The sequence below is a fragment of the Rhizobium sp. BK289 genome, from assembly GCF_014193575.1.
GTDB classification, from domain to species: domain Bacteria; phylum Pseudomonadota; class Alphaproteobacteria; order Rhizobiales; family Rhizobiaceae; genus Rhizobium; species Rhizobium tropici_C.
The window spans coordinates 1-57,671 of the sequence record NZ_JACHZO010000006.1 but is presented as its reverse complement, the minus strand read 5'-3'; the positions used below and the strand labels follow the sequence as shown (position 1 = coordinate 57,671).

General features: G+C 61.3%; 48 protein-coding genes. 31 read left to right on the top strand and 17 right to left on the bottom strand.

Annotated elements, in window-relative coordinates:
- Positions 1–6: 6 nt before the first annotated feature.
- Positions 7–1,029 (top strand): putative sulfate exporter family transporter, encoded by a 1,023-nt coding sequence (locus tag FHT84_RS13110; RefSeq protein WP_183762851.1) that lies wholly within the window; start codon positions 7–9, stop codon positions 1,027–1,029.
- Here the strand turns inward: FHT84_RS13110 and FHT84_RS13105 are convergent.
- From FHT84_RS13105 to FHT84_RS13080, 6 genes are all read right to left on the bottom strand, one after another.
- Positions 992–2,818 (bottom strand): EAL domain-containing protein, encoded by a 1,827-nt coding sequence (locus FHT84_RS13105; protein WP_183762849.1) that lies wholly within the window; start codon positions 2,816–2,818, stop codon positions 992–994. The two genes, FHT84_RS13110 and FHT84_RS13105, sit on opposite strands and share 38 nt — an antisense overlap.
- A gap of 232 nt (positions 2,819–3,050) precedes the next feature.
- Positions 3,051–4,835, bottom strand: a complete 1,785-nt coding sequence (locus FHT84_RS13100) for an IlvD/Edd family dehydratase (protein WP_210278861.1) — start codon at positions 4,833–4,835, stop codon at positions 3,051–3,053.
- A 7-nt stretch (positions 4,836–4,842) separates the two neighbouring features.
- The gene (locus tag FHT84_RS13095; protein WP_183762843.1) at positions 4,843–5,727 is read right to left on the bottom strand and encodes an NAD(P)-dependent oxidoreductase; all 885 of its coding nucleotides are present in this window, start codon (positions 5,725–5,727) and stop codon (positions 4,843–4,845) included.
- A gap of 338 nt (positions 5,728–6,065) precedes the next feature.
- Positions 6,066–9,263 carry an efflux RND transporter permease subunit gene (locus FHT84_RS13090; protein ID WP_183762839.1) on the bottom strand — a complete coding sequence of 1,066 codons (3,198 nt, stop codon included), beginning with the start codon at positions 9,261–9,263 and terminating at the stop codon, positions 6,066–6,068.
- A gap of 120 nt (positions 9,264–9,383) precedes the next feature.
- Positions 9,384–10,574 carry an efflux RND transporter periplasmic adaptor subunit gene (locus FHT84_RS13085; protein WP_112340492.1) on the bottom strand — a complete coding sequence of 397 codons (1,191 nt, stop codon included), beginning with the start codon at positions 10,572–10,574 and terminating at the stop codon, positions 9,384–9,386.
- Positions 10,575–10,744: 170 nt separating this feature from the next.
- Positions 10,745–11,557 (bottom strand): alpha/beta hydrolase, encoded by an 813-nt coding sequence (locus FHT84_RS13080; RefSeq protein ID WP_112340493.1) that lies wholly within the window; start codon positions 11,555–11,557, stop codon positions 10,745–10,747.
- Between the two features lie 231 nt (positions 11,558–11,788).
- Between FHT84_RS13080 and FHT84_RS13075 the strand changes: the two genes are divergently transcribed.
- Positions 11,789–12,700, top strand: coding sequence for a LysR family transcriptional regulator (locus tag FHT84_RS13075; RefSeq protein WP_112340494.1), 912 nt, complete (start codon positions 11,789–11,791; stop codon positions 12,698–12,700).
- Between the two features lie 59 nt (positions 12,701–12,759).
- Here the strand turns inward: FHT84_RS13075 and FHT84_RS13070 are convergent, their stop codons facing one another.
- Positions 12,760–13,218, bottom strand: coding sequence for a carboxymuconolactone decarboxylase family protein (locus tag FHT84_RS13070; RefSeq protein ID WP_183762836.1), 459 nt, complete (start codon positions 13,216–13,218; stop codon positions 12,760–12,762).
- 134 nt (positions 13,219–13,352) lie between these two features.
- On the opposite strand from FHT84_RS13070, the gene FHT84_RS13065 reads away from it, so the two are divergent.
- Complete coding sequence (locus tag FHT84_RS13065) at positions 13,353–14,237, top strand: sigma-70 family RNA polymerase sigma factor (RefSeq protein ID WP_183762833.1); 885 nt, start codon at positions 13,353–13,355, stop codon at positions 14,235–14,237.
- 2 nt (positions 14,238–14,239) lie between these two features.
- On the opposite strand, the gene FHT84_RS13060 is transcribed toward FHT84_RS13065, so the two are convergent.
- Entirely contained in the window at positions 14,240–15,001 is a 762-nt protein-coding gene (locus tag FHT84_RS13060) for a helix-turn-helix transcriptional regulator (RefSeq protein ID WP_145644543.1), read from the bottom strand.
- Between the two features lie 136 nt (positions 15,002–15,137).
- Between FHT84_RS13060 and FHT84_RS13055 the strand changes: the two genes are divergently transcribed.
- From FHT84_RS13055 to FHT84_RS13025, 7 genes are all read left to right on the top strand, one after another.
- Positions 15,138–16,097, top strand: coding sequence for a DMT family transporter (locus tag FHT84_RS13055; RefSeq protein WP_112340498.1), 960 nt, complete (start codon positions 15,138–15,140; stop codon positions 16,095–16,097).
- An 83-nt stretch (positions 16,098–16,180) separates the two neighbouring features.
- The gene (locus FHT84_RS13050; RefSeq protein WP_112340499.1) at positions 16,181–16,903 is read left to right on the top strand and encodes a GntR family transcriptional regulator; all 723 of its coding nucleotides are present in this window, start codon (positions 16,181–16,183) and stop codon (positions 16,901–16,903) included.
- A gap of 99 nt (positions 16,904–17,002) precedes the next feature.
- Complete coding sequence (locus FHT84_RS13045) at positions 17,003–18,283, top strand: cysteine desulfurase-like protein (protein ID WP_183762830.1); 1,281 nt, start codon at positions 17,003–17,005, stop codon at positions 18,281–18,283.
- A 168-nt stretch (positions 18,284–18,451) separates the two neighbouring features.
- Positions 18,452–19,228 (top strand): aldolase/citrate lyase family protein, encoded by a 777-nt coding sequence (locus tag FHT84_RS13040; protein ID WP_183762827.1) that lies wholly within the window; start codon positions 18,452–18,454, stop codon positions 19,226–19,228.
- A 194-nt stretch (positions 19,229–19,422) separates the two neighbouring features.
- Entirely contained in the window at positions 19,423–20,628 is a 1,206-nt protein-coding gene (locus FHT84_RS13035) for a pyridoxal phosphate-dependent aminotransferase (RefSeq protein WP_183762824.1), read from the top strand.
- Between the two features lie 79 nt (positions 20,629–20,707).
- A complete protein-coding gene (locus tag FHT84_RS13030; RefSeq protein ID WP_183762822.1) occupies positions 20,708–21,505 on the top strand; it encodes an ABC transporter substrate-binding protein in 798 nt (265 codons plus the stop codon).
- A gap of 92 nt (positions 21,506–21,597) precedes the next feature.
- Positions 21,598–22,272, top strand: coding sequence for an amino acid ABC transporter permease (locus FHT84_RS13025; RefSeq protein WP_183762819.1), 675 nt, complete (start codon positions 21,598–21,600; stop codon positions 22,270–22,272).
- Between the two features lie 9 nt (positions 22,273–22,281).
- Here FHT84_RS13025 and FHT84_RS13020 read toward each other — a convergent pair whose 3' ends face one another.
- Both FHT84_RS13020 and FHT84_RS13015 read right to left on the bottom strand, forming a co-directional pair.
- Positions 22,282–22,797, bottom strand: a complete 516-nt coding sequence (locus FHT84_RS13020; protein ID WP_112340504.1) for a MarR family transcriptional regulator — start codon at positions 22,795–22,797, stop codon at positions 22,282–22,284.
- A 97-nt stretch (positions 22,798–22,894) separates the two neighbouring features.
- Positions 22,895–24,463 (bottom strand): NAD(P)/FAD-dependent oxidoreductase, encoded by a 1,569-nt coding sequence (locus FHT84_RS13015; protein ID WP_183762816.1) that lies wholly within the window; start codon positions 24,461–24,463, stop codon positions 22,895–22,897.
- Positions 24,464–24,860: 397 nt separating this feature from the next.
- Between FHT84_RS13015 and FHT84_RS13010 the strand changes: the two genes are divergently transcribed.
- From FHT84_RS13010 to FHT84_RS13000, 3 genes are all read left to right on the top strand, one after another.
- Positions 24,861–25,643, top strand: coding sequence for a cyclase family protein (locus FHT84_RS13010; protein WP_183762813.1), 783 nt, complete (start codon positions 24,861–24,863; stop codon positions 25,641–25,643).
- 70 nt (positions 25,644–25,713) lie between these two features.
- A complete protein-coding gene (locus tag FHT84_RS13005; protein ID WP_183762810.1) occupies positions 25,714–27,303 on the top strand; it encodes an NAD(P)/FAD-dependent oxidoreductase in 1,590 nt (529 codons plus the stop codon).
- A gap of 24 nt (positions 27,304–27,327) precedes the next feature.
- Positions 27,328–27,834: a MarR family transcriptional regulator gene (locus FHT84_RS13000; RefSeq protein ID WP_112340509.1), complete on the top strand. Its 507-nt coding sequence runs from the start codon at positions 27,328–27,330 to the stop codon at positions 27,832–27,834.
- 191 nt (positions 27,835–28,025) lie between these two features.
- Here FHT84_RS13000 and FHT84_RS12995 read toward each other — a convergent pair whose 3' ends face one another.
- Positions 28,026–29,585: an indolepyruvate oxidoreductase subunit beta family protein gene (locus FHT84_RS12995; protein ID WP_183762807.1), complete on the bottom strand. Its 1,560-nt coding sequence runs from the start codon at positions 29,583–29,585 to the stop codon at positions 28,026–28,028.
- Positions 29,586–29,594: 9 nt separating this feature from the next.
- Positions 29,595–31,748, bottom strand: coding sequence for an indolepyruvate ferredoxin oxidoreductase subunit alpha (locus FHT84_RS12990; protein WP_183762804.1), 2,154 nt, complete (start codon positions 31,746–31,748; stop codon positions 29,595–29,597).
- Between the two features lie 376 nt (positions 31,749–32,124).
- Here FHT84_RS12990 and FHT84_RS12985 point away from each other — a divergent pair, with 376 nt between their 5' ends.
- The 6 genes from FHT84_RS12985 (at position 32,125) to FHT84_RS12960 (ending at position 38,152) form a co-directional block, all read left to right on the top strand.
- Positions 32,125–33,660 carry an ABC transporter substrate-binding protein gene (locus FHT84_RS12985; RefSeq protein WP_145644533.1) on the top strand — a complete coding sequence of 512 codons (1,536 nt, stop codon included), beginning with the start codon at positions 32,125–32,127 and terminating at the stop codon, positions 33,658–33,660.
- Positions 33,661–33,887: 227 nt separating this feature from the next.
- The gene (locus tag FHT84_RS12980) at positions 33,888–34,895 is read left to right on the top strand and encodes an ABC transporter permease (RefSeq protein ID WP_183762801.1); all 1,008 of its coding nucleotides are present in this window, start codon (positions 33,888–33,890) and stop codon (positions 34,893–34,895) included.
- On the top strand, positions 34,888–35,781 hold the full coding sequence (locus tag FHT84_RS12975) for an ABC transporter permease (RefSeq protein WP_183762799.1): 894 nt from the start codon (positions 34,888–34,890) through the stop codon (positions 35,779–35,781). The genes FHT84_RS12980 and FHT84_RS12975 overlap by 8 nt, the downstream gene beginning before the upstream one ends.
- Positions 35,778–36,650, top strand: a complete 873-nt coding sequence (locus FHT84_RS12970; protein WP_183762796.1) for an ABC transporter ATP-binding protein — start codon at positions 35,778–35,780, stop codon at positions 36,648–36,650. The genes FHT84_RS12975 and FHT84_RS12970 overlap by 4 nt, the downstream gene beginning before the upstream one ends.
- The gene (locus FHT84_RS12965; protein WP_183762793.1) at positions 36,647–37,498 is read left to right on the top strand and encodes an ATP-binding cassette domain-containing protein; all 852 of its coding nucleotides are present in this window, start codon (positions 36,647–36,649) and stop codon (positions 37,496–37,498) included. The genes FHT84_RS12970 and FHT84_RS12965 overlap by 4 nt, the downstream gene beginning before the upstream one ends.
- Before the next feature lie 90 nt (positions 37,499–37,588).
- Positions 37,589–38,152, top strand: a complete 564-nt coding sequence (locus FHT84_RS12960) for a VOC family protein (RefSeq protein WP_183762790.1) — start codon at positions 37,589–37,591, stop codon at positions 38,150–38,152.
- A gap of 26 nt (positions 38,153–38,178) precedes the next feature.
- Here FHT84_RS12960 and FHT84_RS12955 read toward each other — a convergent pair whose 3' ends face one another.
- Positions 38,179–39,792 (bottom strand): AMP-binding protein, encoded by a 1,614-nt coding sequence (locus FHT84_RS12955; RefSeq protein ID WP_183762787.1) that lies wholly within the window; start codon positions 39,790–39,792, stop codon positions 38,179–38,181.
- A 296-nt stretch (positions 39,793–40,088) separates the two neighbouring features.
- On the opposite strand from FHT84_RS12955, the gene FHT84_RS12950 reads away from it, so the two are divergent.
- The 8 genes from FHT84_RS12950 to FHT84_RS12915 are packed head-to-tail and all read left to right on the top strand — an operon-like array spanning position 40,089 to position 49,228.
- Positions 40,089–42,407 (top strand): bifunctional salicylyl-CoA 5-hydroxylase/oxidoreductase, encoded by a 2,319-nt coding sequence (locus FHT84_RS12950; RefSeq protein WP_183762784.1) that lies wholly within the window; start codon positions 40,089–40,091, stop codon positions 42,405–42,407.
- Between the two features lie 7 nt (positions 42,408–42,414).
- Positions 42,415–43,194 carry an SDR family NAD(P)-dependent oxidoreductase gene (locus FHT84_RS12945; RefSeq protein WP_112340520.1) on the top strand — a complete coding sequence of 260 codons (780 nt, stop codon included), beginning with the start codon at positions 42,415–42,417 and terminating at the stop codon, positions 43,192–43,194.
- 3 nt (positions 43,195–43,197) lie between these two features.
- Positions 43,198–44,049: an enoyl-CoA hydratase family protein gene (locus FHT84_RS12940; RefSeq protein WP_112340521.1), complete on the top strand. Its 852-nt coding sequence runs from the start codon at positions 43,198–43,200 to the stop codon at positions 44,047–44,049.
- Positions 44,050–44,053: 4 nt separating this feature from the next.
- On the top strand, positions 44,054–45,235 hold the full coding sequence (locus tag FHT84_RS12935; protein WP_112340522.1) for an acyl-CoA dehydrogenase family protein: 1,182 nt from the start codon (positions 44,054–44,056) through the stop codon (positions 45,233–45,235).
- A 14-nt stretch (positions 45,236–45,249) separates the two neighbouring features.
- Entirely contained in the window at positions 45,250–46,431 is a 1,182-nt protein-coding gene (locus tag FHT84_RS12930; RefSeq protein ID WP_112340572.1) for an acyl-CoA dehydrogenase, read from the top strand.
- 7 nt (positions 46,432–46,438) lie between these two features.
- Entirely contained in the window at positions 46,439–46,870 is a 432-nt protein-coding gene (locus FHT84_RS12925) for a thioesterase family protein (protein ID WP_112340523.1), read from the top strand.
- Complete coding sequence (locus FHT84_RS12920; protein WP_069611780.1) at positions 46,848–47,243, top strand: RidA family protein; 396 nt, start codon at positions 46,848–46,850, stop codon at positions 47,241–47,243. Before FHT84_RS12925 ends, FHT84_RS12920 begins: the two co-directional genes overlap by 23 nt.
- A 17-nt stretch (positions 47,244–47,260) precedes the next feature.
- Positions 47,261–49,228, top strand: a complete 1,968-nt coding sequence (locus tag FHT84_RS12915) for a 3-hydroxyacyl-CoA dehydrogenase NAD-binding domain-containing protein (protein WP_112340524.1) — start codon at positions 47,261–47,263, stop codon at positions 49,226–49,228.
- A 20-nt stretch (positions 49,229–49,248) separates the two neighbouring features.
- Here the strand turns inward: FHT84_RS12915 and FHT84_RS12910 are convergent, their stop codons facing one another.
- The 3 genes from FHT84_RS12910 to FHT84_RS12900 form a co-directional block, all read right to left on the bottom strand.
- Complete coding sequence (locus tag FHT84_RS12910) at positions 49,249–50,460, bottom strand: adenylate/guanylate cyclase domain-containing protein (protein ID WP_112340525.1); 1,212 nt, start codon at positions 50,458–50,460, stop codon at positions 49,249–49,251.
- Between the two features lie 155 nt (positions 50,461–50,615).
- The gene (locus FHT84_RS12905) at positions 50,616–51,518 is read right to left on the bottom strand and encodes an SDR family oxidoreductase (RefSeq protein WP_112340526.1); all 903 of its coding nucleotides are present in this window, start codon (positions 51,516–51,518) and stop codon (positions 50,616–50,618) included.
- 79 nt (positions 51,519–51,597) lie between these two features.
- On the bottom strand, positions 51,598–52,338 hold the full coding sequence (locus FHT84_RS12900; RefSeq protein WP_183762781.1) for an SDR family oxidoreductase: 741 nt from the start codon (positions 52,336–52,338) through the stop codon (positions 51,598–51,600).
- A 122-nt stretch (positions 52,339–52,460) separates the two neighbouring features.
- On the opposite strand from FHT84_RS12900, the gene FHT84_RS12895 reads away from it, so the two are divergent.
- The 3 genes from FHT84_RS12895 (at position 52,461) to FHT84_RS12885 (ending at position 55,419) form a co-directional block, all read left to right on the top strand.
- The gene (locus tag FHT84_RS12895; protein ID WP_112340528.1) at positions 52,461–53,372 is read left to right on the top strand and encodes a LysR family transcriptional regulator; all 912 of its coding nucleotides are present in this window, start codon (positions 52,461–52,463) and stop codon (positions 53,370–53,372) included.
- Positions 53,373–53,506: 134 nt separating this feature from the next.
- Positions 53,507–54,853 (top strand): LLM class flavin-dependent oxidoreductase, encoded by a 1,347-nt coding sequence (locus FHT84_RS12890; protein WP_112340529.1) that lies wholly within the window; start codon positions 53,507–53,509, stop codon positions 54,851–54,853.
- A gap of 23 nt (positions 54,854–54,876) precedes the next feature.
- On the top strand, positions 54,877–55,419 hold the full coding sequence (locus FHT84_RS12885) for a hypothetical protein (RefSeq protein ID WP_112340530.1): 543 nt from the start codon (positions 54,877–54,879) through the stop codon (positions 55,417–55,419).
- 248 nt (positions 55,420–55,667) lie between these two features.
- Here the strand turns inward: FHT84_RS12885 and FHT84_RS12880 are convergent, their stop codons facing one another.
- The gene (locus FHT84_RS12880) at positions 55,668–56,096 is read right to left on the bottom strand and encodes an OsmC family protein (protein ID WP_112340531.1); all 429 of its coding nucleotides are present in this window, start codon (positions 56,094–56,096) and stop codon (positions 55,668–55,670) included.
- Between the two features lie 211 nt (positions 56,097–56,307).
- On the opposite strand from FHT84_RS12880, the gene FHT84_RS12875 reads away from it, so the two are divergent.
- Entirely contained in the window at positions 56,308–57,573 is a 1,266-nt protein-coding gene (locus tag FHT84_RS12875; RefSeq protein ID WP_112340532.1) for a glycerate kinase, read from the top strand.
- The last annotated feature ends 98 nt before the right edge of the window (positions 57,574–57,671 follow it).

Below are 57,671 nucleotides of genomic sequence, written 5' to 3'. Positions count from 1 at the left end.
CACGATATGTCACTTGCTCGACGCGCAAACACGATCCTCCCCGGCCTCGCACTCACCTGTGCCGTCGCCTCTCTCGCCTATGCCGGCGAACATCTCGAAATCGGCCTGTTCGGAGGCCGATGGATCGAAAGCCTGGTGCTTGCCATCGCGATCGGCATCGCCGTCTGCACTCTCAAGCCGCTGAACCCGGCCATGAAGCCCGGCATCGATTTCAGCGCCAAGACCCTGCTGGAAATCGCCATCGTGCTTCTCGGCGCCTCCATCAGCCTCCCGGCCATTCGCGGCGCCGGCGTCTGGCTGATCGTCGGCATCGCCATTGTTGTCATTTTGTCGATCGCCGCCACCTACGTCATCGGGCGCGCGCTTGGCCTGCCGCCAAGGCTGGCAACGCTGATCGCCTGCGGCAATTCGATATGCGGCAACTCGGCAATCGTAGCCGTGGCCCCCGTGATCGAGGCGGATTCGCAGGAGATCGCAGCCGCACTCGCCTTTACCGCCGTCCTTGGCATTGCGGCAGTGTTTCTGCTGCCGCTTTTCTATTTCCATCTCGGCATGAGCGTACCGCAATACGGCACTCTGGCCGGATTGACCGTCTACGCGGTGCCGCAGGTACTGGCCGCGACCGCGCCCGTCGGTCTGCTCGCCATCCAGACCGGCACGCTCGTCAAGCTTGTCCGCGTCCTGATGCTGGGTCCCGTGATCTTTCTGTTCGGCATCATTACCAAGGCTGAGGCCGTTGGCGCCGACGCCCGCGGCAGCCACCATCATTCGCTTGTTCCCTGGTTCATCTGCGGCTTTCTCGGGCTGATGGCGCTGCGCTCCTTCGGCCTTATTCCGGATACGCTGGTTGCTCCAATGGAGGTGGTCTCGGGCATCCTGACGGTCATCGCCATGGCGGCGCTCGGCTTGTCCGTGAATATCCGCTCCGTCGCGCATGCGGGAGGTCGGGTCATCGCCGCTGCGACGCTATCGCTGCTGATGCTCGGTCTGATCAGCTACGGCTTGATCGCCGTCTTGCAGATCCAGTAGCCCGCGTGCCCGCCGTGGATCGGTTCTTGTCCATGACAAGAGCCGCTTTCAGCAACGCAGCGATCTCGCTTCCAGAAGCGGGATAGCCGATGGCATAGCCTTGCAGCCCGTCGCAGCCGACTTCCGCCAGGATGCGCGCATGTTCTTCGGTCTCGACCCCTTCGGCAACGACCTCGACATTCAAGGCGCGCGCAATATCGACGATGGAACCGACAAGTCGGCGCCGCTCGTCCGATACCGTCACCGCCGTCACCAGTTGCCGGTCGATCTTCAACCGCTTCGGCTTCAACGTGACCAGGCCGATCAGCGACGCGTGTCCCGAGCCGAAATCATCGATTTCTATATCGATTCCCATCTCCTTGATGCCGGCGATATTGGCGAGCACCCGCTCGTCGGGAGCATCGAGAAAGATCGTTTCGACCAGTTCGAAGGCGATGGCATTACGGGGTATCCTGAGCGCCCTCAACCCTTCGATAAGATCCGGATCCGCAAGTCGGCGCCCGGAGATATTGACGGCAATGCGCGGCGGCGAGAGACCTTGCGACACCCAGTCCGACCGGTCGGCAAGCGCGCGCTTCAGGACGGCCGCATCGATCTCCGCGGTGAGCCCGTATTCATCGGCCACCTTCAGGAAGGCGATCGGGCTCAACAATCCCCTTTCCGAATGGCGCCAGCGGGCGAGAGCCTCCAGCCCGACAATGCGGCGGCTGCGGGCATCCACCTGAATTTGATAGAAAGGCTCGATCTGACACAACACCGGCGCCAAACGCAATTCGTCGGCCAGCTGACGTTCCGCCTGCAGGTCGGACTGCAGCTTCGGCGTGAAGAACTCCACCCGGTTGCGACCGAGCTTCTTGGCCTGGAAAAGGGCGACATCGGATTCCGCCAGCAGATTGCCGGCGCCGCCGGCCTCGCTCATGGCCACACCGATGGACGCGCCAATGCTCAGCATCTCACTGCCGAAACGCACCTCGCGTCGCAATCGCCGGAAAATATCATTCGCGATCGCCACCAGCCTCTCGGCGTTACCGACATTCACCAGCACAGCCACGAATTCATCGCCGCCGATACGCGCGACTATATCGTTGGCGGTGATGGCTCCGGATATGCGCGCGGCAGCACTCTGCAATGTCGCGTCTCCGGCCGCATGACCCCATTTGTCGTTGATCTCCTTGAACCCGACGAGATCGATGTGGAGCACGGCCAATGTCTCGATAGATGCGTCGTTACGCAATTCAGCCAATCGCCGATCGAAATAGCGCCGGTTCGGAAGGCCGGTGAGATAATCGTGGTCGGCGGCATGCTCGATTCGCGCGCGGCTCTGCTCCAGCGCAACGGCGCGGGCTTCCGCAATGGCCTTTTGGCTGGTCAGCTCGCGATTGAGCAAAACATCGGCGGTTACATCCCATTCGGCGCCGATGAAGGAAGGCCCGCCGTCGGCATCTTCATAGTAATGCGCGCGCGAACGCAGATGGCGCACCTCACCGCTGGGCAAAATGATGCGGAACTGCGAGTTGTAGAAACCCTTCCCCTCGAGCGCGATCTGGAAGTCGTTGATCGCCCTTTCATGATCCTCCGGATGCAGCGCCTTAAACCAGACATTGGAGGAAACCCGGCGGTTGTGGCGCCCTGTTCCGTAGAGCTTGTGCATCTGCTGGTCCCAGAGCAGCTCCTGCTCGTTGACGTTATGTTGCCAGACGCCGATTTGTGACGCCTCCAGCGCCAGCTCCAGCCTTCTCAAAAGGTCCTGGAACTCTTCTTCGCTTCGCCCTGATATAGTCTCTGCCAAAGAGCTCCACTCCCTTCGGGAACTGAAGAGACCGCATAACTGCCGCAAGTATATATGCACTACTCCCTTTCACGAACTTTAATGGTAGTGCATTGGTCATCAGCAGTTTTCGATATCTGAACCAGAGCATAATGCCGAAAATGCAAACGGCTTCGGAACGACATCTTGCCCCACCTGTCTGTTTCTAGCGCGGATTCAGATTGTAAGTCGATTTTACCTAAATCACCCGGCGCTAGTGGTTATGCCTCGGCGGTATAGCGGCGATATTGCGGAAATCCGCAGCGCCATCGAGGACGGCGCCATCGGAAAGCTGCGTGACCGACCGGCGATAGATCCGCTGCCACGGCGTCGCATCCGGCGGAACGGACGGAATGCCGTCGCCCTTGCGGCGTTCGATTTCGGCTTCGTCGACCAGCATGTCGCATCGGCCATGATTGAAATCGATGCGGATGATGTCGCCGGTCCTGAGCCAGGCAAGGCCGCCGCCGGCGGCACTTTCCGGCGATGCGTTGAGGATGGACGGGCTGTCGGCCGTACCAGACTGGCGACCGTCGCCGATCGTGGGGAGGCTGCGGATGCCCCGCTTCAGAAGCGCGTCCGGCGGCTGCATGTTGACGACCTCGGCCGAACCCGGCCAGCCGATCGGCCCTGCCCCCCGAATGACGAGGATCGTGTTCTCATCGATCCCGAGCTCGGCATCGTTGATGCGCTTGTGATAATCCTCCGATCCGTCGAAGACGACAGCCCTGCCCTCGAACACACCTTCGCGGCCCGGCTCCTGCAGGTAACGGCTGCGGAATTCATCGGAGACGACGCTCATCTTCATGATGGCGAAATCGAACAGATTGCCCTTGAGAACGAGGAAGCCGGCCCGCTCCTTCAGCGGGTCGGCGAAGGGGCGGATGACCTCGCGATCGGTCGCCTCACGACCCTTCAGATTCTCCGCCATCGTTTTGCCCGTGACGGTCGGGCAGCTTCCGTCCAACTTGCCGGCCTGCAGCAGCTCCCACATGATGGCCGGAACGCCGCCGGCGCGATGGAAACGCTCGCCGAGATAGGCGCCTGCCGGCTGCACATTGGCGAGCAGTGGAATGTCGAAGCCATGCACCTGCCAATCGTCGGGATGAAGCTCGACGCCGGCGTGCTTGGCCATGGCGGCGAGATGCGGCTGCGCATTGGTCGAGCCGCCAATGGCGGAATTGACGCGGATGGCATTGAGGAAAGCCTCGCGCGTCAGCACATCGGAAGGCTTGATATCGGCGAGAACCAGCTCGACTGCCCGCCGCCCGGTGCGATAGGCCATCTGTCCCCGCTCGCGATAGGCGCCGGGAATGGCGGCGCAGCCGGTCAGCGACATGCCGAGCGCTTCCGCCATGGCATTCATGGTCGAGGCCGTTCCCATGGTGTTGCAATGGCCGACGGAGGGCGCCGAGGCGAGCGAGGCCTCCATGAATTCTTCCTCGTCGATCTCACCCGCCGCCAGCTTGCGGCGCGACCGCCAGATCACCGTACCCGACCCCGCGAGCTCGCCCTCGTGCCAGCCATCGAGCATCGGGCCACCGGAAAGAACGATCGCCGGAATATTGACGGTCGAGGCTGCCATCAGCGCCGATGGCGTGGTCTTGTCGCAGCCGGTCGTCAGCACGACGCCATCGAGCGGATAGCCGTAGAGCACTTCCACCAGGCCGAGATAGGCAAGATTGCGGTCGAGTGCCGCCGTCGGACGCTTGCAGTTCTCGAAGATCGGATGGGTCGGAAATTCGATCGGAATGCCGCCGGCATCGCGGATACCGTCACGCACGCGCTTGGCAAGATCGAGGTGATGACGATTGCAGGGCGTGAGATCGCTGCCGCTCTGGGCGATGCCGATGATCGGCTTGCCGGAGCGCAGCTCTTCCGGCGTGATGCCGTAGTTCATGAAGCGCTCGAGATAGAGCGCTGTCATATCGATATGATCCGGATTGTCGAACCAGTCCTGCGAACGCAGACGACGCTTGGATGCACCCTTATCGTTCATCACTTCCTCAAGCCTTTCCTCGGGCATTCTTGTCTTCCAAATGCTGCAGCAAACCGCTGTGATCCCGCTCGCCGCCGCCATTCTCGACGAATTCGGCAAATTCGGCTCTCACAGCTTCCGTCAAAGGGAGATGAAGGGCGAGACTCTCCGCCGTCGCCAAGACGGTATCGAGATCCTTCAATTGGTTGCGGGCGGTTCCGCCCGGCTCGAAGTTGCGCTCGATCATGCGCTGGCCATGCAGTTCCAGGATGCGGCTTTCAGCGAAGCCGCCGCGAATGGCGGCACGGAATGCTTCGCGCGAGCCGCCGCCGGCCTCGACCAACAGCATCGCCTCTGCGACGGCTCCGATGGTAACGGCAACGATCTGCTGATTGCCGAGCTTCGCAAGCTGGCCGGTGCCGCTGGGGCCAACATGGGTCACGCGTCCGAGAGGCGCCAAGATATCGCGCACGCTGTCTATCACCTCGGCATCGCCGCCAGCCATGATCGCAAGTGTCCCCCTTTCGGCACCCACGACGCCACCGGAGACCGGAGCATCGATATGCCGGATGCCACGCTCGGCAAGCTTGCCCGCATGTTCGCGGGCAATAGCAGGCGATATCGAGCTATGATCGATCACGATCGCACCGACCTCAAGCACGTCAGCCACGCCGCCACCGAACAGGACCTCGCCGACGGCGCCGCCATTGGTCAGCATGGTGAAAAGAACGGATGCTCCCCGCGCCGCTTCGACCGCCGTATCCGCGACAGACGCGCCGTCGGCAGCCAAGGGTTCCGCCTTGCTGCGGTCGCGATTCCAGACCGTCACCGCGAAACCGGCGGCGAGCAGCTGCCGTGCCATCGGCGCGCCCATCAAGCCCGTACCGAGAAAGGCGATCTTTCTATCCTGCATAAAGTATCCTCCGAATTGCAACGCATCGGACACCGAAACCGGATAGCGAAGCGCCCTTGGTCATGCCGGCGGATCCGGCGACGATCTCGCGCCGCGGCCGACCTCAAAGCTCCACGATCCGCAGGCGACTCCCCACGCCCGATGTACGTCAATCAACTCATCCAAAAGCTTGATAAACCTCTGGAGGCAGCATGCAAAGGAAATCGGCTATCATGCGGCAAATTCTTCGAAAGAAGGGTAAATTAGCCAAAATGAAAATATGATATATGAAAAGGGCGGGACCGAAAGGTCCCGCCCCTTGGCGTGTCGACGACTGGAGTGCCGCTCGGCACCGCCTCCTATTCGGCGGCGATCGGGAGTACCTCCGCCGAATGTTCGTTGTCGTTGTGGTGATGCTGCTTGAGCGGACGGTTGCCCGTCAGCCTGCGGATCAGCACGTAGAAGACCGGCGTCATGAAGATGCCGAAGAAGGTGACGCCAATCATGCCCGAGAACACCGCGACACCCATGGCAGCACGCATTTCGGAACCGGCACCGGTCGAGGTGACCAGCGGCACGACACCCATGATGAAGGCCATGGAGGTCATCAGGATCGGGCGCAGACGCAGGCGGCTGGCTTCGATCGCAGCCTGAACCGGCGTGCGGCCCTCGAATTCCAGCTCGCGGGCGAATTCCACGATCAGGATCGCGTTCTTCGCTGATAGACCGACGAGCACCACCAGGCCGATCTGGGTGAAGATGTTGTTGTCTCCACCTGTGAGCCAGACGCCGGTCAGCGCCGCCAAGACACCCATCGGCACAATCATGATGATGGCGAGCGGCAAGGTCAGGCTCTCGTATTGGGCGGCCAGCACGAGGAAGACCAAGAGCAGCGCCAGCGGAAAGACGACGACGCTGGAATTGCCGGCCAGGATCTGCTGGTAGGTCAAATCAGTCCATTCGAAGTCTATGCCGGGCGGCAACGTCTCATGCAGAATCTTCTCGATCGCTGCCTGTGCCTGGCCTGACGAGAAACCGGGCGCCGGGCCGCCATTGATGTCGGCTGCCAGAAAGCCGTTATAGCGGTTCGTGCGTTCCGGGCCGGTCGTGGCATCCACCTTCAGCAGGGCTGAAAGCGGGATCATCTGACCCGATGCCGAACGAACCTTCAACTGGCCGATATCTTCCGGCTGAGCGCGGAACTTGGCATCGGCCTGCACGCGGACGCTGTAGGTGCGGCCGAATGCGTTGAAGTCGTTCACATAGAGCGAACCGAGATAGATCTGCAGCGTCTGGAAGACGTCGGTGACGGAGACTCCGAGCTGCTCGGCCTTGGAGCGGTCGAGATCGGCAAAGAGCTGCGGCACGTTGATCTGGAAGCTCGAGAAGATGCCGGTGAGCTCCGGTGTCTGGTAAGCCTTGGCGATCACCGCCTTGGCCGCCTGGTCGAGCGCATGGTTGCCGAGGCCGGCGCGATCCTCGATCTGCAGCTTGAAGCCGCCTGTCGTACCGAGACCGTTGACGGGCGGCGGCGGGAACATGGCGATGAAGGCATCCTGGATGGCGCCGAACTTCTGGTTCAGTGCCATGGCGATCGCCCCGCCCGAAAGGTCCGGCGTCTTGCGCTCGTCGAAGTCCTTCAGCGTCACGAAAACGATGCCGGCATTCGAGGAATTGGTGAAGCCGTTGATCGACAGGCCCGGGAAGGCGATCGCATTGGCGACGCCCGGCTGCTTCAGCGCAATGTCCGTCATGCGCTTGATCACGTCTTCCGTACGGTCGAGGCTTGCGGCATCCGGCAACTGTGCGAAGCCGATCAGATACTGCTTGTCCTGCGACGGCACGAAACCGCCTGGAACCGTTGTGAACAGGCTATAGGTCGCTCCCACCAGCGCGAGATAGACCACCATGACGATGCTCTTGCGCGACAGCAGGCCGCCGACGCCCTTGCCGTAGTATTTCGAACCGGCTCCGAATGCCCGGTTGAAGCCGCGGAAGAACCAGCCGAAGACCGCATCCATGATCCGCGTCAACCCATCCTTCGGCGCATGATGACCTTTCAGGAGCAGGGATGCCAGTGCCGGAGACAGGGTGAGCGAGTTGAAGGCCGAGATGACGGTCGAGATGGCGATCGTCAGCGCGAACTGGCGGTAGAACTGGCCGGACAGGCCGGAGATGAAAGCGAGCGGCACGAAGACCGCGACGAGGACCAGCGCGATCGCGATGATCGGGCCGGAGACTTCCTTCATGGCCTTGTAGGTGGCGTCTCGCGGACTGAGCCCGTTCTCGATATTGCGTTCGACGTTCTCCACCACCACGATCGCGTCGTCCACGACGATACCGATCGCCAGCACCAGGCCGAACAGACTAAGCGCGTTGATCGAGAAGCCGAAGACATACATCACCGCAAAGGTGCCGATGATCGACACGGGAACGGCGATCAGCGGGATGATCGAGGCACGCCATGTCTGCAGGAACAGGATGACGACGAGAACGACGAGGGCGATGGCTTCGAGCAGCGTGTCGATAACCTTCTCGATCGAGGCGCGGACGAATTTCGTCGTGTCGTAGACGATCTCGTACTTGACGCCGGCAGGCATGGCCTGCTGCAGCACGTCCATGGTCGAGCGCACGTTGTTCGCGATCTCGATGGCGTTCGAACCGGGCGCTTGGAGAACGGCGACGGCGACGGCCGGCTTGCCGTCGAGCAGCGAACGCAGCGTATAGTCTTCCGCGCCGAGCTCGACGCGGGCGACGTCGCGAAGGCGGGTGATTTCGCCATTGGCGCCCGTCTTGACGATGATGTTGCCGAACTCCTCAGGCGTGCGCAGGCGGCCTTGGGCGTTGACGTTGAGCTGCAGATCCACGCCCGGCCGGCTGGGTGAGGCACCGATGATGCCAGCCGCAGCCTGGACGTTCTGGGAGCTGATCGCATTGCTGATGTCGCTGGCCGCAAGATTATGTTCGGCGGCCTTCTGCGGATCGATCCATACGCGCATGGAATAGTCGCCGGCGCCGAAGACCTGCACCTGGCCGACGCCTTCGATCCGGGCGAGTCGATCCTTGATGTTCAGGGTCGCATAGTTTCGCAGATAGGTGATGTCGTGGTCGGCTCCGTCCGAGACGAGGTTGACGACCACGATAAAGTTGGGCGAGCTCTTGATGGTCGTAATGCCGAGGGCACGGACTTCCGCGGGCAGGCGCGGCTCGGCCTGCGAAACGCGGTTTTGCACGAGCTGCTGCGCCTTGTCCGGATCGGTGCCGAGCTTGAAGGTGACCGTCACATTGAGAGCGCCGTCTGATGTCGCCTGGCTGGACATGTAGAGCATGCCCTCGACGCCGTTGATCTGCTCTTCGAGCGGGGTCGCCACCGTTTCGGCAATGACGGTCGGGTTGGCGCCGGGATAGGTGGCATGCACGACAATCGAGGGAGGCACGACCTCCGGATATTCGGAGATCGGCAGCGCTCTGAGGCCGATCAGGCCGGCGACCACGATGAGGACCGAAAGAACACCGGCAAAGACCGGTCGGTCGACAAAGAATCTGGAGATGTTCATATCAAAGCCCCCTCTGGGGTGAGAACGGATGCAAAATTCCTGTCCGACGATTTGAGAGCCGCCGGCGGATCATGTGATTTCGGAATGTCGGCCTTCTGCCCACGGGCAGAAGGCGAAGTCTTACTGAGCGGTCGCGACCTTCTCTGCCAACTGCGGTGCGACGACTGCACCGGGACGGATGCGCTGCAGCCCGTTGACGACGATCTTTTCGCCGGCTTTCAGGCCGTTCTCGATCACGCGCTGGCCGTCAGCCAGCGACCCGAGCTGAACCTGCCGGTAATTGACCTTGTTCTCGCCATCCACGACAAAGACGAACTTCTTGTCCTGGTCGGTACCGACTGCGCGGTCGTCGATGACGATCCTGTTCTCGGCCTTCGGCTGGCCCATACGGACCCGCACGAACTGACCTGGGATGAGACGACCGCCCGGATTATCGAATACGGCGCGAACGCTGACGGTGCCGCTCGCCGCATCGACCTCGTTGTCGATCAACTGCAACTTGCCCTTGATCGGGGTGCCGTTGTCGCTTGCCGTCCCGATCTGAACCGGGATCTGCTCGACCGGCGGAGCCACGCCATTGCTGGTGGGCAGCTCGGAGAGCGCCTGGGTGACGGTCTGTTCGTTGGCGCTGAAGCTCGCATAGATCGGATCAACCGAAACGAGCGTCGTCAATGCCGGTGAAGAAGAACCGGCGGCCACGAGATTGCCGACGGTGACGGCGATCTTGCCGACGCGGCCGGCGATCGGAGCGCGAACCTGCGTATAGTCGAGGTTCAGCTGCGCGGTCTGCAAGGCCGCTTGCGCCGCCTTCAGATTGGCCTCGGCTTCGGCATAGTTGCTTGTGCGCGTGTCCATGTCGCTCTGCGAAATGGTCTTGTTGTCGAAGAGCTTCTGTCCGCGACCGACTTCGACCTTGGCGAGATCGAGCTTGGCTTTTGCTGCTCCGACCTGGGCCTGAGCCTGGGCGACGGCCGCCTCATAGGGTGCGGGATCGATCGTCACCAGCAGGTCGCCCTGCTTGACCAAGGCGCCTTCGCGGAAATGCACGGACTGGATTGCGCCGGCGACACGCGGCCGGATTTCAACCCGGTCGATGGCTTCGAGCCGGCCGGAAAATTCCTGCCAGGAGGTGACATCGCGCTGCTCGACGGCGGCAACCGTAACGGGGATAGCCGGCGGTGCCGCCTGGCTGGCCGTTTCCGTCGCCTGAGCACCGCGCGGCAGCTCCAGATAGAAAGCCGCACCTGCAACAGCCGCAGCAACACCCATGCCAGCGCCCCACAGGGCCCAGCTTTTACCGTTGGACTTCATGTTGGTCTCTCCTTTGGTCCCGCCTTGGGACACGGGACCGAAAATTCCTATCGTCTCAATAAAATCAGGGGCCGAAGCGTGCGCATTCGCGTGACCACCGCTCCGGTCTCGTGCCTTCGACGCCTCACCCCATTCGCGCTTGTCTCTCGCGGACGGAATAGTCTAGCCGATCAAGCCTGCACGTCTTCGACAAACCCCTTGAAACAGCAACAGATATCCTGCTGCCACGAAGGCCTGTCTTTCGACTGCCCGCCATAGAGGGTGGGCCAGCCTGTCCCGGCGGGAAGGACTTGCTGGCGAACACGGACGCCAGCCGCTTTCAGCCGGCTGCCGTATTCCATGCTCTCGTCGCGGAGCGGGTCGTCCTCGGCCGTGAGCACCAATGCCGGCGCGAGGCCCGAAAGCCGCGAACAGTATCGAGGCGCTGCATAAGGATGGCAGACACCGCCCAGGAAGCCCAGGTATCGGTTCCAGCCGTCCGTCCAGCGCTCGCGCATGCCGCTTTCCTCCGCCTGGAGGAAAGATTTCGATCCCATGAAAGGATCAAGCAAAGGCGAAATCAGCACCTGTCCGTCCAGCGAACCGGGCATCTGATCGCGCGCCTTTAAAGCGACACCCGCTGCAACATTGCCACCCGATTCCTCTCCGGCGACAAACAGCAGCGATTTTTTCGCTCCACCCAGCGCAAGCATATTCCGCTTGTTGCTGAGGTAGGCGAGAATTCCGTAGGCACATTCGAGCACCTTCGGAAAAGCATTCTGATTGCCGCTCGTATAATCCGCGGCAACCACGATGGCACCAGCCTCGGCGAGACTTGCCGCCACCGGCCTGTCGGTTGCGTGATCGGTGTCGAGGAAAGCGCCGCCGTGCAGATAAAGCACGAGAGGTGCCGCCTTCTTCAAACCTTCGCCGTTGTAGATCCGGGCTTCCACGGGCCCCGTAGGCACGTTTTCCAGCACAACATCTTTCCACGGCGCACTCATCGACCAATTCCTTGTCTGCTCGAGCGAATATGATTCAATTCAGCAGCGGTCTATCCGGCTTTGCAATCATATTCTCGAATGCGGTCTTTGGCGCCCCCATGCCGCATTGCAACAATCACGATAAAAACATATTGTTATTCCGCTTCGAGAATAAGTAGCATATATTCGATCAGACTATTCACGATTACAAACAATCGGCCTCTTTTCTTTACGGTCCAGGGATATCATAGAATGGATCAGTTATCAGCAATGCGGGCATTCGCGCGTGTGGTGGAAACGGGTAATTTCACCCGCGCCGCAGCTGCCCTTTCCATGCCGAAGGCGACGGTGACGACGCTCATCCAGTCGCTCGAGGCGCATCTGCATGCCAAGCTCCTCAACCGCACGACCCGGCGCGTCATGGTGACGACGGACGGCGCGCTCTATTACGAACGCGCGGTTCAGATCCTTTCGGAAATAGAGGAGCTGGACGGCAGCATCAGCAATTCACAGAGCCTGCCGAGCGGGCGCCTGCGTGTCGAAATGGCCGGCGCCTTCGCCGAGAAGATCGTCATGCCGGCGCTATGCGATTTCCATCAACGCTATCCCGATATCCATATCGACCTCGGTGTCGGCGACCGTCTGGTGGATTATCTGGCCGAGAATGTCGATTGTGCGCTGCGCGCCGGCATGCCGAGCGACCAGTCTCTGATTGCCCGCCGCGTCGGTGAAGTACACCTCATCACCTGTGCGGCGCCGCTTTACATCGAGAAGCATGGCTTCCCCGAACGGCCGGAGGATTTGGAAACCAGCCATTATGCAGTCAGCTATTTTCGCGCGCAAACCGGCCGGACGATTCCTTTCCTGTTCGAACATGGCAACGAGGCATTGGAAATCAGCCCTCGCTATATCCTTTCGGTGAATGACAGCCGCAGCTATCTCCAGGCGGCATTGATGGGGCTTGGCATCGCGCAGGTTCCGAGCTTCATGGCTCGGGATGCGCTTGCAAGCGGCGAGCTCGTTCCCATTCTTCCCGCGTGGACCCGGCCATCACTGCCCTTGCATATCGTCTATCCGCCCAACCGGCACCTCAGCAACAAGGTGCGTGTCTTCGTGGACTGGATGGCGAAATTGCTGGTGACCTCGCGAGTAGGCGAGGTTTGAGAATCCAGGCCACCTTCCTCCTCTTGCTGTGAGAAGAAGGTGGCGCTCATTGCGGACGATCAGTTCCAGGATGCGCCTGCCTGCTGGCGGACGGTCGAGTTCAGCCGGTTCCAGACATTGTCGATGGCGATCGCGACGATCAGCGCCGACAGGGCCTTCTCGTCAAAATGCTTTGCCGCTTCGTTCCAGATCTCATCGCTGACGGCATCGGGCCGATCGGCAAGCCGGGTAGCCGCCTCCCCGAGAGCGAGAGCAGCTCGCTCCGCATCCGAAAAATAGGGCATTTCGCGCCAGGCCGAGACGCCGACGATTCGCTCGATCGTTTCGCCGGCTTTCTGAAGCTTGCGAAAGCCCATGTCGGTGCAGACACTGCAGCCGTTGATCTGGCTAACACGCAGATGCACGAGGTCCATGATATTTTCCGAAAGGCCCTGATCCTTGATCGAATTGCTGACGGCCAAAAGCGCCTGCAGCGTTTCTGGCAGAACGAGGGCTGGGTTCTTCATACGAGCTTGCATATCTATTTCCTCTGATTGTGAGAGCATGGTTGCGGCTCAAGTCCGGACGATGCACTTTCCTGCCGATCCGCTGTCACACCGGCCGGATTTCACTCGTCATGGGTCTGACGAAACGAGATGAGGGAATGTGACCGATGGACGAAAAAAAGTGGCAGGCTGAAAAATTCGAGGCAAACCGGCCGCATCTTCGCGCGGTCGCCTATCGCATGCTCGGCTCGCGGACGGAGGCCGAAGATGCGGTGCAGGAAACATGGCTGCGCCTGATGAGGAGCGATACCTCCGGCATCGAAAACCTCAGCGGATGGCTGACGACAGTGACGGCGCGCATCTGCCTCGATCTGCTGCGGTCACGCAAATCCCGCCGCGAAGAGCCGCTGACAGTCCAGATCCCCGAACCGATGGTCGTGCATGAGGCTGGTAACGGCACCGATCCGGAACAGGATGCATTGCTGGCCGATTCCGTCGGCCTTGCCCTCCTTGTCGTGCTGGAGAAGCTGAATCCCGCCGAACGGCTTGCCTTCGTCCTGCACGATATGTTCGACGTCTCCTTCGACGAGATCGCCCCGATTCTGGGACGCACGACAGTCGCGACGCGCCAGCTTGCAAGCCGTGCCCGCCGCCGCGTGCAGGATACGCCGTTAACGACGGAGGCCGATCTTACCCGTCAGCGCCATGTCGTCGATGCCTTCTTCGCTGCCTCGCGTGACGGCGACCTGCAGGCGCTGCTCGCCGTCCTCGACCCCCAAGCCGTCTTCCGGCCGGATGCCGTTGCCGCCCGCATGGGCGCGGCAGGCGAAATCCGCGGGCGCGTGGATGTCGCCAAGACCTTCCAGGGCCGTGCACGGGGAGCCCGGCTGGCGGTTATCAACGGCGCCGTCGGCGCTATCGTTGTCATCGACGGACAGCTGCGCATCGCTCTTCGTTGCACCTTCAATGCGGATGGCATGATTAACGTCATCGACGCGATGGCCGATCCGGAAGAACTGCGCAAGCTCGAGATCGTTTTAATTGAAACCTGAAATTAGCGCATCTGCATCGGGCTCGTGCCCGTCAGCCGGCGGAACATGGCGATAAAGGCGGAAGCATTGCCGTAACCCAACTGCGCCGCGATCCGGTGCACCGGCTCACCGGCCTCGATCAGCGAAAGCGCCGCGACGAGCTTCAGCCGCTGCCGCCACTCGTTGAAGGAGAGGCCTAGATCCTCCTGGCATCGGCGCGATAATGTGCGCTCGGTCGTCCCCATCCTGCGCGCCCATTCTGAAAGAGAATGCCGGTCGCCGGGGTCGGCCTGCAAAGCGCTCAGCACCGGACCGAGCAGTGGATCGTCGGAAAGCGGCAGATAGCTCTCGCAGCGTGGCGCCAGGCGAATCTGATCGACCAGCACCTGAGCAAGCCGCAGGTCCTCGGTTGTTTCGGGTATGGTGACATCACGCGCCGCAAAATCCGCCAGGATCGCCTTCAGCAGCGGGCTGATGCCGAGCGTGGAAGGCCTGTCCGGCAGATCGTGGCAGAGCGCGCGTTCGACATAGACGGTGACATAGCGCAGGTCATGCTGGTTATAGGCACCATGCATAGTGTCCGGCGGCAGCCAGATGGCATAATGCGGTGGTGACAGATAGCGCACGCCCTCGATGTCGAACTCGCAGACACCGATAAGCGCATAGTTGAGCTCGCCCCAGGGCTGGCTCTTTCTGGGAAAAACCGTGCCTGCCCTATAATTCTCGGTTCGGAAGGAAACCGGATTTGGCGGATCGCCCTCGATGCGTGGAGACCTGACGGACATGTCCTCATTTCGCTACTGATGTCTTAATCTCGCTATATACCAGAATTCGGACAGACGATAGAAACACTTCGGGACGGCGATCCACGTCCGCCCTCCTTTGTTTCGCCCAGGCCCGAGGATGACGAGAGACATTCATATGAGCACCCAGCCGAACGTTTCCGCTACCATCGTCGGCGTGGCCGGACTTGCGCCGCTGCTGACGGTACTGATCTGGTCCGGCAACACCGTGGTCACCAAGGCATCCGCAGGCGTGATCTCGCCGGGCTCGATCTCCTTCTATCGCTGGCTGCTCGCCTTCGTCGTGCTCCTGCCTTTCGTTGGCCGCGCGGCATGGCACAACCGCGCCCTGCTCCGGCAGCACTGGCTGAAACTCGCCACGCTCGGTGCCCTTGGCATGGTGATTTATCAGAGCCTCGCCTATGAGGCGGCCAAGACCACCTCGGCCGTCAATATGGGTGTCATTGTTGCTCTGATGCCGTTGCTGTCGACGTTTTTCGCAAGCCTTCTGGCCGGAGAGAAACTGACTGCAACAAGCCTTATAGGCGGCGGCATTTCATTGATCGGGCTCGTCTATTTGACATCGCAGGGCGATCCGATACGTCTTGTGGATGGCGGTTTCCATATCGGTGACGGCCTGATGATCATCGCCGTCCTCTCGAATGCGCTCTATGGCGTCATGCTGAGGCGCTGGACGATGCCGATTCCCATGTGGCAGCAGCTTTTCTGGCAGATCGGCTTTTCAACCCTGTTGCTGATCCCGATCTTCCTGATGGGTGATATCTCGCCGATCACCACGGCCAACCTGCCGCTAATTCTCTATGCCGCGATCCCGACCTCCCTGGTCGCGCCCCTCTGCTGGATGATCGGCATTCAGAGGCTCGGAGCCAGTCGCACCTCGCTGCTGATCAATCTCCTGCCGATCATCGTTGCGGCACTGGCCTGGGCGCTGCTTGGAGAACAGCTGCATGCCTATCATGCGATCGGCGGCGCTCTTGCCCTCATCGGCGTCGGGCTTGGCCTGCGAAAGACCCCGGCGAAGAAGGAGGAAGCCGCACCTGCAGCGGATGAGGCGGGCTGGAAGGCCGAGGAGGCCTGATCGCCATTCCGAGAGGCCCCTTTCCTTTCGCCCGCCCTTCGTTCTACCATGAACGAGTCCCGATAAGCGGAGAGGAAACAAGCGTGCGCATAGCCCTGGAACCGGTGTCCTCCAGAACGACGATCCAGGAGAGCGTCTATCAGCAGCTGCGAAACGCGCTGATGGCCGGCAATTTCGATCCCGGCCAGACGCTGACCATCGCCTCGCTTGCCGAAACCTTCGGAACCAGCAACATGCCGGTGCGCGAGGCCCTGCGCCGGCTCGCCGCTGAAAACGCGCTTGAGGTCGCGGCAAACGGCTCGGCCCGCATCCCCATTGTCACGCTCGCCCGCTTGGACGATCTCTGCCGCGCCCGCATCGCCGTAGAGGGCCTGGCCGCGGAGCTCGGCATGCCGAACCTCACCCCGACAGACATTGAAGCGCTCGAGCGCATCGCCGGCGAACAGCATGTGATCGGCCGCGGCGCCAATGTTTACGACCTGATGGCCAAGAACCAGCAGTTCCACTTCACCATCTATCGCGCCTCCGGCTCCGAGGTGCTGCTGCAGCTGATCGAAACCTTGTGGCTGCGCTTCGGCCCCTACATGCGCATGCTTTCCGCCTCGGTCGAGCCTTTGATGCGCAGCGGCGAACTCGATCCCGCCGGCGAGCATGTTGCCGTTGTCAACGCTTTAAAGATCGGGGACTTCGCCGCCGCTCGCGACGGTATCGTCGCCGACATAAGCCGTACCCACGAAATCCTCCGGGATTATTGCCCGGCCACGCAGGATGAGCCGCGCAAAGGCTCCGGCTCCGGCCGCCGCTAGCTTCAAAAAGAGACTGAGAAATTTGGTTGAACCTTAAAGTATTTTGTGATCAAATGATCAAAATTGAGATTTCAATCCCATAATCAGAGCGAGATCCCCATGAACTCCGCCGCTTCCGCATCGCAATTCGCCGGCCACAACAGCTTCCCGGTCGACGAGGTCCGCGCCATGTTCCCGGCCATCCGGAAGGCTGGCGATTTCGTCTTTCTCGATAATGCAGGCGGCGCGCAAGTGCCTCAGACGGTCGTCGATGCGGTTGCCAATCACCTCATCGATTTCAACGTCCAGCGCATGGCGAAATACCAGCACAGCCAGGGTGTCGACCGCAATCTGGAAGAAGCCCGCGAAAGCGTCGCCATGCTGGTCAACGCCTATCGCCCGGAAGAAATCTCCTTCGGCCAGAACGCAACCTCCTTCATCCGTCTTGTCAGCCTCGGCATTGCCAAGCTGCTCGGCGAGCGCAACGAGATCGTCGTCACCGACATGGATCACGACGCCAACATCGCCACCTGGATGGCACTGGAAGCCGAGGGCGCCAAGATCGTCTGGTGGCGCATGCGCGAGGACGGCACGCTGCATGTGGAAGACCTGAAGCCGCTCCTGAACGACAAGACCCGCCTCGTCGCCTGCACCGTCACCGCGCATTCCATCGGCACCATCGTCGATGTCGCTAGCGTCTGCAAACTGGCGCAGGCAGCCGGCGCTGAAACCTTCCTCGATTGCGTCCATTACGGCCCGCATGGTCTGATCGACGTGCAGGCCTGGGGCTGCGACTATCTCGTCTGCTCCGGCTACAAGAATTTCTCGCCGCATATGGGCTTCCTCTGGGGCCGCTACGACGCGCTGGTCAGATTGCCGACATTCAAGGAAGACTTCATTCCGGACGTACCGCCCTACAAGATCGAAGTCGGCACCTTCACCTATGAGAACGTCGCCGGCATGAATGCCGCGGTCAAATATCTCGAAGGCCTTGGCCGCCGCTTCCTGCCGACCGGTGACCACAGCCGTCGCGAGGCGCTTGCAGCCGCCATGGGCGCAATCCGCCAATACGAACTGATGCTCTCGCGCGAGATGATCGCGGTTCTAAAGCGCCACGGCGCGGTCATCTACGGCATCTCCGACGAGGCACGTCTCGAACAACGCGTTCCCACGATCTGCTTCAATATGCCGGGCATCACGCCGCAGGAATTTGCCGGCGAGATGGGCAAGCAGCGCGTCGGCCTGCGTGACGGCCACATGTTCGCACCACGCCTGATGAAGCGCCTCGGCTTGTCCATGGAAACGGGTGCCATTCGCGTGTCGCTGGTGCATTATAACAAGATCGAAGAGATCGCGCGGTTCGACGCGGTCCTGACCGAGATCATGGCGCGGCGCAAGTAAGCCGTGCCTCAGAGCGGTGGCGGCGCCCGAACAACTCCGCCGCCGCAATGCCTCCGTGCTGGTGCTTGATGGCACGGAAAGCTGTTTTGAACACAGAGCAGATTGCCGTTTCGCAGTTGTATCTTTCGGTCTATCCCTTGATGGGAGACCGCTAAATTGAGGATGACGATGAGCGATTTCCGCCGGAATTGTATCGAGCAGAAGCTGCTGATTGGTACGTTTGCGGCCATTCCGTATCCAGTCGCGATCGAAGTCACGGCAGCCTCGGGTGTCGATTTCCTCTGCATCGACTGGGAGCATTCGCAGATCAGCCGCGAGCGTATCGAGGATCTGATCCGCGCCGCCGACGTCCATCGCGTTCCGGCCATGGTCCGCGTCCCCGGCCATGCGGCCGAGGATATCGCGGCCGTTCTGGATGCCGGCGCTGCGGGCGTTCTCGTGCCCCGTGTTTCGACGGCGGAACAGGCACGCGCCGCCGTCAACGCCACCCGCTATCCCCCGCTCGGCGCGCGTGGCGTTGGCCCGGGTCGGGCAGCAGCCTATGGCTACCGCATTCCGGATTACCTCGCCAAAGCCAACGCGGAACTTGTGCTCGCCATTCAGGTCGAGACGGCCGAGGGGCTTGCCAATATCGCCGAAATCGCTGCGGTCGATGGCATCGACCTCATCTTCGTCGGACCTGGCGATCTCTCGGTTTCGATCGATGCGACAGGACCGACGGGCAAGGACAGGCTCGACGCGGCGATCAGAACCATCACCGAAGCCGCTTTGGCCGCCGGCCGCGCAGTCGGCATCTTCCGCCCCTCGCCCGATGATATCGGCGCATGGTCCGAGGCCGGTATCAGCTTCTTCATTCTCGCGAGCGACACAATGTTTCTGGGCGCCGGCCTGGCCGCCGGCGTCGATGCCGCAAGAGCGGGCGCGCATGACAGAGGAGCGAAATAAAGCTGATTTTTATCAGAGAGTTACCGCATGGAAGGACAGCATGAAACCGAGCAGGAAGGTAGACTTTTTAAGCTTAAAATTTGTCCTTGAAATGCGGTTGTTTTTGGATAACCATTCGAAATCGAGGGGTTGCTCGAGCGAAAGCTTCCAGAGCCGTTTGAACCCTCCAATACCGAATTCCCAGGGGAAATTTCTTGTCTCTACCGCAGCATAACCTGCCGAACGCGATATCAGGCCGCGATGCTCTCGAAGGCATTCGCGCCCAGATCCGTGACATGCGCACCGACAACATTGCCGTGCTTGCCAAGCGCGCCCGCGAACTCGGCGGCGTCATTCCGCTCTGGTTCGGCGAAGGCGATATCGTGACGCCGGGGTTCATCCGCGATGCTGCGAAGAAAGCGCTCGACGACGGCGCGACCTTCTATGTCCCGAATATGCGTGGCCTGGCGACGCTGAACGAGACACTGTCCGACTATCAGACGCATTGGCACGGCCGCCCCATTCCGATCGAGCGCACGACGGTTGCCCCAGGCGGCATGCAGGCGCTCTACATGGCGCTCGAGCTGCTCGTCGATGTCGGCACCAATGTCGTCTATGTCGCCCCGCAATGGCCGAACATCCATAACGCCATCCATCTGATCGGCGGCGAGCCGCGCGCCGTGTCGCTCGATTTCGATACCGATTGGCGCCTCGATCTCGACAAGCTTTTCGCCCGCTGCGATGCCCGCACCCGCGCCATCTTCCTGTCGACGCCATCCAATCCGACGGGCTGGACAGCGTCGCGCGAGGAGATGCAGGCGCTGCTGGATTTCAGCCGCCGCACCGGCATCTGGATCATCTCCGACGAGGTCTATGCCCGCCTCTATTTCGATGGCGACATCGCCCCTTCGATCTTGCAGGTGGCCGAGGACGGTGATCGCGTCATCGCGATCAACAGCTTCTCGAAAGCCTGGGCAATGACCGGCTGGCGCGTCGGCTGGCTGACGCACCCGTCTGCCGTTGCCGACCAGCTCGGCGCCATGACGCAGTATATCAACAGCGGCACCTCCGCCATGGTTCAGGCCGGTGCGGCAGCCGCGCTGCGTGAAGGCGAGCCGCTGGTTTCAGAAATCCGCGGGCGCATCAAGGCCGGCCTCGATCTGGCCTATGAGAAGCTGCCGAAGATACCGGGTATCATCTTGCCGGAAAAGCCGCGCGGCGGCATGTATGCCTTCTTCGCGGTGCAGGGCGAGCCCGATGCGACGGCGCTGTGCGAGCGTATTCTTGAAACGGCCCGCGTCGGCTTGGCGCCCGGATATCATTTCGGAGAATCGTCGCGCGCCTTCCTGCGCATGTGCACCTTCCGCGAGACCGAACAGATGCGCATCGCGCTCGATCGCATGGTCAATGCGATGACATGAGACGGCCGCCGGTCGGGCGGACGGAATACCCCGCGGGTGAGAGGAAAAGCCCGCGGCCATCACCAGAGGGAGACTAAAAATGTCCATGACTCGTCGCAGTCTGCTGATCCTGGCGACCGCCATCGGCCTCGCCGGCGGAAGCCATTTCGCCTATGCCGCCGATGTACTGAATGTCGGTTCCTATCCCAACAACCCGCCCTTCGAATACAAGACCGCGAATGGCGGCTTCGAAGGCTTCGAGGTCGATGTCGTCAACGAAGCGGCCAAGCGCGCCGGCATGACCACCAATATCGCAGACTACGGCTTCCAGGCCCTGTTTGCCGCAACCAGCTCCAAGCGCATCGATGTGGCGATCTCATCCATCACCATCACGCCGGAACGACTGAAGTCGCAGTCCTTCACACAGCCCTTCTACGATTCCGACATGGGCGTCGCCGCCAAGGACGGTAGCTCGATCAAGACGCTTGCGGATCTGAAGGGCAAAACCATCGGCGTGCTGTCGGGTTCGACGGGTGAAAAATGGGCCAATGACAACAAGGCCGCTCAGGGATTTGCCGACGTCAAGGGCTACAACTCGCAGCAGGACATGTTCCTCGATCTCGGCGCCGGCCGCATCGATGCCGTCGTCAGCGATATCCCGGGCATGCAGTACCTCTTCGTCAAGACCAAGGGCTTCGCCATCAAGGATCGCATCAAGACCGGCGAGCAGTACGGCCTGATGATGACCAAGGATTCGCCGCTGCTCGGCAAGATCAACGATGCCATAACGGCGATGAAGAAGGATGGCACGCTGGAAAAGATCCACGAGAAGTGGTTCGGCGGCAAGGCGCCGGCGGGTTCCTCCACCGTCACCGAATTGCCTATCCCCAAGGCGTGATCAAAAGATCATTGTTGAAATGAGCTACGCCGGTCGCAACGACCGGCGTGGGTATAAGAAATCATATCTTCGTTCTGCGCGCGGGAGTGCCAATGTCTTTCGTCGATACCTTCTTCAATTCCGACGTCATGATCTCGGCATTTCCCCAGCTGGTGCGCGGGCTTTGGATGACCATCGCGCTCGGTGTGGTCAGCATTCTGATCGGCGTGGCGGGCGGCCTCGTCATCAGCCTGATCCGCCTCTATGCCCCCAAGCCGCTGCAACTCCTGATGATCGCCTATATCGACATCATGCGCGCCATGCCGATGCTCGTCGTGCTGATCCTCATCTACTACGCGCTGCCTTTCATCGGCATCAGCTTTTCCGCCTGGTGGTCTGCGATCCTCGGCTTCTCGATCGTGCTGGCGGCCTATTCGGCAGAAGTCTTCCGCTCAGGGATCGAAAGCGTGCCGCGCGGCCAGTTCGAAGCCGCCGCAGCGCTTGGCATTCCCTTCCTGATCACGCTCTACAAGGTCGTGCTGCCGCAGGCGGTTCGCATCGTCATCCCGCCGACGACGAGCAACTGCGTGTCCATGTTCAAGGATACGTCGCTCGCGTCGACCGTGGCTTTGCCGGAACTGCTAAAAGAAGGGCAGAATGCCCAAGGCCTCTATGCCAACCCATCGCCGCTGATCATGGCCGCGCTGATCTATATCATCCTGCTCTGGCCGATGGTGCGCCTCGTCAGCGTGCTCGAGAAGAAATTCAAGAACGAGCGGGCTAGATAAGCACCGTCATCAGTCGAAGTCGGCACCGGAAAGATGGTTGCTGACTGAGGACTTCACCGCGCCGATATCCCGCCACAACTCGCTGACGATCGCGGGCTCCACATCCGCCATCAAGTCGCGCAGCCAGCCTTCATGGGCGGCGGCCATGGCGCTGAATTGAGTTTCGCCCTTCTCCGTCAGCTTCGCGACCGTCACGCGCCGGTCGCCGTCGGGCGTCACGCGCTGCACAAGGCCATCCGCTTCCAGCCGCTCGACAAGACCAGTGACATTGCCATTGGTGACCATGGTGCGCTTCGAAAGCTCCCCAAGCCGCAGACCCTCGCGTTCGCGATAGAGCTGTGCCATCAGGTCGAATTGCGGCAAGGTCGCGCCGAACTCATTGCGCAGCCGGCGACGAATTTCCTGCGAGATCAGCTTCGTGGTCGAGAGCATGCGCAACCAGAGCCGCAACTCCAGCTTTTTGCCTTCCTGCGCGCCCTGAACGATGATCTCCAGGTCAACGGTTGCACTTTCCGGTTCTGCCATCACGCCAGCTCAATTCAATGCTCTGCATTCACGATGTGAACGATCTAGGGACCGACATTTGAAATGTCAAAGGTTTACGCGTCAAGCCAAATGGTACTTATTTGGCCAGCATTTTCCCCAGCATGAAACCGGAGCCTGCCCCCGTTCCTGCACCCGGCCATGTCGAAGCCCCGCACATATACAGCGATGCCACGGGCGTCCGGTAACGCGAATAGCCGGCAACGGGGCGGAACAGGAAATTCTGGTCGAGATGATGGCTGCCCGAGAGATTGTCGCCGCCGACAAGGTTCGGATTCTCGTGCTCGAGATCGATAGGTGAAAAAACAGAACGGCCCAGTATCTTGCCGCGCAAGCCTGGGGCATAGCGTTCGACGATATCGAGAACGCGCTCTGAATAGGCATCCTTGATCTCGTTCCAGCTTGTGCCGGTGATCTCGCCGGCCGCATCGCCATGGAATTCCGCCGGCAGGACACGCACCTGTATCCAGAGCACATGCTGCCCGGCCGGCGCGCGCGACGGGTCGATGGCCGTCGGCTGCCCGACCACGAGCGCAGGCTCGGCCGGCAGGAGGCCGCCCATCGCCTCGGCATAGACGCGCGACATCATTTCAAGATCCGGCGCGATATGCACATAGGCGAAATTCTGCAGCGCCTGGCCCGCCGTCCAATCCGGAAGACCCGATAGCGCCAGATGGATCATCATCGTGCCGGGTCCAGCCCGGAAGCGGGACACCTTGCCGTCGAACTCCTGACGCGCCGGATCCCGATCCAGGAGCTTACCGAACAGGATCTGCGGATGGACATTGGCGATGACCGCCCGCTTCGCCTCGTAGCGGCGTCCATCGGCCAGCACGACACCCGTCGCCCTGCCGCCCGACGTGACGATCTTGTCGACGCGCGTTCCCAGCATCAGCTCGCCGCCCTTGCTCGTCAGCACGGCAGCCATCGCCTTGATGATCGTATCGGCTCCGCCCTTGCCGATCACCATGCCGAATGCCTGATTGGCCATGGATTCGAGATAGGGAAACAGCGCACCGCCGGCGACATCGGGCGCAAAGTCGAGATGCAGCCCCCAGGCGGCCATCATCGTCTTGAGCTTGGTATTCTGGAAACGGGCATCGAGAAAATCGCGCGGCGAGGCAAAGAGCATCCGGGCGGTATCGTACACCCAGCCCATCCCCTTTTTGCGCCAAGCCTTCCAGACGATCTTGGCCGCGGCCATAGATGGCATGGGCGAGCCGAGCAGACCGAAAATATGCGGGGCATCCGTCCCGAACTCAGAGAGCATGTTGCGCCAGGCGGCGGCATCCTGCGGCGAGATATCGGCGATGGCGCCAGCGGTCTTCTCAAGATCGGTGCTGACGCCGAGATAGGTGTTGTCACGAAAGACGCTCGCGAAGCAATCCGTGGCAGGCACGAAGCCCAGACCTTCGGCCAATAGCTCGTTCTTATACTGCGCGAAGAAGGCAGAGCCGGCGAACATGGAGAGATTCATGGCACAGAGATCATGCCGAAAGCCGGGCAGCGTCACCTCGCGCGTCTTGACCGCACCGCCAGGCTCCGCATTGCCCTCGATGACAGCCACTTTCCAGCCCCTGGAAGCCAAATGCACGGCCGCCGCCAAGCCATTATGGCCTGCCCCCACTATGATCGCATCATAGCTCATCGCTTGCCCCTCTTTGAATTGTGATTATTATTGTCACATGCATACATTCTGAGCTTTAAGCTTCAAGTATCTACAGGCGCGAATAATAGGGTTATGGCACAACTATAGGTAGAAGATCTACAAGCAGCCCCTGAGATTAACGTTCCTTTTCAGTATTTTATCGATCCAGTCCGGCTTCGGATCGAAGCCCAATTTTGACCTCCGGAAGTAGCCTGCAATGCTTGCAATATCATATATTGTGACATAGGCTCCCTTCATTCCGCCGCCGCGCGGGCCTGGTGCCAGGAGGAAAGGCACCCGCGCCTGGCGATACTGACTTCAAGCCTGATCCTGAACAAAAGACCCGCAGAAAGGCTCTTCCCATGGGATCATGCGACAACAAGGGGAACTCGAAAACATGACCGCTACCACACTCGCCAGCCTCGCCTCGGCCCTGCTTTCGGGCTCCGTCAAGGTCGTCGATCTCACGGCGCCGCTCGGCCCGGATACTCCGGTGCTCTACCTGCCGCCGCAGTTCGGCAAGAATACGCCGTCGGTCAAGGTGCACCAGATTTCCGAATATAACCAGGACGGCCCTTTCTGGGCGTGGAACTGGCTGGAACTCGGCGAGCATACCGGCACGCATTTCGATGCACCCTGCCACTGGATCACCGGCAAGGACAATCCGAATAATACGACCGACACCATCCCGCCGCAGAATTTCGTTGCTCCGGTCAATGTCATCGATCGCTCCAAGGAAGCAGCCGCCGACCCCGACTATCTGCTGACGGTCGACAGCATCAAGGAATGGGAAGCTGAGAACGGCGCGATAGAGGCCGGCAGCTGGGTGTTGCTGCGCACCGACTGGTACAAGCGCAACGGTTCGACCGAGACCTTCCTGAATGCCGATGAGAACGGCCCCCACTCTCCCGGCCCGACGGCCGAGGCGATCGAATATCTGCTGAGCAAGGGGGTCATCGGCTGGGGTTCGGAAACGATCGGCACCGATGCCGGCTCGGCCGGTGGCATGAACCCGCCCTTCCCGGCGCACAACCTCATGCACAAGGCCAACCGCTATGGCCTCGCCAGTCTCTCAAACCTCGACCAGCTTCCCGCCAAGGGCGCCGTGCTGATTGCCGCTCCGCTGAAATTCGTCAAGGGCACCGGTTCGCCGGTTCGTGCACTGGCATTGATTGCATGATAGTCTGAAAGGACCGGAGCCCGGCGGGCTTCGGCCCTTTCGTTCATCTTGCCTATGAGGGGCAGCGGCAATGGGCGATCATGATTACATCGTCGTCGGCAGCGGCATCAATGCGCTCGTCGCAGCCGCGATGCTCGGCAAAAAAGGCCACAAGGTGCTCGTCCTCGAGCGCAACGACCGCATCGGCGGTTGCCTGCGCACCGAAGAGATCACCGAACCCGGCTTCATCCATGACGTCATGGCAACGACCATGGTGCTGTTCCTCACTTCGCCGGCCTATGGCGCCATCGGTAAGGATCTCGAGGCGCGAGGCCTGGAATTTGCTCATGCCGAGCTTCCCACAGGCGTGCTGCGACCCAACGGTTCGCATGTGATCTTTTCCAAGAACAGGCAGCGAAATATCGCCACCTTCGACGAGTTGTCGCTCGGTGACGGACAAACCTTCTCCCGCGAGATGGAGGCCCTTGCCGCCGACGCGCCATTCCTGTTTTCCCTGCTTGGCGGTGCGTTGTGGTCCAGATCGACGCTGAAGACTGTTGCAAAGCAAGGCTGGAGCCGCGGGCTGCGGAAACTGGCTGCGTGGTTTGGCGAGGCCCTGACACCAGCGCGCGGCTATCTCGAAACCAGCTACAAATCAGAGGATATCCACGCCCTCTGGGCGCCTTGGGTACTTCACTGCGGCCTAGGCCCCGAAAGCGCCTATTCCGCCGAGATGCTGAAGGTCATCGGCTTTGCGCTGGAGCTGGGCGGCGCCCCGATCGTCAAAGGCGGAGCCGCGAAACTGCTGGCCGCCTTCGAACGGCTGATTGCCGATGATGGCGGCGAAATCCGTGTGAGTGCCGAAGTCGAGGCGATCGTTCCAGGCCCCAACCGCCGCGCCGGCGGCGTGCGCCTCGTAGATGGCGAGATATTAAGAGCGAAAGCCGGAGTGATCTGTTCCGTGACCCCCAACCAGCTCTACGAGCGGCTGATGGGAGATTGGCCGGATTCGCTGCCGGCCGAGATAAAATCCGGCGTCGCCGGCTATCGCTATGGCAAGGGCGACATGCAGATCCATTACGCCCTTTCCGAGCCGCCGCGCTGGAAAGCCGATGCCGAGCTCGGCAAGGTAGCGCTGCTGCATCTGACCCCGGGCCTCGACGGCGTCTCGCGCGCCGCCAACGAATGCGAGCGCGGCCTATTGCCTGCCGAGCCCACCGTCTGCGTCGGCCAGCCCATCGCGCTCGACCCCAGCCGCGCGCCGGATGGCAAATCGATCCTCTGGCTGCAGCTTCCCGAAGCGCCGCGCCACATCAAGGGCGATGCCGCGGGCGAGATCGAAACGCCGGAGGACGGCCGCTGGACAGAGGAGGTGCGCGAGCGCTACGCCGACCGCATCGAAGCCCTGCTTGCGCACCATATCGAGAATTTTGCAAGCATCAAGCTCGCGCGCCGCGCTTATTCCCCGGGTGATCTGGAAGCGATGAACATGAACCTTGTCGGCGGCGACCCCTATGGAGGCTATTGCGGCCTCGACCAGTTTTTCATCTGGCGTCCCCTCAAGTCATCTGTTAACCACCGCACCCACATACCAGGCCTCTACCACATCGGTGCTTCGGTGCATCCCGGTGCCGGCCTCGGTGGGGGCTCCGGCTTCCTGCTCGCATCGTCGCTGAAGTAACACGTTTCCGGAGGAATATCGTCGATGGAAGAACGGTTTTCAGGCACCGTTTTGAGGCGCAAGCGGGATGAGAACGCAAAGCGCCCGACCATGGGCGAAATCGGCCTCAATCACTTCGCACCCTATTTGATGAACCGGCTGATGGCCCGCTGGAATGCCAACCTTTCGGAAGAGCTGCGCGAATACGACATGACGACCGCGAAGATGCGCGCGCTTGCCGTCCTCAGCGTCTCCTCCAGCGTCACCATCAACGAACTCTCCGTCTTTGCCGTCACGGAACAATCGACGATGAGCCGCACTTTGGACTCGCTCGAGCAGCAGGGCTATATCCGCCGTCAGCCGCGCGCCGAAGACATGCGCATCCGCGATGTCTCGATCACCGAGGAAGGCCGCGCAGCCTTCGAGAAGGTCTGGCCGACCATGTACGACCTATTCCTGCAGATGTTCGACGGCGTCGACGAAGCCGAATACCGCACCTTCATCTCGACCCTGCACAAGGTGCTGCACAATATCAGGAAGCACGAGATCTGAGGAGATCGGGGGCCGCGGCCACCTCGTGGTTCGAGGCCCTGCCGTCTACGCTGCGGCTTTGACGTCAGAGCACCTCACCATGAGGTGGAGAGAGTTGCCCGACCAAGCGAAAAAGATCAGTCCTCATGGTGAGGTGCGCAGGTCCATCGGACCGGAGCCTCGAATCACGAGGGCGGGTGATTGACCCCGTCTCATAGCGTCTCTACAGTCTTCAGCGCCCCATCAAGCGCTACACCCTTCTCGTCCAGTAGTGCCGCCTGCCGGAGCCGCCGCATCCAGGCGGCACCATCCTCGCGGTCACGCAGCATCGGCAGCGCCGACATGACCCGATCGAACTTCGACAGCCCGCGCGCATGCGTATCGGAATAGCCTTTGACGAGGCGGCGGTTACCGAGCACTTCGACGGCGAGATCGTAATTCACGGCCAGCAGATTGGAGGCCGCAGCAAGCCAGGCCTCGCGATGCTCGACCTCTCGCGCATGACGCAGCGTGCCGCGACGGATACGGCGCAATGCCGAGACCATATAGAGGCTGAGGAACCAGAACAGCGTGCCGGTCTGAACGCGGCGTCCCTTGTTGATGAAGCGGTCGAGCCGCGCAAACAGGCGCGGCCGGCTTTCGATCCAGAGACCCATCGCCTTCGGCATGGTGCCGCAGACTTCATCCATGCGCGGATGCATGTATTCGGTCATGTAGACGATCTGGTCGTCCTTGGCGCCGACTTCCTTACGAACGCGCTCGAAGCGGGAACCGCGCACCTTCAGATCGGCAACGCGGATGACATCGTCATAAGCCATGGCGACGGCGACATACTTCGCCGCCTGCACGGTGAAGGCGAAATCCCTGTTCGCGCCGCCGGCCTTGCGATCCAGCTCATGAAGTGCCGCGACACGGCTCAAATACTCATCGGCATAGGCCGGGTCCTGATAATCGGTCAGCCTCTTGACGCCGGCAAACAGCAGCGGCCAGGCAACTTCCGGAAATTCCGAGCGGATGCGATTGACCAGCCGATCCAGAGCCGGATGACCGGCCGTCTCGGGCAGAGCATCGAAATGCTTCGGCGGCGTTGCGGAAACCGCATCGCGCGGCTTCTCCTTGACACGCTCAAAGGCGGCGTTGAATGCCTTCAGGCTAGGCTCGATGCCCTTGCCGCCGGCGCGTATCATCGCTTCGAAAGCCTGCTTGCCGAACGGCAGCGCACCTGAGCCGGCCAGAGCGCCGAACATGGAAGCCGAAATCACACTGCCGTTCCTAACGGCCATCGTTTCCATATCGAAGGCGATGGTGCGCTTGGCGGCGAAATCCGTAGCGTCGACCACCACCTCGGCATTGCCGATGCCATCGCCCGGCTTTTCCTTTTCCGCAACCGCAAAGGAGCGGTGCGTCGAGGCGATCAGCAGCGTCTTGTCCGGCGTGACCAAGCCGCGCAACACAGAGCGGCCAGCCTCCATCAACTCGGCCGCCATGACGACATCGACATCGCCCGGCGTCGGCATCAGCGAAAAGATCGGCGCGTGGCCATCCTTGGCCGGCAGCATCTCGATATAATAGATCGTCGCACCGGTACGCTGGGCAACGCCCGGCACGGAGGTCGTCTGCGCCATCCAACCTTCGGCTTCCGCAAGTCCAACGATCCAATCGGCCAGGACGCCGCCGCCCTGCCCACCCATGGCAAGGATGGCAAGCGACAGCGGCTTGGCTGTCGAAAGCCTGGCGACGCCGAGATCACTCATGCTCACATGCTCGTTCATCTCGCCCTCTCAATCTGAAAAGACGATGCGGCCGGCGCGGCGACGCGCCTGCAGCCAGCCGATGATGCTGGAGCGCATGCGGGCAACGAAGCGATCCCAACCCGTCGGGTTATGGATGATGTCGGCCCGATAGAAGGAGGGACAGAGCACCGCCGCCTCCGAGACCTCGCCGCAATTACCGCATCCCACGCAATTATTGTCGATCGCCGCCACCGGATCGTCCTTCAGCGGGTCGTCGGTAAGTTTGACCGACAACGAAGGACAGCCGGAAAGGCGGATGCAGGCGTGATCGCCGGTGCAGACATCCTCGTCCACGCCGAAGCGCTCCTTGACCATGCGCTTGCCGTCCTTGACAGCCTTGGCAAACTGCGGCTTCACGCGGCGCTGCTTGTTGAGCATGCATTCTGAGGAAGCAACGATGATCTTCGGCCCCGGTTCCTTCGAGGTCAGAGCCTCGCGCAGCGTGTCGCGCATCTTGGCGACATCATAGGTCCGGTCGATCTGGCGCACCCAGGTCGCGCCGATACCCTCGACGGCATTGACGATGGAATTGTTGGTCTTGCGGCGCGGATTGAGGGCGCGCGAAGACGGTATGTCCTGCCCGCCGGTCGCCGCCGAGTAATAGTTGTCGACAACGAGGATGACGCCGTCCTGCTTGTTGAAGACGGCATTGCCGACCGACGTCGCAAGCCCGTTGTGCCAGAAGCCGCCATCGCCCATGACGGAGATTACCCGCTTATCGGCCGCAACATTGAAGGCCGAGGCGGCTGCCGGCCCGAGCCCATAGCCCATGGTCGTACTGCCGATATTGAAGGGCGGCAGGATCGAGAAGAGGTGGCAGCCGATATCGCCTGATATGTGATGCTGGCCGAGTTCGCTCTCCACCATCTTCATGGCAGCGAAGATCGGCCGCTCCGGACAGCCGATACAGAAGCCGGGCGGGCGTGGCGGCACGACTTCGGCTAGAGCCTTGATCTTCGGGTCGTTGAGAACAGGCGTCGGATCCGGCAGCGGCGGCTGGTTGCCGAGCAGCACGCGTTGATGGACCTCCAGGAAATTCTTGATGCCCTTCATCAATACGGGCGCGGTATATTCGCCGCCCATCGGCAGCACGTCCTTGCCAGCCACCTTGGTCTGGATATCGCGGCGGCGCAGGATGGTATTCAGCGACTGCTCGATATATTCGGGCGCGCCCTCTTCCACCATCAACACGGCCTTCTTGCCAGCGCAGAATTCGGCGATCTGGTCATCGACAAGCGGATAGGCGACATTCAAGACATAAAGCGGCACGGCGGAATTGCCGTAGACATCGGCAAGTCCAAGCTGCTGCAGCGCGCGCAGCACGCCATTATACATGCCGCCAAGCAGGATAATGCCGACATCGCCTTCCGAGGGGCCGAAATACTCGTTCAGCTGGCGCTTCCTGATGAAATCGACAGCAGCCGGCCAGCGCTTCTCCAGCTTTTCCTTCTCATGCATGAAGGATGCGGGCGGCAGCACTATACGGTTGACGTCGCGAACCGGATTTTCCAGCGCCTGCCTCAGCGTATAAGCCGGCCGCTTATTATCCTTGGCGACGAACTGGCCGTGGACATGACAGCTGCGGATGCCGACCTGAAGCATGACCGGCGTGTTCGACACTTCCGAAAGCTCGAAGCCCTCTTCCACCGCCTGCACGATCGACGGCAGGTTCGGGCGCGGATTGAGCAGCCACATTTGCGATTTCATCGCATAGGCATGGCTGCGCTCCTGCATGATCGAGGAACCCTCGCCATAATCCTCGCCGATAATGATGAGCGCGCCGCCGGTCACCCCGCCCGAAGACAGGTTGGAAAGCGCATCGGAGGCGACATTGGTGCCCGCCGTCGATTTCCAGGTGACGGCGCCGCGCACCGGATACATGACGGAGGCGGAGAGCATGGCAGCAGCAGCAGCCTCCGAGGCCGACGTCTCGAAATGGACGCCCAGATCCTGCATCACGTCCTTGGCGTCTGCCAGCACGTCCATGAGATGGGAGATCGGCGAGCCCTGATAGCCTCCGACATAGGAAACACCGGACTGCAGAAGTGCCTTGGTGATCGCGAGAATACCCTCGCCGCGGAAGATATCGCCTTCCCCGAGCTTCAGATCCTCGACCTCGCGCGCAAACGATCGCTCGGCCATGACGTTACCCCTTTGCCCTTGTGGGCTTGTTTTAAATCATTTGCAAAATCATATTTTGAACTTCCTTGAACTGTCAACGAACATTTATGCGATACCGCCGCATCATTTTGCGATATCGGCCGTGCAGCAATACGCTGTCGCCAGTCGATATTGTTGACTCGAATATCTCCGTTGCACTCAGATATATGCGTATGCATAAAATTATGCGGACATGTGAAGCCGAATAGAATTGCGGACCGGGATTTTACGGAAGCACCAGAGAAAGCGCTTGCCGCTCCAAAATATGTATTTTAAGATTAAAACATTCCGACAATAAATCGCCAGCGGCAGTTGGGCGTCATGCTTTTCTGTCGCTTAACAGGGGAACGGAGTGACCATGACAACGCTTACTCGGCGCGAGGCCCTGAGCCTCGGAGCAGCCGCATTCATGACTGGGATTTTAGCCGGCAGAACGCCTGTGGAAGCAGCGGAAGCCGGCACACTGACCATCGCTTTCAACGTCAATTTGCCCTCTTTCGATCCGACGACAGGCCCGTCGGCCGTTAATCCGACGATCCAGGCGATCTATCGCTCGATCTTCGATCAGTATATCGGCCAGGGACCGGACCTGAAGTTCCAGCCGGGCCTTTTGACGGCCTGGGGCTGGAACGATGACAAGACCAAGGTCTGGATGGACGTTCGCGAAGGTGTGACCTGGCACGACGGCTCCAAGTTCACGCCGGATGATGTCGTCTGGTCGCTGGAGCGCGCCGCCAAGCAGGACACCGGCAATCCGATCCAGTTCATCTGGTCGACCGCGAACAATTACAAGGTGGAAGGCAACCGCATCACCGGCGATGTCGTCCGTTTCGAGCCGACCTATTTCAAATGGATGGCCTTCCTGACAGGCTATGTCCTGCCGAAAGATTATTATACCAAGGTGGGCGCGCAGGGCTTCGAAAAGAAGCCGATCGGCACCGGCCCCTATATGGTCGATGCCTATGAAGGCAATTCCTATCTGCGCCTGAAGGCGAACCCGAACTATTTCGGCGGCAAGCCGGCCTTCGATACCGTCATCTTCAAGTTCGTGCCGGATACGACCAGCCGCGTCGCCGAAATCGAATCCGGTTCGTCCGACGTGACGCTGGAAATCCCCTATGAGGATTTCGACCGGCTGAAGAAGAAGTCCGGTCTTGCGGGCGTCGCCACCCCGATCTCCGATATCGGCATGATCTTCATCAGCAATGTCGACCCGATGCTCGACAAGAATGTCCGCCTCGCCGCCAATATGGCGATCGACAAGGAAGCGATCATCAAGCGGCTGCTGCGCGGCTACGGCAAGCCGCTATCGACGCTGGAAGCGCCGGAATATGAGGCCTACGACGCGTCTGTCGAAATCCCGTATGATCCGGAACAGGCCAAGAAGCTTCTCGCCGCCAGCGGCTATTCGCCGGAAAAGCCGGTGAAATTCGCCATCAAGACGACCCGCGGCTTCAAGCCGAAGGATTACGAGATGATCCAGGCGATCGTCGGCATGTGGCGCAAGGTCGGAATCGAGGCTGATATCGAAGTCTACGAAATCGCCAAGCATTACGAGCTGCGCGCCGCCCACCAGCTCGGCCCGGCCGCCTTCTACAACTGGGGCAACGCCATCGGCGATCCCACGACCTCGACCGGCTTCGCCATGTTCGGCCCCTCGCCGCACTCGGCCTGGAAGACCAAGGATGTCGACGACATGCTGGGCCCGCTCTGGGTGGAAAAGGACGAGGCGAAGCGCATTGCCGGCTGGAAAGCGGCGATCAAATACATCGCCGAACAGGGCTATGTGATCCCGCTGCTGCAATATGCCCAGCCGATCGTCTATAAATCGAGCCTCAAGGTCACGCCGAACGTCTCCGGCGCCCTGCAGCCGACGCTGGTGTCGAAGGCTTGATGCGTCGGGTTTGAGTATGTGGCTGCCCCTCACCCTAGCCCTCTCCCCGTTTTGACGGGGAGAGGGGACGACCTTTGTACCCTCGTCTGGAAAGACGCTCGGAAGGAAGGCTGTGGGTGCTTCAATCCCCTTCTCCCGTGAAAACGGGGAGAGGTGGCCGATAGGCCGGATGAGGGGCCTGTACTCTCCATGTTACAGTCAGCACATGCGATCGGAACTCAAAACGCATGATAGCAGTCTCCATATTGAACCGGCTGATCATGGCCGCGATCACCCTCTTCGGAGTGGCGGTGATCGTCTTCGTCCTGCTGCGCGTCGTGCCAGGAGATCCGATCGCGATGATGATCTCGCCGGGTGCAAGCCCCGCCGATATCGCCGCGCTGCGCGCCCATTACGGGCTCGATGCAAGCCTGACCATGCAATTCTGGCTCTGGCTGAAATCGGTTCTGACGGGCGATTTCGGAACATCGATCTCCCTGAAACGCGATGTGTTGTCCCTGTTGGGAGAGCGCCTCCCCGCAACTCTGGAGCTTTCCTTTGCCGCGCTGGTCCTAGCGGTGCTTCTCGGCGGCGCGGTCGCGATCATCGGCATGCTTGTCCGCCGCACGATTTTCGAACCTGTGATCGACAGCCTGAACGGCCTTTTCCTGGCTGTTCCGGATTTTGTCTGGGCGCTGGCGCTGGTCCTTGTCCTCGGCGTTCTTTTTCCGCTTTTCCCACTCTCCGGACGCATCGATCCGAGTATCGACGCACAATTCGCGACCCCCTTCTACCTCATTGAAAGCCTTGCAACGTTTCGCTTCGGTATCTTCACGGACATCTGCGCCCATATGGTCATGCCGGTCCTGGCGCTCGGCCTGCCGCTGGCGGCCATCATCGCCCGCGTGTTGAAGGCCGCCCTCTCCGAGGCCATGGTGCAGGACTATATTCTGCTCGCCAAGCTCAAAGGCATGTCCGAGCCGCGGCTGGTGCTGCAGGAGGCGCTACGCAATGCCGTCGGCCCGACGATCGCGCTGACCGGCGTGCAATTCACTTTCCTGATCGGCGGCACCGTCATCGTCGAGCGCATCTTCGCCTATCCCGGCATCGGCAATATGGCGATCGATGCCGTCATCAATCGCGACCTGCCGCTGATTCAGGGATTGGTGCTGGTTTTTGGCGCTCTCTTCATTCTCGTCAATCTGGCAGTCGATCTCCTGGTCGCGGCCTTCAATCCGAGGCTCGCCCATGGCTGATGTCACCTCGCCCGCCATGTCGCGCCCGCCTTCCAGAATGACGAAACGCATTCTCGCGCTGCTTTCCGAGCCGAAGGTGATCTTCGGCGGCGGCTTCATTCTCATCCTCCTGATCCTTGCGATCTTCGCTCCTTACATCGCACCGAAGGATCCACTCGAGCAGGATCTGATGTCCGGCACTCTGCCGCCGGCATGGATCGAGGGTTCCGATCCGGGCTTCCTGCTCGGCACCGACGATCTCGGCCGCGACGTGCTCTCGCGCGCCATCTTCGGCACACGCATCGCACTCACGGTCGCCTTCGTCGCGGCTGGGCTCGCGGCCTTGATCGGCACCCTGCTCGGCCTTCTCGCCGGCTGGTATGGCGGCTGGGTCGACAAGGCGATCTCCCGCCTCGTCGATATCTGGATGGCCTTCCCGCCTGTGCTTCTATCGATCCTGCTCGTCGCCGTCTTCGGCTCCGGCGTGCATTCGGTCATCGCGGCCATCGCCATCATCGACTGGACGCGCTTCTGCCGTGTCGTGCGCTCGGAAACGCAGGCGCAGGCGCGGATGGATTATGTGACCGCCGCCCACACGATCGGCTTTTCGCGGGCCAGAATCCTCTTCAGCGAAATCCTGCCCAATGTGACGCCGGTGCTGATCGCCCTCGTCAGCCTGGAAATGGGCATAGCCGTCATCGTCGAAGCCATCCTGTCCTTTGTCGGCCTGTCGGTCTCCTCCGATACGCCGACCTGGGGCGGCATGATCGCCGAAGGGCGGCAAATGATCTACCAAGGCTGGTGGGTGCTCGTCGTACCGCTGCTCGCACTCTTTGCGACGGTGCTTGCCTTCAATCAACTCGGTGACGGCCTGCGCCGCGCCCTCGATCCGGTAATGCGTCGATGACATCTCCACTCCTCTCCATGACCGGCCTCAGCGCCATATCCGATCGCGACGGCGGCGCCCCGATCCTGCGCGATGTTTCCCTAATGCTGGAACGCGGTGAAGTGCGCGGACTCGTCGGCGAAAGCGGTGCCGGAAAGTCCACCATTGCCAAGGCCCTGCTCGGCATCCTGCCGCGCAGCGTCCGCATCACAAGCGGCTCGATCCTCTTCGAGAACCGCGACCTTCTCGCTCTCTCCGCGAGGGAATTGCGAGACATCATGGGCAGCGAGATCTCATTGATCCCGCAGGACCCGCAGACGGCCCTCAATCCCGGCCGGCGCATCGAAGCGCAGCTGACCGATGGCTTGCGGTTGAAACGGGGTATGTCATCGGGCGATGCACGGCGGCGCGCGCTGAAGCTGCTGGAAGAAGTCCATATCCGCGATCCCGAGCGTGTATTGCGCGCCTATCCCCACGAATTGTCCGGCGGTATGCGCCAGCGCATTCTGATCGCCGCCGCCTTCGCGCTGGAGCCGAAACTGGTGGTCGCCGACGAGCCGACCACCGCGCTCGACGTCACCGTGCAAAAGCAGATCCTGCGGCTGATCCGCGGCCTGCAGGAGGCGCACGGCACCGCCGTCATCTTCGTCACCCACGATCTCGGCGTCGTCGCCCAGATCTGCGACAGCGTGACCCTGCTCTATGCCGGCAAGGTCATCGAGCAGGGACGCACGAGCGACGTGCTGGCGCATCCCAAGCACATCTACACGAAATCATTGCTATCGGCCGGCCCACGCTACGACCGGCCGGATGCCGGGTTGACCCCGGTTCCGCAGGCCGTCTTCGAGCAACTGCGCCGCGAAATCGGCATTTCGGAGGGCGGTCGATGAGCAATTCCGATCATCTTGTGTCAGCCAGGGGCATCGAGGTCACCTATGGCGCCAAACGGCATCTTTTCGGACCACCAGGCCTTGGCATCAAGGTGCTGCACGGTGTCGATATCGATATCCGCCGCGGCGAAACCATCGGCATTGTCGGCGAAAGCGGCTCGGGCAAGACGACCCTCGGCCGCGCACTGCTGCGGCTGGTCGATGTGACGGCAGGCAGCATTCATTTCGATGGCCGAGACATCACGCATCTGCCCGATTCAGAGATGCGGCCGCTACGCCGCCGCATGCAGATGATCTTTCAGGACCCGATGGCCTCGCTCAATCCGCGCCACACGATCCGCCGCATCCTCGCCGAGCCGTTACTGCTGCATCGGCTGGCTGCGGACCGGAAAGAAGCCGAGCGGCAGGTTGCCGCAATTCTCGAACGGGTGACGCTGCCTCAGGCATGCCTCGACCGCAATCCGCATGAACTCTCGGGTGGCCAGCGCCAGCGCATCGGCATCGCGCGCGCCGCTCTGCTGAAGCCGGATTTCGTACTCGCCGACGAGATCGTCTCCGGCCTCGACGTGTCGACCCAGGCACAGGTTCTCAATCTGCTGAAGGAGCTTTCGCGCGATCTCGGCCTCTCCATGGCCTTCATCAGCCACGATCTCTCCGTCATCCGTGCCATCTGCGACCGCGTCTACGTCATGCGCAACGGTCGCGTCGAAGAAGAAGGCGATTGCGAGCGCGTCTTCACCGCACCCGCTTCCGCCTATACCCGCATGCTGCTGGACGCCATCCCCCTGCCGGAAGTCGACCCGCACTGGCTCGGCCGCGAAAGCCTGATGGAAGGGTCCGACGCATGAAGGTCGCCTGATCGGGTCGCAAAGCTCGGGCTTGCGACGCAGGCGCCAGCGAGACTGCAACAACATCGACATATGGAAAGGGAAAACCCGATGAAGGATCCTGTTTCAGCAGCAACAAAGACTGCGGGCCTGCCCGGTCTTCGTGGTCACGATCATACGGGATTGACGGTACCGGATATGAAGCAGGCAATCGACTTCTTCGAGAACGTGCTCGGCTGCGAGGTCATCATGTCATTCGGCCCGTTTGCCGACGATAAGGGCACATTCATGACCGATCTGCTTGGTGTCGATCCCAAGGCTCAAATCAAGCAGATAACCCAGGTGCGATGCGGTTTCGGATCGAACATTGAACTGTTCGAATATTCCGCGCCCGATCAGCGAGACCTCAAGCAGAAAAACAGCGATATCGGCGCGTTTCATATCTCGCTCTATGTGGACGACATTGATGCAGCAAAGGCTTATTTGGACAGCAGGAACGTTGCGACCCGGCTGGGGCCGCTCTCAATCACAGACGGTCCGGCAGCTGGCCAGTCGATCCTTTATTTCCAGGCACCGTGGGGCCTCCAGTTCGAGGCCATCAGCTATCCCAGAGGCATGGCTTACGAAAAAGATGCCAAAACCGTGCTGTGGAGCCCGAAGGATCCGGGTAAATGAAGCGAGGCGTCTCCTGACCGGTATCTTCAGTTTCGCAGGCGGAAGCGCTGTATCTTGCCGGATTCCGTCTTCGGCAAGGCTTCGACGAAGACGATGGAGCGCGGATATTTGTATGGCGCGATGACGGCCTTGACGTGATCCTGCAGCGTCTTGACCAGCAGATCCGAGCCGGTGACACCGGGTGCCAGGACGACATGGGCCTGCACGATATGGCCCCGCTCCTCGTCCGGCTTGCCGATGACAGCGCATTCAAGCACGTCGGCATGCGAAAGAAGCGCTGCCTCCACTTCTGGTCCGGCAATATTGTAACCGGCCGAAAGAATGATGTCGTCGGAACGCGCCGCAAAATGGAAATAGCCTTCCTCATCCTGAATGAAACTGTCGCCGGTCACATTCCAGCCGTCGCGCACGTAGTCGGCCTGTCTGTGGTCGGCGAGATAGCGGCAGCCGATCGGTCCGCGAACAACGAGTTTGCCGATCATGCCGCGCGGAACCTCGTTCATCTCGTCATCGACCACGCGAGCCTCATAGCCTCTCAGCGGCTTGCCCGTGCAGTTCGGCCTGGCATCGGAGAGATGATTGGAGATGAAGATATGCAGCATCTCGGTCGAGCCGATGCCATCAAGGATCGGCTTGCCGGTCTTGCGCGTCCACTCCTCGAAGATCGGCTCCGGCAGCGTCTCGCCGGCGGAAACCGCGACCCGAAGCGAGGAGAGATCCGCTCCCTCTTCCATCGCTGCCAGCATGGCGCGATAGGCCGTCGGTGCGGTGAAGCTGATGGTTGCGCCGTACTCCTGGATGATCTCGACCATGTTCTTCGGAGAAGCGTTTTCCAATAGCGCCGTCGATGCGCCGAAGCGCAGCGGAAAGACGACCAGACCCCCGAGGCCGAAGGTGAAGGCGATCGGCGGCGAGCCGATGAAGACGTCGTCGGGCGTCACCTGCAGGACTTCCTTGGCATAGGCGTCGGCGATGATCAGGATATCGCGATGGAAATGCATCGTCGCCTTCGGCACACCCGTCGAGCCCGAGGTGAAGCCGAGCAGCGCCACATCATCCCGCCCGGTTTTGACCGGTTCGAAGCGAACGGGCTTGTTGAGCGCGATCCGATCGAGTTCGGCGTCATGATTGGCGGTACCGTCGAAGCCGATCACCTGCTTCAGGAAATGGCTGTCCTTGGCCACCGAGACGAGCTCCTCCAGCAGCCTGGTATCGCAAAGCGCCAGCGAGATTTCCGCCTTGTCGATGATCTTCGAAAGTTCGCCCGCCCGCAGCATCGGCATGGTATTGACGGCGACGGCGCCGACCTTCGTCACCGCCAGCCAGCAGGCGATCATGGCAGGATTGTTGCCGGAGCGGATAAGAACGCGATTGCCCGGCTTCACATCGAAATCCTCGACAAGCGCATGGGCGATGCGATTGGTCCAATCCGCCAGTTCCTTGTAGGTGCGGCGGCGGCCGTTGCCGATCAGGGCCACGTGATCGGCAAAACCCTTTTCGACCATACGGTCGCTGAGTTCGAAGCCGGCATTCAGCCATTCCGGATAGTCGAAACCCTCCATCCGCAGCTCGGGCCATTCGTCGAAAGGCGGCAGATTGTCTCGCGTGAATGTATCGGTATGACCGGTCGGTCCCAGCATTGCCTTGCTCCCGCATTCTTATCGATCAATCGCCACGACGGCCGTTTCCCCGCGACGCATGTGGCATTGCTAAAAAAGATCGCACCGAAGGCTGCAATGTTCAAGCAAGAAATTTTAAGCCTAAACTATTTTTGATTTCCGATTGATTTGAAAGAGCTATTTTCGATTTTCCTGCTATTGTGGGTGCCTACAGGCCGCATATCGGAGCAGGAAAAGCCTTGACGAATGGCTCCAACAAGATATTTTAAACTTAAATTATTTTGAGCTCGGCTCCAGCCGAACGAGGAGGGAAAGCGATGCGCATCGTCTGTATCGGCGGCGGCCCCGCAGGGCTTTACTTCGCGCTTCTGATGAAGAAGCTCCATCCCGAGCACTCCATCCGCGTCGTCGAGCGCAACCGCCCCTATGACACCTTCGGCTGGGGTGTCGTCTTCTCCGACGCGACCATGGTATCGATGCGGGAATGGGATCCGGAAAGTGCCGCCGAGATCGAGGATGCCTTCAACCATTGGGACGATATCGAAGTCCTGTTCAAGGGCACCCGCCAGCGCACGTCTGGCCACGGCTTTGTCGGCATCGGCCGTAAGAAGCTTTTGAACATTCTGCAACGCCGCTGCGAGGCGCTCGGAGTCGAGCTGATCTTCGAAACGGAGGTCAATTCCGATCTCGACTATCCGGACGCCGATCTGGTCATCGGCTCGGACGGCCTCAATTCCAAGATCCGCAATCATTATCCGGAAGTCTTCCGGCCTGACATGATCACCCGGCCGAACCGCTATATCTGGCTCGGCACCAACAAGCTTTTCGACGCCTTCACCTTCGATTTCCGCCGCACCGATCACGGCTGGTTCCAGGCGCATATCTACAAGTTCGACGACAAGACTTCGACCTTCATCGTCGAGACGACGGAAGAGGCCTATCTTGCCCACGGCCTCGACAAGATGGACCAGGACGGCTCCATCGCCTTCTGCGAAAACCTGTTCTCCGAAGTGCTCGACGGCGCTTCGCTGATGACCAATGCCCGCCACATCCGCGGCTCGGCATGGTTGAACTTCAACCGCTTGATCTGCGGCAAGTGGAGCCATTTCAACGGCAATTCCCATGTCGTGCTGATGGGCGATGCCGCCCACACCGCCCATTTCGCCATCGGCTCCGGCACCAAGCTTGCCATCGATGACGCCATCGAGCTGACGCGGCAATTTCAGATCCACGGGCATGAGAAAGACAAGATACCGGCCGTCCTCGAAACCTACGAGGAAATCCGCCGCGTCGATGTCGCCCGCATCCAGAATGCCGCCCGCAACGCGATGGAATGGTTCGAGGTCGTTGGGCGCCGCTATGCCGATACGCTCGAAGCGCCGCAATTCATGTATTCGATGTTGACCCGCTCGCAGCGCATCAGCCATGAAAATCTGCGGCTGCGCGACAAGACCTGGCTCGAAGGCTATGAGCGCTGGTTCGCCGAAAAATCCGGCCTCGATGTCGGCAACGATCGCTGCCTGCCGCCGATGTTCACGCCCTACCGGCTGCGCGATGTCCAGCTCGTCAACCGCATCGTCATGTCTCCGATGGCGATGTACTCGGCCGAAGATGGCGTGATGAACGATTTCCACATCGTCCATCTCGGCTCTCGCGCGCTTGGAGGCGCAGGGCTGATCTTCGCGGAAATGACCTGCGTCACACCGGACGCCCGCATCACTCCCGGCTGTCTTGGCCTTTGGAACGAGGAGCAGGTCGCGCAATGGAAGCGCCTCGTCGACTTCGTTCACACGAACAGCGCCGCCAAAGTCGGCATACAGCTCGGCCATGCCGGCCGCAAGGGCGCGACGAAGCTTGCCTGGGAAGGCATCGACCAGCCGCTCTCCGAAGGCGAATGGTCGCTGATTTCGGCATCATCAGTCCCCTACCTCAAGAACAGCCAGGTGCCGAAGGCCATGGATCGCGCTGACATGGAGCGCGTCAAGGCCGATTTCATCCGCTCGACGGAACTCGCGATCGAGACCGGGGCCGACTGGCTGGAACTGCATTGCGCCCACGGCTATCTGCTGTCGAGCTTCCTGTCGCCGCTGACCAATCTGCGCGACGACGAGTATGGCGGCAGCCATGAGAACCGCGCTCGCTACCCTCTTGAAATCTTTCGAGCGATGCGCGCCATCTGGCCGGCGGACAAGCCGATCTCGGTTCGCCTCTCCTGCCATGATTGGACCGATGGCGGCAACACGCCGGAAGATGCGGCGATCTTCGCGCGCATGTTCAAGGAAGCCGGCGCCGACCTGATCGACTGCTCCTCAGGCCAGGTCTCGAAACAGGAAAAGCCCGTCTACGGCCGCCTGTTCCAGACGCCGTTCTCCGACAAGATCCGCAACGAGATCGGCATCCCGACGATTGCCGTTGGCGCGATCTCCGAGGCCGACCACGCCAATTCGATCATCGCCGCCGGTCGCGCCGATCTCTGCGCCATCGCCCGCCCGCATCTGGCCGATCCGGCCTGGTCGCTGCATGAAGCCGCCAAGATCGGTCTGACTTCCATTCCCTGGCCAAAGCAATATCTTTCCGGCAAGACGCAGTATGAAACCAACCTCGCCCGTGCGGCCACAACCGCTCCAGCGAAGTGAGGATGAAATGACGACTTCGGGCAAACTCGCCGGCCGTCACGCCCTCGTCACCGGGGCCGGCAGCGGCATCGGTGCCGCGATCGCCAAGGCGCTCGCCGCCGAGGGCGCACGCGTCAGCCTAGCCGGTCGCCGCCGCGAGCCGCTGGAAGCGGTTGCCGCCGAAATCGGCGCCCAGGCATTCGTGGTCGATGGCTTCGATGTCACCAGCACAGACGCCGTTGCCCAAGGCCTTGCCAAGGCACGCGAAACATTCGGCCCCGTCGATATCCTCGTCAACAATGCCGGGGAAGCGCCGAGCGCGCCCTTCGAGAAGACAAGCCTTGAGGCCTGGAACCACGTCCTCTCGGTCGACCTCACAGGCGTTTTCGTGGTGACGCAGGCTGCCCTTCCCGACCTGAAAGCCCACGGCTCCGGCGCGCGCATCATCAATATCGCCTCGACGGCCGGCCTGAAGGGCTATGGCTACGTCTCGGCCTACGTCGCCGCCAAGCATGGCGTCGTCGGCCTCACCCGCTCGCTGGCGCTGGAACTGGCGAAAACCGGCATCACCGTCAACGCCGTCTGCCCCGGTTTCACCGATACGCCGATCATCCAGCGCTCGATCGAGACGATCGTCGCCAAGACCGGGCGCACGGCCGAACAGGCACTCGGCGAATTCACGAAATCCAATCCGCAAGGACGGCTGATCAAGCCGGAAGAAGTTGCCGACACCGTGCTCTGGCTGGCCTCGCCGGCTGCGGCATCGATCAATGGACAGGCAATCGCGGTTGCCGGTGGGGAGATTTGAGGAATGAGCGATCAGGACATGACGATGAAGGGACATCTGAGACCTTTCAAGGATTATAAGCCTGAGCATTTCCTCTGGGATGTCAGCGAAGACGGCCGCGTCGCCACCATCCGCCTGAACCGCCCGGAACGTAAGAATCCGCTGACCTTCGACAGCTATGCAGAGCTGCGCGATCTGTTCCGCGATCTCGCCTATGCCTCCGATATCCGCGCCATCGTTCTGACTGGCGCGGGTGGCAATTTCTCCTCCGGTGGCGATGTCTTCGAGATCATCGAGCCGCTGACGCGCATGGCGATGCCCGAGCTTCTGGCCTTCACGCGCATGACCGGCGATCTCGTCAAGGCGATGCGCAAATGCCCTCAGCCGATCATCTCGGCAGTCGATGGCATCTGCGCCGGCGCCGGCGCCATCCTCGCCATGGCCTCCGATCTAAGGCTCGCGACGTCCGAGGCAAAGACTGCCTTCCTCTTCACCCGTGTCGGCCTTGCCGGTGCCGATATGGGCGCTTGTGGCATCCTTCCCCGCATCATCGGCCAGGGCCGCGCCGCCGAGCTTCTCTTTACCGGCCGATCGATGACAGCGGCGGAAGGACAGGCCTGGGGCTTCTATAATGGTTTGCACGCCAGTGCCGAGCTTGAAAGCGAAGCGCTCAAGCTCGCCCGCTCACTGGCCGACGGTCCGTGGTTCGCCCACGGCATGACCAAGACCATGCTGAACCAGGAATGGGCGATGGGCATCGATGAAATGATCGAATCCGAAGCGCAGGCGCAGGCGATCTGCATGGCGACGCAGGATTTCCGCCGCGCCTTCGAGGCTTTCGCCGCCAAGCGGCAGCCGGAATTCCAGGGGGATTGAGGAGATGTCCACGGCAAGCAGCCTCGCCGGCCCGACCCGCGATCATCTGGATTGGCCCTTCTTCGAAGACCGCCACCACCGTTTCGCCGCCGAAGTCGACGCCTTCGCGAAATCCGGCGTCATGGCTTCGATCGATCATGCCGATGTCGACGGCACATGCCGAAAGCTGGTCAAGGCGCTGGGCGAAGCCGGGCTTTTGACCGCCGCCGCTGGGTCTTCCGACAACGAACCGCTGATCGATTCCCGCATGGTCTGCCTCGCCCGTGAAACGCTGGCCTGGCATGACGGCCTTGCCGATTTCGCCTTTGCCATGCAGGGGCTCGGCACGGGCGCCATCGGCCTCTCCGGTTCGCTCGAATTGCGTTCAGCCGTTCTGCCCAAGGTGCGCTCCGGCGAATGGCTCGCCGCCTTTGCGCTGTCGGAAAAGGACGCCGGCTCCGATGTCGCCGCGATGAGCTGCGCTGCCCGCTCCGATGGCGATCACTATATTCTCGACGGCGAGAAGACCTGGATTTCCAATGGCGGCATTGCCGATATCTACACCGTCTTCGCGCGCACCGGCGAAGCGCCGGGAACCCGCGGCATCTCGGCCTTCGTCGTCTTTGCCGACGATCCCGGTTTCTCGATTGCCGAGCGCATCGAGGTCATTGCGCCGCATCCGCTGGCGACGATCCGTTTCGATAATTGCCGCATTCCCGCTTCCCGCCGCCTCGGCGCGTCAGGCGAAGGTTTCAAGATCGCCATGCGCACGCTGGATATCTTTCGCGCCTCGGTCGCCGCTGCCGGCCTCGGCTTTGCCCGCCGCGCGCTCGATGAATCGCTTACCCATGCACGCTCACGTCCGATGTTCGGCGCAGCCCTTGCCGACCTTCAGTTGACGCAGGCCGCCCTCGGCGATATGGCGACCGGCATCGACGCGGCGGCACTGCTCACCTACCGGGCGGCCTGGCGTCGTGACGTGCAGCGCTTGCCGACGACGCGCGAAGCCGCCATGGCCAAGATGACGGCGACGGAAACCGCGCAAAGCGTCATCGACCGCGCCGTTCAGCTCTTTGGCGGACGTGGCGTGAAATCGGGCGAGATAACGGAAAAACTCTATCGGGAGATCCGCGCGCTTCGCATCTATGAAGGTGCGACGGAAGTTCAGAAACTCATCGTCGCGCGCGAACTTTTGAAGACCAATTAATGGGAGATGCCAGCATGAGCCGCGAGATTTTCGACTGGGCCGACCCGTTCCGGCTGACGGAACAGCTGAGCGACGACGAAAGGATGGTGCTGGATACCGCGCATTCCTACGCGCAGGAAAAACTCGCGCCCCGCGTCCTCGAAGCCTTCCGGCATGAAAAGACCGATCCGGCCATCTTCCGTGAAATGGGTGAACTCGGCCTCCTCGGCCCGACGATCTCCCCGGAATATGGTGGCGCCGGCCTCGGCTATGTCGCCTACGGCCTGATCGCCCGAGAAGTCGAGCGCGTCGACAGCGGCTATCGCTCGATGATGAGCGTGCAGTCCTCGCTCGTCATGGTGCCGATAGAGACCTTCGGCTCGGATGCGCAAAAGCAGAAATACCTGCCGAAGCTAGCGACCGGCGAATGGATCGGCTGCTTTGGCCTCACCGAACCGAACCACGGCTCCGATCCCGGCTCGATGGTCACACGCGCAAAGAAGGTCGATGGCGGCTACAGCCTGACCGGCGCCAAGACCTGGATTTCGAACGCGCCGATCGCCGATGTCTTTGTTGTCTGGGCAAAGACCGAGGACGGCCTCATCCGCGGCTTCATTCTCGAAAAGGGCTGGAGGGGCCTGTCGGCACCCGCCATCCATGGCAAGGTGGGCCTGCGCGCCTCCATAACGGGCGAAGTCGTGATGGATAATGTCTTCGTGCCCGAGGAAAACCTGATGCCGAACGTATCAGGCCTCAAGGGTCCCTTCACCTGCCTCAACTCCGCACGCTTCGGCATTGCCTGGGGTGCGCTCGGCGCGGCGGAGGATTGCTATGCCAAGGCACGCCAGTACGTGCTCGACCGCAAACAGTTCGGCCGTCCCCTTGCTGCCAATCAGCTGATCCAGAAGAAGCTTGCCGATATGGTGACCGAGATCACGCTAGGCCTTCAGGGCTGCCTGCGCCTCGGCCGCATGAAGGAAGAAGGCCATCCGCCCGTCGAGCTCACCTCCATCCTCAAGCGCAACAGCTGTGGCAAGGCGCTGGATATTGCCCGCGCTGCCCGTGACATGCTGGGTGGTAATGGCATTTCCGATGAGTTCGGCATCGCCCGCCATCTCGTCAACCTTGAGGTGGTCAACACCTATGAGGGCACGCACGATATCCACGCCCTCATCCTCGGCCGCGCCATCACCGGCATCGCCGCCTTTTCGAACTGAGGCGGCCGTGACGTTCAAGACCACCAGACCCCTGCGCTTCGGAGATTGCGATCCTTCCGGGATCGCCTATTTCCCATCCTATCTGAACATCCTCGTCGGGGTGCTGGAAGACTATTTCGCTTCGATCGGCTTCTCCTGGCGAAAGCTGATCGACGACCGCCGCATCGGTGTTCCCACCGTGCGGCTCGATCTGACTTTCATCAAGCCGGGCTTGCAGGGCGACGATCTCGAATTCGTCCTTGCAGTCCGTGGCGTCGGCCGTTCCTCGCTCGATCTCGAACATCAGGTCTCGGCGAATGGCCATGTGCTGTGGACGGCTAAACACCGCGTCGTCGCCACCTCGCTCGATACGCACACATCCCTTGAATGGCCGGAGGATATCCGCGCCGCGCTGACCTCTCATCTGGAGACGACCGATGCACACCATCCTGCAACCTGAAGGCTGGGCCAAGCCGATCGGCTATGCCAATGGCATGGCGGCGACGGGCCGCATGGTGTTCGTTGGCGGCCAGGTCGGCTGGAATGCCGCCTGCGAATTCGAAAGCGACGATTTCGTCGAGCAGGTGCGCCAGACGCTGAAGAATGTCGTCGCCATTCTTGCCGAAGGCGGCGCCGAGCCGAAGCACATCACGTCGATGACCTGGTATTTCACCGACAAGCAGGAATATCTCGGCAATCTGAAGGGGATCGGTCAGGCCTATCGCGAGATCATCGGCCGGCATTTCCCGGCCATGGCCGCCGTGCAGGTCGTTGCCCTCGTCGAAGATCGTGCCAAGATCGAGATCCAGGCGACGGCAGTCATTCCGGAATAATATAGGCGGTCAAGATCATGTCGGCATTGCGCTTTTCGGACACCATCTCGGCGGCGCTGACCGACGAGATTCTCGTCGTCACCATAGACAACGCGCCCGTCAACGCGCTTTCCGCCGATGTCCGGGCCGGCCTCATGGCGGCGTTTGATCACGCCGAAAAGGATGGCACGACTAGGGGCATCGTGCTCACCGGTGCGGGGAACAGCTTCATCGGCGGCGCCGATATCAAGGAATTCGGCAAACCGCCGGTCGAGCCGCATCTACCTGATGTCATCGCCCGCATCGAAGCCTTTGCCAAACCCGTTGTCGCCGCGATCAATGGCGTGGCCCTCGGCGGCGGTCTGGAAGTGGCACTCGCCTGCCATCGTCGCCTCGCGGCGCCGACCGCCAACCTCGGCCTTCCCGAAGTCAAGCTCGGCATCGTACCCGGCGCCGGTGGCACGCAGCGCCTGCCGCGGCTGACCGGCATCGCCGCCGCTATCGATATGATCGCCAATGCACGCATCGTCTCCGCCGCCGAAGCGCTCACGCTCGGCATCGTGGACGGCGTGGCCAAGGGTGAATTGATCGCCGAAGCTATCACCGACGCCAAGACGGCCAATGCCGCACCGTTACGCCGCACGGGATCGCTGACGGTTCCTCCGGAAGCTACAGATGTGATCGACAAGGCGGCATCGGACGCATTGCGCAAGGCGCGCGGCCAGCATGCACCTGCCGAGGCCATCCGTCTCGTACGCCTGGCGGCGACCGTCTCTTTATCCGAAGGGCTGGCCGAGGAACGCCGCACTTTCATTGCGCTTCGCGACAGCGAAGAGGCCGCAGCGTTGCGTCATGTATTCTTCGCGGAACGCGCCGCCGGCAAGATCGAGGAACTGGAGACCGTTGCCGCACGCAAGATCGAAACCATCGGCATTGTCGGCACCGGTCTGATGGGATCAGGCATTGCCGTTTCCGCCCTCAACGGCGGCTTCCGCGTGATCGGAGTCGAGCAGACCATCGATGCTGCAGATAAGGGCCGCGAACGGATCGCTGGCCTCCTCGACAAGGCGGTGCAATCCGGTCGCCTCGATGCAGCGGGCCGCGAAGATCGCCTCAGCCGACTGACCGTGACGGCGGAGATTCAAGAGCTCGCAAAAGCCGATATCATCATCGAAGCCGTTTTCGACGATCTCACCGTCAAGACCGAGCTCTTCCGGCGCCTCGATGCGATCGTTCGCGCCGATGCGATCCTTGCGACCAATACGAGCTATCTCGACCCCGACGTAATCGCCGCCGCAACGCAACGGCCAGAGCGCGTCGTCGGACTGCACTTCTTCTCGCCAGCCAATATCATGCGGCTCCTGGAAGTGGTGAAGTGCAAGAACACCGCGCCGGATGTGCTGGCGACAGCCCTTGCCCTGGCAAAGCGGCTCGGCAAGCTGCCTGTCGTATCGGGCGTCACCGAAGGCTTTATCGGTAACCGCATCTTTTCCGCCTATCGCCGCGAAGCGGAATACATGGTCGAGGACGGCGCCTCGCCGCAGGAGATCGACGCGGCACTGGAAGCCTACGGCTTTCCGATGGGGCCTTTTGCTGTGTTCGATATGGCAGGTTTGGAAATCGCCTGGGCGCGCCGTAAGCGGCAGGCTGCGACGCGCGATCCCTCGGAGCGCTACGTCGTCATCGCCGACCGGCTCTGCGAAGCCGGCCGTTTCGGCCAGAAGACCGGCCGCGGCTGGTATGCCTACCCCGACGGCAAACGGACTGTTGATCCTGAGGTAGCGGCCATGATCGAAGCCGCGCGCGCCGAAAAAGGCATTGTACCAAGGAGCTTCACCGCGGAAGAGATCGTCAGCCGCCTGCTGAAAGCCATGGCCACCGAAGGCGAGGCGTTGCTTGCGGAAGGCATCGCCGCCCGTGCCAGCGATATCGATCTCGTGATGATCAACGGCTATGGCTTCCCGGCAAGCAAGGGCGGCCCGATGTTTGCGTCCAGCCGCTGCTGAAAGCAGTCACGGCAGAGGGATCAGGCCGCCGAAGAGAGTAGCGTGAACAATTCCTGAGGCCGCTTGACGCCGCGCAGCGCATAGCGGCCGACGGAAACGAGATCGTTGCTTTGCTGGCCCGATAGCGCCTCGACGAAATTCGATGACATCAGGACATTGCGGTCGGCCGATCGGCACATCGAGGCGATGCGGCTGACCTCGTTGACGGCCGGCCCGATGACGGTGAAGTCCAGCCGGTCCATGCTGCCGATATTGCCGTAGAAGACATCGCCGATATGCAGGCCGAGATAGACGTCCGTGACCGGACGGCCTTCGATCTGCCGCTGCGAGTTGAGATCGCGCAGCCGCTGGCGCAGCAGCGATTCCGCCATCAGCGCAGCCGCGCAGGCATCGGCGGAATTGCGAGCCTTGAAGATTGCCAGCGTGCCGTCGCCGATCAGCTTCAACACGTTGCCGCCCGCCTCATGGATCGAGGAGATGACCGCATCGGCATAGGCATTCAGCATCGGGATGATTTCATCCGGCTCGGCCGTATCCGAAATGCGCGTGTAGTTGGCGAGATCGGAAAACCAGAGCGCCGCCGAAATCCGCTCCGTTTTGCCGCGGGTAATCTTGCCCTCGAGCACATGCCGGGCAGCGTCCTCGCCGAGATAGACCTCGGCAATGGTGCGGGCGATGCGGCTCATGCCGGTGCATTTGATGGCCAAAGCCAGCGCCGGCGTCAGCTTGCGCAGCACGCGCAAATCCTCTTCCGGGAATCCCATTTCGGCGGCGGTAGCGAAGTTGGAATAGAAGCAATCCATCTCGCCGATCGTGCCGCCCTCTTCGAAACGGTGCACCATGGCGATATAATCGGTGTGACCATCTGCCAGCAACGTATCGAGCCCGTAGAAATCGGCAGGCTCGCCGAAGCCGATACGTCGGCGCACCTCGTCTCCACCTGTTGTCAGCATGTGATAGAAGGCGGAACGCTGCCAGTTTTCAGACGCGATCCCCTGTTGCGTCGGGCCATATTCGAACTCGCGCTCGATGATCTGATTGCCGTCCCAGCGGAAGGCGCGGCCCTCATAGACCGGATGCAGCGTATCCATCAGCGCCATGGCCCGATCGATGTTGAGACCATGCTGACGGCACTGCTCGCAGAAACCCGAGAGGATATCGACTTCCGTCATTCCCTTGAGACCGGCCTGCATGAGCCAGCTGGCAATTTCGCCAATGTCCTTCGCGTCCATGGATATCTCCCGACCCTCTGAAGGAATCGCTTTAGTACGAAACTCCAAGGCTTGGAATGCTGTACAACGCAAAATAGCCCTGATGCACGCACCAGATCGCCGCTTCTGTGGCACAGAAGCGGCGATTTGACACGCTCAAAGGATGATCGCGGGTCTCAGGCTTTTGTATGCGGCTTCAGCAGGTCTTCCAGACCGATGCGGCGGAAAAGCTCTGCCCGAACCCGGTCGGCAACACCGTTGACGATCTCAGCACCATCCTCAGAAGGGTCTATATGGGTACGGAATGGCCGCGTTCCAAACGGCATATCGACAATATCCACGATTGCCGTCGCCACCGAAGCGGCATCGGCATCCGCCGGTTCCAGCGAGGCTAGTCCCTTCAGCGCCTGGTCGGGAACGCCGGCATAGGGACCGTTGTCATATTCGGCGGCGCGAGCCTTGTCGTCCGGGGAACCGGAATGCGCGAAGTGGTTGGTGCCCTTCGTAAAGGCGCCGGGCACGATGATGGCGGTCTCGACGCCCCAGCGTGTCAGTTCGGACGCATAGGACACGGCAAGCGAGTCCATGGCTGCCTTGGCTGCGAAATAAGGCGAGAGGTAAGGCGGCGTGCCGCCCCGCGTGCTCGACGAGGAGACCCAGACCACCAGCCCCTTTCCTTGCCTGCGCATATGAGGCAGCACGGCACGATTGACGCGCTGGGTGCTGAGCACGTTGATGTCGTAGAGTTCGGCAAACTGTTCGGGCGTGAATGCCTCCGCCGGGCCGAAGGACATATGGCCGGCATTGTGGATGATGGTGTCGATGCGGCCCTGCTCGCCGATGACGGCGGCAATGCCGGCTTCGACAGAGGCGTCCGAGGCGACATCGAGTTCGACGGTCCTGAGATCGACGCCGTTCTCCGCGGCGAATGCCGCCGCTGCGGCGACCTGTGCCGCATTACGCCCTTGGGTTTCGCGGATACCGGCATAGACCGCATGGCCTGCCTTGGCGAGAGCGCGTGCCGTCAGGGCGCCGAAGCCGCTCGATGCGCCGGTAATAACGATGACTTGCTTGCTCATGATTCTGTTCCTTCAAAGGATTGGCTGTTGTCGACGATGAAGTGGAGGACGGCAGGCATTACCCTGCCGCCAAGTTGGCTCAGATCATGCCGCCATTGGCGCGCAGCGTCTGACCGTTGATCCAGCCGCCATCCGGGCCGACGAGGAAGGAAACGGCGGCGGCGATGTCTTGCGGCGTGCCCAGGCGCTCCAGCGGGTTCATCTTGGCCATACGGTCGATGAGCTCGTCGCTCTTACCGTTGAGGAAGAGATCGGTGGCCGTCGGGCCGGGCGCAACCGCATTCACCGTGATCGAGCGGCCGCGCAGTTCCTTCGCCATGATGCCGGTCAGAAGCTCGACGCCGGCCTTGGTTGCGGCATAGACGCCGTAGGTTTCAAGCTTGAGGCCGACGATGCTGGTCGAGAAGTTGACGATGCGACCGCCGTCACGCAGGCGCCTGCCGGCTTCTCGCAGCGTATTGAACGTGCCCTTCAGGTTGATGGCGATGTGGCGGTCGAAATGCGCGTCGTCGGCATCGGCGATCTTCGCGAGCTGCATGATGCCGGCATTGTTGACGAGGACATCGACACCGCCGAAGGCAGCTTCGGTTGCGTCGAACATGCGGCGCACGGCTTCGACATCGGAGACATCGGCCTTCGCGGTCAGCGCCTTGCCGCCCTTTTCCTCGATCTTGCGGGCGAGCCCCTCGGCGGCGGCTTCGCTGCCGGAATAGTTGATGACGACGGTGAAGCCATCCTCGGCCAAACGCTCTGCAATGGCGGCGCCAATGCCGCGCGATGCGCCGGTGATGATTGCTACCTTGTTGGAAATATTGCCCATTTCTCTCATCCTTCATTGCCTTGCGCCGTAGCGCGTTTCGATGAGGAGAAGATGCCCCTTTTCATGAAGCGGATAATCAGCCAATAATCGGCATCACTATCCGAATTTAGCGAACAAATAATATGGACAGATTCGATGCCATGCGGGTGTTTTGCCGGGTCGTGGAACGACGCAGCTTCACGCTGGCCGCCGAAGACACCGGCCTGCCTCGCTCGACGGTGACGGATGCGATCAAACAGGTCGAGGCGCGTCTTGGCGTGCGCCTGCTACAGCGCACGACGCGGCATGTCAGCCCGACGCTCGATGGCGAAGCCTATTACCAGCGCTGCCTGCGCATCCTCTCCGATATCGAGGATGCTGAAGGCGCCTTTGCCGGGGCGAAGCCGAAGGGTGTCCTCCGTGTCGACGTGCATGGAACGCTTGCGCGGCACTTCGTCCTGCCGAACCTGCCTTCCTTCCTCGAAACCTATCCCGACATCGAACTGCAGATCACCGAAGGCGACCGGTTCGTCGATCTGATCCGCGAGGGGATCGATTGCGTGCTGCGCGTTGGCACGCTGCAGGATAGCGATATGATCGGCCGCCGCGTCGCCATGCTGGAAGAAGTGACGCTTGCGGCACCCGCCTATGTCGAACATTTCGGCATGCCCGCCCATCCGGAGAAGCTCGATGGCCACCGCATGGTCGGCTTCCGCTCTTCCGCAACGGGCGGATTGCTGCCGCTGGAATTCCAGATCGACGGCGTCGTGCGCGAAATCACCCTGCCGGCCACCATCTCCGTCAACGCGGCCGAGAGCTATTTCGCCGCGGCCAAGCTCGGTCTCGGCCTGATCCAGGTTCCGCGCTATCACGCCGAGGAAGCCCTACGATCGGGCGGGCTGCTGCATGTCCTCCCGGACTATCCACCGACACGGACGCCCGTCTCGATGCTCTATCCGCGCAGCCGCCAGCTTTCACCGCGGGTCCGCGTTTTCATAGACTGGCTGGTCAAGGTTTTTGCCGGACAGAACAGCACTGAAGTCGAGGACGGATGAATATTCCGCGAAAGCGATCAAATAAATGAAATCGGCTCTTTGAATGGGCGAGAAGCACGCCTACGTCGTAAGGCATCATTCCGCTGGCGGAGCCGTTATGACGTCATAGCGGCTGACGATTTTGGAGAGAGCCCATGACCGAACAGAAGCAATTGAAGCTGGGCGCCTTCATGCGTCCCGTCAGCCTGCATACCGGTGCCTGGCGTTATCCCGGCGCCTATCCGGACGCCAACTTCAATTTCCAGCACATCAAAAGCTTCGCGCAGGAGCTGGAAAAGGCAAAATTCGACGCCTTCTTCATGGCCGATCACCTCGCGGTCCTCAACATGCCGATCGAGGCCCTGAAGCGCAGCCAAACCGTCACCTCCTTCGAGCCCTTCACCCTGCTTTCGGCGCTCGCCGCCGTTACCGACAGGATTGGCCTCGTCGCAACCGCCTCCACCACCTTCGACCTGCCCTATCATATCGCCCGCCGCTTCGCCTCGCTCGACCATATCAGCGGTGGCCGCGCCGGCTGGAACATCGTCACCACCTCCAATCCCGATGCCGCCCTTAATTTCGGCCTCGAAGAACACATGGAACATGGCGAGCGCTACCATCGCGCTCGCGAATTCTACGATGTCGTGACCGGCCTCTGGGACAGCTTCGCCGACGACGCCTTCATCCGCGATCCGGAAAGCGGCATCTTCTTCGATCCCGAGCGAATGCATGTCCTCGGGCACAAGGGCGAGGAACTGAGCGTTCGCGGCCCGCTCAACATCGCCCGCCCACCTCAGGGCTGGCCCGTCATCGTGCAGGCCGGACAATCGGATGCCGGTCGTCAGCTTGCCGCCGAAACGGCCGAAGCCGTCTTTGCAGCTCCCCGCAACCTCGCCGATGGCAAGTCGATCTTCGCCGATATCAAGGGACGGATGAAGGCGATCGGCCGCAATCCGGATCATCTGAAGATCCTGCCCGCCGCCTTCATCGTCGTCGGCGATACGGTCGAGGAGGCAAAGGCCAAGCGGGCAAAGCTCGATAGTCTCGTCCATTACGATAGCGCCATCGCATCCCTGTCGATCGCACTTGGGCATGATGCCTCCAAATTCGATCCGGATAGCTCGCTGCCGGAGATTCCGGAAACCAACGCGAGCAAGAGCGGCCGCGAGCGCGTCATCGCCCTTGCCGAAGCCGAAAAGCTCACCGTGCGCCAGCTTGCCCAGCGCCTCGGCGGCTATGCCGGCCTCGCCTTCGTCGGCACGCCTGAGAGCATTGCCGACGAGATGGAGCAATGGCTGCACGAGGAAGGCTCTGACGGTTTCAACGTTGTCTTCCCCTTCCTGCCGCAGGGTCTGCTTGACGTGACCACCCGCGTCGTTCCAGAGCTGCAACGCCGCGGCATCTTCCGCCGCGATTACGACGGTACGACATTGCGCGAACATCTAGGCCTGCCGCGCCCGGAAAACCGCTTCTTCACGAAATCGGCAGCGGCAGCGCAGTAAGAGCCCGGTATAAAGAGAGTAACATGAGTCATATCACGCCGATCGACTACGAGACCGCTTCCGAGGCCGTGCGCGCCGAGCATGACCGCGAAATGCAGCTGCGCGGCCGCATGACGAATATGAAACGCACCCTGCTGCACTCGCCGGTCGCGCATCGCATCTATGCGGAATGGTTTCCCTTGCGCGAGGAGCTGCGTCCGGCTCTGGACGATCGCGCCATCTGGCTGCTTTGCCATGCCATCGCAATCGAATGCCGCTCGATCATCCCCGTCGGCTTCTTCCGGCGCGCGCTGATCAATGCCGGCCTCACGCCGGAAACGATCGTACCGAGCGAAGACGAGGCGCTGCTGATCGAATTCGGCAAGGCGATCGTCAGGGATTCCAATGCAATTCCGGAAGGGATTTGGGATCGATTGAAGGCCCGCTACGACGAGCCGACGCTCGCCAACCTCGTCGCCTTCGCCGGCATCATGATCGCGACGGCAATCTACAACAATGCCGTGAAAGTGGATATCGACCCGGAGCTTGGACCTTACCTTGAAGGGTTTGAGTTTCCGGCGAAGTGAGGGGCAACGGCAGATGCCGAGCCATCTCGCCCTTGGCGGGCGAGAAAGCAATTTCATTGGTTTAGGAATTGCGATACCGAAGGTCACACATATTCAGAATGCTAGCGCAATTTCTAAGCCATTGAAATTGCAAGAGCGGGGGCCGGTGCGTCCCTGCCTACCCCCGCCCTTGCAAAATCTAGCACTTAGCCTTGCGGCTAAATGCTGATTTTGCGTTCCCGCGCGCAAGGGGCGGGATAGACCAAATCTCACCCCGAAATCACCGTCTCAAATTGCGGATTGCCGCGGATCGTGTTGCTCACCGTGCAAATCTCATCTTCGGCGGCATGCGCAATCGCGTTGCGAATTTCATCGCTGAAATCACCTTTGATGGTGAAGGCAATGTTGAATTTCTCCACGCGCGAGAGGCCTTCGGTCGCCTTCTCACCCGTGACGACGGCGGTGACTTCGGTGAGCTTGTCGAGCACGCCGAGGCTGCTAGCGGCCATGCGGGCGCTCAAGGCCAGGCAGGCCGAGAGCGACGAATAGAGCAGGTCGAGCGGGTTGAAGCCAGGCTGCGACGGCGAGGTGACGATATCGATTTCGCCGCCGGTCACCGAGGTCACATGCGGAAAGCCGGTGCGGCCGACCGTAGCGGTTGCGCCCGTCTGCCTTGTCTTCACTTTCAATTCGGCCATGTCGAAAAATCCCTGAATAAAAGCGTGAAACCCTTTCCTTCTACATAGGGATTCGTCGGGCAGGACACAATTGCAGTTCCTGGCCCTTGCGTCTTCCAGTCAGTTAAGCCACCAAATGGTTACAGGCTCTGAGAAGCAATTTCAGGAAAAGTGCATAGCGGTTTTCCGTCCGGAATTGCGTATAAACGCTCTAGCAGACAGGCAGTTCGACATGACCGTTTCCGATCCCCGCGCCTTCCTGACCTCACTGTTCGATGCCGCCGTGCGTGCAGCCGATCCGTTGACCGGCATCCGTACGCATCTGCCTGCCAAACCGAAGGGCCGCACGATCGTCATCGGCGCCGGCAAGGGATCTGCCCAGATGGCGGCCGCGCTGGAACAATGCTGGGATGGCCCGCTGGAAGGCCTCGTCGTGACGCGATACGGTTTTTCCGCCCCCTGCCGCCAGATCGAGATCATCGAAGCAGCCCACCCCGTGCCGGATGAGGCTGGTCTCGTCGCCTCCCGTCGGCTACTGAAACTTGTCGATGGCCTCACAAAAGACGATCTGGTGATCGCCCTGATATCAGGCGGCGGCTCGGCGCTGCTTCCCTCGCCAGCGGGCGGCTTGAGCCTCGCCGATGAAATCGCCGTCAACAAGGCGCTGCTTGCCTCCGGCGCGCCGATCTCTGCGATGAATGTCATCCGCAAGCATCTGTCGACCATCAAGGGCGGCCGGCTGGCTGCCGCAGCCCACCCGGCCAAGGTCGTCTCGCTCGTCGTCTCGGACATTCCCGGCGACGACCCTGCCCTGGTGGCCTCCGGGCCGACCGTGCCGGGCGCCGGCACGCGCGCCGAAGCACTCGATCTCATCCGCCTCTACCGTATCGAACTCCCGCCAGCCGTTCTCGCCCATATCGAGAAAGTTGAGGCGGATGCGCCGCGCCCGGGCGATCCGCGCTTTGCCGGCAATGAGGTCCATGTCATCGCGTCAGCCGGCGTCTCGTTGGAAGCCGCTGCCGAGGTGGCGCGTGCCGCCGGCATCGAAGCCGCCATTCTCTCGGACGCCATAGAGGGCGAGGCCCGCGAAGCTGCGCATGTCCACGCTGCCATCGCCCGGGAAGTGCTTCATCGCAATCGCCCCTTTCCGAAGCCGATCGTGCTACTCTCTGGCGGCGAAACGACGGTGACCTTGAAGGGCAACGGCAAGGGCGGGCGAAACTCGGAGTTCCTGTTGTCGCTCGCCATCGATATCGACGGTCACGCGGGCATTCACGCCATGGCCGCCGATACCGATGGCATCGACGGCAGCGAGGACAATGCCGGCGCCTTTGCCGATGCAGGTACGGTGGCGCGGTTGCGCAAGGCCGGAATGGTGCCGGCCGAGCTGCTGGCAAACAATGACGGTTGGACAGCGTTCGACGCGATTGGCGATCTCTTCGTTCCCGGCCCGACCGGAACGAACGTCAACGACTTCCGCGCCATCCTGATCCTGTAGCCGCTAGAGCGCCGAGCATTCAGACTGAATCGAAAGGGATTCCTTCGACTGGAATTTCGTGATTCACTTCGGTCGGAGGTGATTTGCGATGACGAGAT

Coding starts and splice junctions, on each gene's coding strand:
- FHT84_RS12955 (WP_183762787.1), bottom strand. CDS start 39,792: ATGCTGGGACCGACCGGTCATACCGATACATTCACGCGAGACAATCTG.
- FHT84_RS12945 (WP_112340520.1), top strand. CDS start 42,415: ATGACGACTTCGGGCAAACTCGCCGGCCGTCACGCCCTCGTCACCGGG.
- FHT84_RS13000 (WP_112340509.1), top strand. CDS start 27,328: ATGGAAGAACGGTTTTCAGGCACCGTTTTGAGGCGCAAGCGGGATGAG.
- FHT84_RS12990 (WP_183762804.1), bottom strand. CDS start 31,748: ATGGCCGAGCGATCGTTTGCGCGCGAGGTCGAGGATCTGAAGCTCGGG.
- FHT84_RS13080 (WP_112340493.1), bottom strand. CDS start 11,557: ATGAGTGCGCCGTGGAAAGATGTTGTGCTGGAAAACGTGCCTACGGGG.
- FHT84_RS12975 (WP_183762799.1), top strand. CDS start 34,888: ATGGCTGATGTCACCTCGCCCGCCATGTCGCGCCCGCCTTCCAGAATG.
- FHT84_RS13020 (WP_112340504.1), bottom strand. CDS start 22,797: ATGGCAGAACCGGAAAGTGCAACCGTTGACCTGGAGATCATCGTTCAG.
- FHT84_RS13040 (WP_183762827.1), top strand. CDS start 18,452: ATGAGCGATTTCCGCCGGAATTGTATCGAGCAGAAGCTGCTGATTGGT.
- FHT84_RS12875 (WP_112340532.1), top strand. CDS start 56,308: ATGACCGTTTCCGATCCCCGCGCCTTCCTGACCTCACTGTTCGATGCC.
- FHT84_RS12910 (WP_112340525.1), bottom strand. CDS start 50,460: ATGGACGCGAAGGACATTGGCGAAATTGCCAGCTGGCTCATGCAGGCC.
- FHT84_RS12890 (WP_112340529.1), top strand. CDS start 53,507: ATGACCGAACAGAAGCAATTGAAGCTGGGCGCCTTCATGCGTCCCGTC.
- FHT84_RS12980 (WP_183762801.1), top strand. CDS start 33,888: ATGATAGCAGTCTCCATATTGAACCGGCTGATCATGGCCGCGATCACC.
- FHT84_RS12970 (WP_183762796.1), top strand. CDS start 35,778: ATGACATCTCCACTCCTCTCCATGACCGGCCTCAGCGCCATATCCGAT.
- FHT84_RS12950 (WP_183762784.1), top strand. CDS start 40,089: ATGCGCATCGTCTGTATCGGCGGCGGCCCCGCAGGGCTTTACTTCGCG.
- FHT84_RS13100 (WP_210278861.1), bottom strand. CDS start 4,835: ATGAACGATAAGGGTGCATCCAAGCGTCGTCTGCGTTCGCAGGACTGG.
- FHT84_RS12965 (WP_183762793.1), top strand. CDS start 36,647: ATGAGCAATTCCGATCATCTTGTGTCAGCCAGGGGCATCGAGGTCACC.
- FHT84_RS13075 (WP_112340494.1), top strand. CDS start 11,789: ATGGATCAGTTATCAGCAATGCGGGCATTCGCGCGTGTGGTGGAAACG.
- FHT84_RS12920 (WP_069611780.1), top strand. CDS start 46,848: ATGCACACCATCCTGCAACCTGAAGGCTGGGCCAAGCCGATCGGCTAT.
- FHT84_RS13085 (WP_112340492.1), bottom strand. CDS start 10,574: ATGAAGTCCAACGGTAAAAGCTGGGCCCTGTGGGGCGCTGGCATGGGT.
- FHT84_RS12940 (WP_112340521.1), top strand. CDS start 43,198: ATGAGCGATCAGGACATGACGATGAAGGGACATCTGAGACCTTTCAAG.
- FHT84_RS13030 (WP_183762822.1), top strand. CDS start 20,708: ATGTCCATGACTCGTCGCAGTCTGCTGATCCTGGCGACCGCCATCGGC.
- FHT84_RS12880 (WP_112340531.1), bottom strand. CDS start 56,096: ATGGCCGAATTGAAAGTGAAGACAAGGCAGACGGGCGCAACCGCTACG.
- FHT84_RS12895 (WP_112340528.1), top strand. CDS start 52,461: ATGGACAGATTCGATGCCATGCGGGTGTTTTGCCGGGTCGTGGAACGA.
- FHT84_RS12900 (WP_183762781.1), bottom strand. CDS start 52,338: ATGGGCAATATTTCCAACAAGGTAGCAATCATCACCGGCGCATCGCGC.
- FHT84_RS13090 (WP_183762839.1), bottom strand. CDS start 9,263: ATGAACATCTCCAGATTCTTTGTCGACCGACCGGTCTTTGCCGGTGTT.
- FHT84_RS13005 (WP_183762810.1), top strand. CDS start 25,714: ATGGGCGATCATGATTACATCGTCGTCGGCAGCGGCATCAATGCGCTC.
- FHT84_RS13095 (WP_183762843.1), bottom strand. CDS start 5,727: ATGCAGGATAGAAAGATCGCCTTTCTCGGTACGGGCTTGATGGGCGCG.
- FHT84_RS13070 (WP_183762836.1), bottom strand. CDS start 13,218: ATGCAAGCTCGTATGAAGAACCCAGCCCTCGTTCTGCCAGAAACGCTG.
- FHT84_RS12995 (WP_183762807.1), bottom strand. CDS start 29,585: ATGAACGAGCATGTGAGCATGAGTGATCTCGGCGTCGCCAGGCTTTCG.
- FHT84_RS13110 (WP_183762851.1), top strand. CDS start 7: ATGTCACTTGCTCGACGCGCAAACACGATCCTCCCCGGCCTCGCACTC.
- FHT84_RS12915 (WP_112340524.1), top strand. CDS start 47,261: ATGTCGGCATTGCGCTTTTCGGACACCATCTCGGCGGCGCTGACCGAC.
- FHT84_RS12985 (WP_145644533.1), top strand. CDS start 32,125: ATGACAACGCTTACTCGGCGCGAGGCCCTGAGCCTCGGAGCAGCCGCA.
- FHT84_RS12930 (WP_112340572.1), top strand. CDS start 45,250: ATGAGCCGCGAGATTTTCGACTGGGCCGACCCGTTCCGGCTGACGGAA.
- FHT84_RS13025 (WP_183762819.1), top strand. CDS start 21,598: ATGTCTTTCGTCGATACCTTCTTCAATTCCGACGTCATGATCTCGGCA.
- FHT84_RS13010 (WP_183762813.1), top strand. CDS start 24,861: ATGACCGCTACCACACTCGCCAGCCTCGCCTCGGCCCTGCTTTCGGGC.
- FHT84_RS12935 (WP_112340522.1), top strand. CDS start 44,054: ATGTCCACGGCAAGCAGCCTCGCCGGCCCGACCCGCGATCATCTGGAT.
- FHT84_RS13065 (WP_183762833.1), top strand. CDS start 13,353: ATGGACGAAAAAAAGTGGCAGGCTGAAAAATTCGAGGCAAACCGGCCG.
- FHT84_RS13045 (WP_183762830.1), top strand. CDS start 17,003: ATGAACTCCGCCGCTTCCGCATCGCAATTCGCCGGCCACAACAGCTTC.
- FHT84_RS13015 (WP_183762816.1), bottom strand. CDS start 24,463: ATGAGCTATGATGCGATCATAGTGGGGGCAGGCCATAATGGCTTGGCG.
- FHT84_RS12905 (WP_112340526.1), bottom strand. CDS start 51,518: ATGAGCAAGCAAGTCATCGTTATTACCGGCGCATCGAGCGGCTTCGGC.
- FHT84_RS12885 (WP_112340530.1), top strand. CDS start 54,877: ATGAGTCATATCACGCCGATCGACTACGAGACCGCTTCCGAGGCCGTG.
- FHT84_RS12960 (WP_183762790.1), top strand. CDS start 37,589: ATGAAGGATCCTGTTTCAGCAGCAACAAAGACTGCGGGCCTGCCCGGT.
- FHT84_RS13060 (WP_145644543.1), bottom strand. CDS start 15,001: ATGTCCGTCAGGTCTCCACGCATCGAGGGCGATCCGCCAAATCCGGTT.
- FHT84_RS13055 (WP_112340498.1), top strand. CDS start 15,138: ATGAGCACCCAGCCGAACGTTTCCGCTACCATCGTCGGCGTGGCCGGA.